We start from the raw sequence: 57,671 nt of genomic DNA on the forward strand, positions 1-57,671 counted from the left end.
AACGGCATGCCCGCCTTCATGCATCATGGTAACCATGTCGCGCAGCGTGGTGGTGGCATTCATAAAAATAAACGGCACACCTATTTCGGCCAGCGGGTAGTTATACCCTCCGGGCGCCTTGCCCTTACGGGACTCTAAATCCAGGTGGCCCATGTGGCGCATAATGCCGAGGCACTGGCCCAGGTACGGATCGATTCTTCTAAAACATTCAATGGTCTTCTCCGTCAAATCGTTTCCGTCTGTAAAAGCTTTAAGCGGTTTACGGCCTTCCGGATCAACCGTTTTATCCCATGGTTTCAGCACATCCACTCCTAACTTTTGCTGGCGTTCGCTGGCCAGTTCATTGAGCAAAGGCACCACCTGTGTTTCCACCGACTGGTGAAAATCAAAACAATCCTGAGGCGTGTAATCAAACCGGCCCAGTGCTTTGAACATATAGTCGCGGAAATTGGCAAACCCGGCATTGGTGGCAACCCGGTGACGAAGGTTAACAAGTTTAGTAAACAGTTCATCAAGTGTTACCCTGTCCTGGAGTCTGCGTGAAGCAATCTTTGTGTAAACACGTTCGCGCAAGGCCCTGTCCGTCTCCATCAGTAATACCGATGCCTGCTGTAAAGTCATTTCCTTACCGCTGATTTCAACCATCATCGCACCCGAAATCTGGTTATACTTTTGTTGTTCCAGGTTTATTTCGGTAAACAGGGGCACGTTTTCATCGCGGTAAATTTCAATGTCCTTTTTAAGGTTGCGAATCAAAATATCAAATCCGGTTTCCTTTTCGAGTTCACCCAGAAAAGCCGATTCAGCAGCTTTGCGGTTCAGTTTATCCGATACCGGGGCAATTTCCGGCTGAATGGTCTCAACAAAAAACCGGTAAGCTTTGCTGTAGTCGTCATTATCGGTATAGCGGGTCATATTAATGTAGCGCCAGCCCAGGTCTTCTGCAATTACAGCTTCCAGTTCGCTGCGGTCGGTAAACCATTTGCGCAAGGCGTTAACCGAATCGATTTCCCGCTCAATCAATTCGTTAAAATAAGGCTTAAGGGCAGGCCACCCGGTTACCGTAAAGTCTGCGGGTAAAAACGTGCGCACGGGGCGCGAAATCTTTTCTACTTCAGGCATCAGATTTACAGATTAATTGAACGAACTTTCACCGCGGCAAAAATAAACTGAAATACAATACGCAGTGGAGATACTTATTTTCTTTCTCATCACGCTCCTTTCCGAAATCCTGGGCACGCTGGGTGGATTTGGTTCTTCCTTGTTTTTCGTTTCCATTGCTCAGTTCTTCTATAATTTTCAAACCGTGCTGGTACTTACCGGGTTGCTGCATGTGTTCAGCAACACGGCAAAACTTACACTCTTTTGGAAAACTATCGACTGGCGCCTGGTGCTCTGGCTGGGCATCTCAAGTGTTGTATTTGCCATTGGCGGTGCCTACCTGGTACGTCATGTAGAATTTGTTTATGCTAAACTCATCCTGGGTTTCTTTCTGATTGCCTTCAGTACACTCCTGTTTTTAAAACCCGATTATCGGGTGGATGCCACATTATTTAACTCTATCGGGGGCGGAGCGCTGGCCGGTTTCCTGGCCGGTTTTATCGGCACAGGCGGGGCTGTACGCGGGTTGGTACTTGCTGCATTCAATCTTGAAAAAAACGTTTTGGTTGGCACTTCGGCAGCCATTGATTTTGGCGTTGACCTGAGCCGCTCGCTTATTTACCTCGACAGCAATTACCTGCAACGCGAACAATGGTGGACAATACCGTTTTTAGTTGTGCTGGCCTTTGCCGGAAGTTACATTGGGAAACTGATCCTGAACCGCATCTCGCAGCAAACCTTCAGGAAAATCCTGCTTGCATTGGTTTTTCTGATTGGCGTAATTATGCTGGCTAATGAATTATTTAACAAGCAATGAAACTGCTGATTGACATCATCGGCTGGAGCGGATCGGTAATGGTGGTGGCTGCCTATGGGTTGAACAGTTACCAGAAAATCAAATCCGATTCGCTGATTTTTCTTTTCCTCAACCTGGCAGGAGGAATTTTTCTGATTATTTATTCGGTGTACTATACCGCCTACGCCAACACCTTTATTAATGTGGTGTGGGTACTTATTGCCATACCGGCACTGATTAAACTGATAAGTAAAAAATGATTGAGGCCGGCAAAGAAAATTTCCGCATTCAGCAATGGGTAGCCGTTTCGGCTTCGGTTTTGCTGATTGTTAAAGCAGCCGCGTATTTTTTAACCGGCTCGGTGGCCATCTTAACCGATGCACTGGAAAGTATTGTAAACGTAATTGCCGGCTTTTTGGGATTATACAGTTTGTACCTGTCGGCCCAGCCACGCGATTCAAATCACCCGTACGGGCATGGCAAGGTTGAATTTCTTTCAGCCGGTATCGAAGGCAGTATGATTATGGTAGCGGGTATGCTCATCATCATTGAAGCCATCCGGAATTTACTTGATCCTTCCCCGCTTGTTAAATTGGATACCGGGATGGTGCTGATTGGAGGAACAGCCCTGATTAATGCCGCGCTTGGTTTCTGGTGTGTTCGCGCAGGAACAAAGAACAACTCGCTGGCGCTGCGGGCCAGCGGAAAGCATTTGCTATCCGATACGTATTCAACGCTGGCTATATTGTGCGGACTATTATTAATCTATTTTACAGGACTTGACTGGATTGACAGCGCTGTTGCCCTGCTATTCAGCCTGCTAATTCTTTACACCGGCTACAGGATAATCCGTACCTCGCTGGCCGGGATTATGGACGAACAGGATACCGAATTGCTGAACCGCCTGGCTACGCTACTCAATGAAAACCGCAGGGAAAACTGGGTGGACCTGCACAACATGCGCATCATCAAATACGGCAGCGCCCTGCACCTGGATTGCCACCTGACTGTACCGTGGTACCTGAACGTACACCAAGCCCACCGCGAAATTGATGAACTGGCCGCGCTCGTGCGCAAACACTTTGGCGATTCGCTGGAACTTTTTGTACACTCCGATGGCTGCCTTGATTTTTCGTGCCGCCTGTGTAATAAAAAAGAGTGCCCCCAGCGGAAGCACCCTTTTGAAAAACAAATTCAATGGACGGTGGAAAACATGGTGCGAAACAAAAAACACGAGATTAACTGAATTCGCAGCCAGCCTGCTTCATTTCATCGTGCAGCAAAAAAACTGCTTCTGACTAGCAGAATTCATCATTCTGAGCGAAGCGAAGAATCTCTTTATTTTATACAAATAAACCATGGGCAACAACCCTGCTTAATTACTTACTTATCCACATATTATTCTGCGCATCGGCATCGCCACTCAGCGGAACAACCAATTGAACCGATTGAATCTTTTTCTTTCCAACATTGGCCTTGTGATTATACACCTTCAATGATTTCCATACAGCCGGGCTTACCTCTTCGGTTGCCGAGGTGCCATCAGTAAATTTGAGCATGACTTTAAAATACACCGGCCTTCCACCTTTGTTTTCGATGGTGATTACATTACCCTTAACACCGGTAATGCCCACATCCATGTAACCCCAATCGAAATACCAGTTGTTCCAGAACCAGTTCAGGTTCTGGCCCGACACGCGGTTAAACACGAACATAAAATCATAGGGAGTCGGGTGTTTGTGCTTCCATTCATTCATATAGGCGTGCAGGCATTTCAGAAATACGTCCTTACCCAACAGCTGGTACAGCGAAATATACGATTGCGAGCCGATGGTGTATGAGTTCAGGCCGCTGCCTTCGGCTATATGGCTGGGCACCATTATCGGAAGCACCCGTTGCGAGCCGAGATAGGGCTGATCCCAATTACCGGATGGAAATACCTGCTCAATGAAATATTCAGAGAAACTGGCAAAGCCTTCGTCCATCCAGGCATATTTCTTTTCGTTAATGCCCATCATAAACGGAAAATACATGTGGCACATTTCATGGAGGGTAAGGCCCAGTTGTGCATCGGCATCGGAGACCTTTTGGCCAGTCCATTGTTCAATCATGGCGCCCGATATCTCCTGGTCGTTGGCCATGCCCGGAAATTCCATGCCTCCGCCCTGCAGCCCGTTAAAAATGGTGAAGTACCTGTACGGGAAAGGGTAAACGGGAAACTGGGTATGAAATACCTGCAATGACTTTTCGATGGATTCGAGTACTGCGCCAAACTCAGGGTGGTTAATCGGGTACGCCACGTTAATAAAATATTCGCCCATGGCATCGGTATAACTGCGGGCATCCCAACGGAAGTGGTCGCTCAGTGCAAAGGCAAAATCCGGAAAATCGGTGGCGGTGTACTTCCAGGTTTTGTTGCCGGATGCAGTTTTACGGAAATCGCCTTCGCCATACACAGTTACCGGTGTTTTACTGCTGCGGGCCTGATTAATACGCTGCTGTATAACGGTTGAGTAAACTTCCTGCGGATTGGCTGGCGCTACCGAAGCCCACACCATAAAATTGTCGGGTATGGTAAGTTCTATTTCATAATCAGAGTAATCGTGATAAAATTCGGTGGCAGCATCGTACACGATGCGATCCCACAGATCAATATCATCGAGCACAGCCATCTCGGGGTACCAGTAGGCTATAAACATGCTGGTGCTGTCAATGGCTCCGCTTCGCTCAAATCCGTTACCGGGTATTTCGTACTGCCACTCGATGTTCAGTTGCATTGTAGCTTTTGGTGCCAGTGGTTTTTTCAGCCGGATGGTATAGTTGGTGCCGCCATAAAAGGCTTGTTCTTCATCGCGCAAATCAACAGCCTCACCATCAACTATAATTTTTGTAATAAGTACCCCTTTATGATCGAGGAACGCATTTTCGCCACGATTGAAAAATCCGGCTTTACGCGAAGTGGGTTTGTAGTAATCATGATAGGTATGAAAAGTGGGGTTGCGGATGGTATCAACATTGTTGTTATAGTAGGTAATATCCGCCTGGCCTTTCAGTAGTTTGCCGTGCGGATCAACGGAAGCTTTAATTTTATATACCGAACGGTTTTGGGTATAGGTTGGCGATACGGAACCATCCCACTTGCGTGTGCCTTGCTGATAAGCCTTCTGGAATTCCAAAGGCATGTACAGCGACTGGCTAAAACAAATAAATGAACTTACAATCAGGGAGATAACAAGAAATCGGGTTTTCATTGGTTATGGGTTAAACATAAATGTAAGAATAAGGGTACAACTGATACTAAAAAAATTATCTGAAGTTTTTGTATTGCAAAGACTTCGCTGTTAAGCCTGGAACTGATTCGGCAAAAATCAGCGTAATCTGCAACGCAGAATGTTTTTACGGAATTACAGTACGAATTGTTTAGCCGATTTCAATCACAACATCATCGGTTAACGGATGGCCGACACAGGTAAGTACATAGCCTGCATCGCGTTCGGCCTGCGAAAGGCCTTCTTCTTCATCCAACTTCACTTTGCCCGAAACAGCTTTTCCGCGGCAGGCCGTGCACAGGCCGCTCTGGCACGAGTAGGGCAGGTCAATGCCCTGGTCGAGGGCGGTTTCAAGTATGGCGCGATTAGGTTCAACCATAATTTTATATTCCTGGCCATCGTAGCGGATGGTCACTTCGCGGGCCTTTGCTTCGCCTGCCGTTACCTGAACTTCCTGTTTTTTCTCCTTATCGATAGTACCTTGTACAAAACTTTCTTTAAATATTTTTTCTTTCGGGATGTTTTGCTGAGCCAGCAGCGTCTCCACGTTTTTCATCATGCCCTCGGGGCCGCACATCAGGTAGGTTGTTTTGTCAATGCCCCAGTTGGGAATACGTTCAAATAACTTCACCAGCATTTCATGATTAAGCAGGCCGGAATAGCCCTGCCAGTTCATCGGTGCGTTGTCTAGTACGTGGATCACATGAAGCCTGCCCTGGTAGTTGGTTTCCCATTTGGCAAGTTCGTCTTTAAAAATAATGCTGTCGATATCGCGGTTGCAATAAATAAGCGAGCACATGCTTTCAGGCTCCTGTGTTAAAATGCTTTTAATGATAGACATCATCGGGGTAATGCCCGACCCACCGGCAAACATAATGAGGTGGCGTTTGCGTTCTTTGTTGAACTCAGTGGTAAACTGCCCCATGGGCTCCATCACCTTCAGCGTATTGCCCACCTTCAGGTTGTCGGGCAGCCAGTTGCTCATCAGGCCGTTATCAACCCGCTTAACAGTTACCGCCAAATCGTTATCGACAAACGGTGAAGAACACAGCGAATACGCCCTGCGGACTTCTTTACCGCCCATCGGAACAATAAGAGTTAAAAACTGACCGGCTTTATAACTGATTTTACCCGATGCCGGCTGCTCAAATACGATGGTTATTGCATCCTTGGTTTCCTGAATAATGTTTTTGACTTGCAGATCGAAGTAATGCTGAGCGTTTTCTTCTTTCTTAGGCGCTTTTTTGAATAAACCAAATGCCACAATTAATTGATTTAGGCCGCAAATCTACAACAATTCAAAAGAAAAAAAGTTGCGGTTACAGGTTAAACCAGTAGGTAAACTTAAGTACCAATGCGCGGTTTTTACTCTGGAGTGGTTCGGGAAGGTAATTCTCGGTATAGACAATAAAGAAATCGGATGCTGGCTGAAAGCGCCACTGAAACCGCGCGTTCAGATTCATGTTATCGGCCAGGTTATTGTATTGTACAAACGTGGTGAGAAAGAGTTTATCAGTAAAGGTTAAATCCAGGCGGGGCCCTAATAATACCAACTGTGCCCTCCCGTAATTACCGGTAAGATCAACATCGTTGTAACTGAAGCGTATGCCCAGGCTGCCGTAGGGCTGGTAACGGTAATTCATTTCGCCATTAAAAACAACGCTCCCACCCGTATAAAACCCGCCAGCGATTCCTTCAACCTGGTAATTAAACAACTTTCGATTATCGGATTGGTACCGCAACTGAAACTGGTTCCACGAAAAAGCTTCACCGGCCAGGTAATTCTGCTCACCGCCAATGGGATTAAAATCCTGGGTAAGATACTGGTAGGTGTGTTGAAGACTTAATGAAAAAGAGGCGGTGCTCAGCAATGTAATTATATACCCTGCATTATAAGTCTGGTCGGTATTTCGGCCTCCGGGTATAAAGCCCCAGTTGCCTTCGGCAAACGGGCCATGATTGGCCACAATTTTACTTTTTGGATACATGAGGTACTCTACCCGTGTGAAACTTCCGGTAAAGCCGGGGTAAACATTCAGGTTAGGAACAAAGCCCGCTTCGGCATTATAATTTTTTCCCAGCAACTGCACCGCGCCCATCAAAGCCAGGTTACGGCCGAAGTACCCCAGAAAGGTTCCGGCTGAATACCGATCAGTAGTATTAAAATCATCGATGGACTGGTGGTAATACACATCGCCACGGAAGCGGGTGTCTTTAGAGTTGATGTTAAAATCAAATCCGAACACGCGGTTGTAGGTATTCAGTTTACGCACCGTATCGGTACCGGTAATCGTTTCGCGTACCAGGCTGGGGTGGTAAAACCGGTCCGGGTCATATTCATCGCCTAAGCCCAGCGATTGTTTATTTACAAAAAAGAAATCCACATTTGAGCGCGCCAATACCTGGCGTTGTACAATGGCCATCGTATAATTCTGATTGGGCAGACCCAGCGATCGGGTCTCGCGGGTTTGCAGGTTAAGGAGGCCAATGCGCCAGTCTTTACCCAGTTTACCGCTCAGCCGCGCGCCATATAAAATGGGTACCCTCCTGAGGACATCGGATGTATCGGCTGCCAGTCCGAGTCTGCGTGTAAATAACGGGCGCGAATCCGGAAAACCGGGAGCAGCAAATAAATCGCTGTTCTCCAGAAAGAACTGCCTGCGTTCGGGGAAGTTAAACTCAAAACGCGTGAGGTTGATAACCTGCTGATCCACTTCTACCTGCGAAAAATCGGGGTTAACCGTAAGATCAAGGTTAAGCGAAGGCGTTAATCCTACTTTTGCATCAAAGCCAACCAATAGTTCATTTTTAGCAGGCACGTTATTCTCTTTATCGGTAAACGATGAGCCCGCCAGGTAAGGAATAAGCGAAACATTGGTTCCCGGCTTGGGCAACTCATCATCCCAGATCAATTTGCCGCTCCAGGCAAACGAGGCGGGCAGGTATTGCACGGGTGTGGCAATCCAGCTTGAAACCTGGTTGCGTTCCAAATCATTGCGCAGCACGTTAAAGTTCCACTCGCCCCGGTTGTAGCGGATGGACTTAAACGGAATGGCCAGTTCGGCTACCCATAGTGTATCCGTACGGGTTACCGCACTGTACCATTTATTATCCCAAAAGGGTGAAAAACTTTCGGGCTCGGCACCGCCATTGGCCATGAGTCCTTCGCGTTGAACGCCATAGGGAGAAATATTAAAATAGAAGCCGTTGGTGTAATCGTTGTACGGATCAAAATAGAATCCCACGTTGTCGTTAAACCGGAAATCAAAATCCCTGCGCAGCGATTGTACTACCGGTCCGAGGCCGTCATCCTGGCACTCAAAGGCCAGGTACAGGTTGTGGTCATCAAAGGCAATGCGTACCGTAGTTTCATTAACGGGCGGAACCGAATCATACGGTTTGCTCATCCAGAAGCCGGTAGCCACGTTTGCCCTTTGCCAGGTTTCCTCATCAAGGATGCCATCAACCACGATGGCATCGCGTACGCGGCCCGCATGGTACGCGGTACCTTGCTTATGTTGGGCGGTAAGGATAAGCGGTAGTGCCGTTGCAACAAAAATCAGGGTGCGTAAAAAAAACATGGCGGTAAAGCTATTCAAATTGTCGGGCCGATGCTGTCCGCTAACGTAAAAGATAACCGCATAGTTTTGTTATTTTTACAACTTAATAACCTGTTGTGCAGCTAACACCCCTTACCGCCATCTCACCGGTTGACGGCCGGTATTTTGCCACTACCCAAACCCTTGCGCCTTACTTCAGTGAATACGGCCTGATGCGCTACCGCGTTCAGGTTGAGGTTGAGTACTTTATTGCCCTTACCTATACCCTGCCCCAACTTGCCGGTGTTCCCAAAACCGCTGAAGATACCCTGCGTAACCTGTACCGGAATTTCTCGGAAGCCGATGCACACGCCATAAAGGAAATTGAGAAAACAACGAATCACGATGTGAAGGCGGTTGAATATTTTCTGAAAAAGAAACTCGAAGAAATGGGCCTCGGCAAGCACAAGGAGTTTATTCACTTTGGCCTCACCTCGCAGGATATCAACAACACAGCTATACCGCTATCGCTGAAAGCGTTTTTGGAGAACGAATACCTGCCCGCTATTCAAAAATTAATGAGCGACTTCACCGTTCTATCGGTGCAGTGGAAAGATGTGCCCATGCTGGCCCGTACCCACGGCCAGCCCGCTTCGCCTACGCGACTGGGAAAAGAGTTGTATGTATTTATTGAACGCGTAAACCGCCAGCTCGATTTACTCAAAACCATTCCTCACTCGGCCAAATTTGGCGGTGCCACCGGCAACTTTAACGCCCACCATGCCGCCTACCCCGATATTAACTGGGGGCATTTTGCCAACACGTTTATTTCGAACCAACTGGGCCTTGTGCGCAGCGAGCCCACCACTCAAATTGAACATTACGATAACCTGGCTGCCCTGTGCGATACCCTGAAACGGATAAACACCATACTGATTGATTTTTGCCGCGATGTGTGGCAGTACATTTCGATGGAGTACTTCCTGCAGAAAATCAATAAAGAGGAAGTGGGCTCTTCGGCCATGCCGCACAAGGTAAACCCCATTGACTTTGAAAATGCCGAGGGCAACCTGGGCTTTGCCAACGCCATGTTCGAACACCTTTCGGCCAAACTGCCCATCTCGCGCCTGCAGCGCGACCTGACCGACAGCACTGTGTTACGCAACCTGGGTGTACCCCTGGCCCACACGTGGCTGGCTGTTGCCTCGGTACACCGCGGCCTGGCAAAGCTGGAATTGAACCGGGATACCATTAACAACGATTTGGAAAAAAACTGGGTGGTAGTAGCCGAGGCCATTCAAACTATATTGCGCAAAGAAGGCTACCCCAACCCGTACGAGGCGCTGAAAGAACTTACGCGCAACCACACCCGACCCGGGCGGGCTGAATTTGAAAATTTCATCAACAACCTGCAGGTTGATGAAAAATTAAAGCAACGCCTGAAGGCCATTACACCATTTACGTACACAGGTGTTTAAACAACGAGCAGGTAGTTGCACAATAAATATATCAGCATTTTTTAGTGTTTCTGCCGTTAAATTTGTCTTGTTGCTATAAGCGAAGTATCTTCAATGATGGTAGCGGGTTGTTGCCAGCAATAGCGCGGGACAGATGAGATTACTAACATTATTTCTGACGACAATTATTTCACACACGACTTTTGGACAAGTTGTTAACTCGGTGACGGCTGACAACACAGGAATGTTCTATTACTCAGTGGACTCATTAATACAGACGTTTGAAAAAGAAAAAAGAATTGAGAAAATAATTTTAAACGCGGACTGGTCGATAATTCAAGATTTCCCAGAGACGATTAGGAATATCAGAATCATAAAGCAGGACAAGACAAAGAATTATAAAACAAAAGACTTCGGTGACAATGATGTTTTATTCAAAATCAACGGACTGACAATAATTCGTGACCAAGTAACTCTATCAATTGGGACATATGAGAAAAGAGATAAAGGGACGACTTTTTTCGCTGACGGAGCTTATATTTTTTATTTCAAATATTTACCGGAGACAGGGACGTACAAATTGACGAAGATAAAAAGTGGAATTGTGTTGTAAGCGCTACAGCTGGCAACACCAGGTTTGTTTAATGGCGGGCGACACAGTCGCCCGTAGTGTCAACAAGTTTATTTATATTCGTGTAGGCGGACAAATCCGTTGGATTTATCCGCCACTAAACAAACCCAAAACGTTAGTGGCAATGGTAGGTCGACCACGCAAAACCCGACAGACCGACCTCTGACAGACAGCAACCCCACAACTGCCGACACAGAAAAAAAATAAAAAATGCCCACTACACGGAAAATTTTTTAGCCTACGCTATTGGCACATTTGGGGCTGCTCCACCCGCAAACCCGACACACAATAGCCCCAAAAGAGCCAATCCCTACGCTCTAACAGACGACAATAAGATAAAGGGAAATAATTTTACACTTTCTCTACCAACAACCTTTCACAAACCGTATGACTTAACGTTTCAGACAAGTGTTTTCCATAGCTGACAACCATTGTATTGTCAAACGGTTCAACCGATTTTATTTTCACTTTTAAGCCTAAGCTCAATTCACGGCTGTTTAAAAATTTCAAAAATTCACTGGAAGTATCGATTACCGCAGACAGATTTATGGTGTCCCCTGCCTTACATTCACTCAACTTGCTGTATTCTTTCCAAACCATTTTACCGTTTTTATCGGGGATTGGTGAACCGTGAGGGTCTAATTTTGGGTAGCCAAGCAGTTCATCCATTTTTGCAAAAAATTCGGGCGACTGAATATGTTCTATTTGTTCGGCTATGTCGTGAACCTGTTCCCAACCAAAACCCATCTTCTCAACAAGAAACATTTCCGTAAGACGGTGCTTGCGGATAATTGCTACTGCTTCTTTTTTTCCTTTCTCCGTTAGCCGCAGAGGTTTGTAGCTTTCGTAATGCACCAATTTTTTTGACGACAGCCTTTTCATCATACTGGTAACGGTAGGCATTTTTATTTCTAATCTTTTGGACAACTCATTTACATTCACTTCTCCTTTGTCATTAGACAGGTTAAGCAATGCTTTCAGGTAATTTTCTTCTGCCAGTGAGTTCATAAGGCAAAAATAATAATTAAAGTTAACAGCCTCTTACTTATTGAAAAATATTTTCTGAATAATTTAGTTAGCCTAATCTAATTTATATATTTGCAGAGTCAAACAATCATAGTAATCAAGATGAATAAGAAAAAGCTATACATTATCTCAACCATTTGCCTGATGGTGGCAATAATGGTTTCCTGTGAAAAGCTTGCTCCACATGAACCTGCCGAAGATGAAATTTTGGACGGGCCTGTGGAGGGTTTGAGCAATCAGCAGTATGCCCAATTTTTAAAGGGGGATATAGCGTTTAACGATGAGGTTTTTACAGCCCAAACAGGACTTGGTCCTATTTTCGTAGCTAACAGTTGCGGAAGCTGCCACGCAGGAGACGGCAAAGGACATCCTTTTACAACCTTGACCCGCTTCGGGCAGATAGATGAAACAGGCAATCAGTTTTTACATTTGGGAGGCCCGCAACTGCAAAATAGGGCTTTGCCCGGATTTACCCCTGAACAAATTCCTGCCGGAGCTACCTTTTCAAAATTCACTCCCCCTGCCGTAACAGGATTAGGTTTTCTGACCTTTGTTTCCGATTCGGATATTCTTGCAATGGCTGACCCGAACGATGCGGACGGAGACGGTATTTCGGGCGTTCCAAACTGGATTGATGTTCCTGCTTTTGTTGCCATACGTCAAAATGCTGTTTCTCAAGGCGGAAAATACATCGGGCGTTTCGGGAAAAAAGCAAGCGTTTATGATTTATTGCAGCAAACCGTAAATGCCTACAATCAGGATATGGGAATTACTTCGCTCTTTAATCCTGTTGATGTTTACAGCGGACTGGAGATTGACCCCGAAGTTTCAACACAAACCATTCACAACGTGGTGTTTTACCTGCAAACACTGAAAGCCCCTATACAGCGAAATCAAAATGATGCACAAGTAATTCAGGGCAAAAATATTTTCAATCAAATCAATTGTGCAGGTTGCCATAAACCGACTTTAAAAACAGGCTATTCGCCCATTGCCGCGCTTTCATACAAAACATTTCATCCTTACACCGATTTATTGCTGCACGATATGGGTTCGGGGCTTGATGACGGCTACACTGAGGGTAACGCAAAAACGTATGAATGGAGAACGCCACCGCTTTGGGGTTTGGGACTTTCGCCCAATTCACAGGGCGGACAATATTTTTTAATGCACGATGGCAGAGCAAAAAGCATTGAAGAAGCTATATTAATGCACGGTGGCGAAGCAACCAACAGCAAAACGCAATATCAAAACCTTTCACAAGCGGACAAAGATGCTTTAATCAAATTCTTAAAATCACTGTAATGGATAGGAGAGAATTTATCAAAACCTGCGGATTTGCCTGTTTAGGAGGAACAACGTTAACCGTTTTACTTGAAAGCTGTGCAGGCACAAATTACCTTGCACAAACGAGCTATGCAAATAATCAAATTACCATTCCGAAAACCGAATTTATAAAGGTTACGAAAGACAAATCCATACAGCGAAAATATGTATTGGTGCGACACGATAAATTCAGCTACCCGATTTGCGTTTACAAATTAGACGAAGAAAATTATTCCGCTTTGTTGATGCAATGCACTCACAAAGGTTGCGAGTTACAGGCACAAGACGATTTTCTGATTTGTCCCTGTCACGGAAGCGAATTTACCAATCAGGGTGTTGTTCAAAACCCACCCGCAGAACAAGATTTACAAACTTTCAAAATCTCAACTGACAATGAAAACATTTACATATATCTTTAAAAGAAGTTTGATTTTTGTAGTCTTGTTTTGCTCTTTCACAAACAGCAATGCACAAACCGATACAACTAAATTTATTCAACGTATTCCTGCCGATACTTCTAAACAAAGGTTGAATATGGATGCCGTTTACAACCGTCCGTTTCTTACGGCAGGAAAATTGCCGATTGCTATTGGCGGTTATCTGGAAGCCAATACACAATACGCACAAACAGACGGAATTTCAGACGGTTTTTCATTTCAGGCAAGGCGTTTTACTTTGTTTTTCTCATCCACCATTGCAAAAAAAATAAAGTTCCTTTCCGAACTTGAATTTGAAGACGGCACAAAAGAAATCAATATTGAATTTGCGGCAATGGATATAGAATTTCATCCGTTGCTGAATTTGCGGGGCGGAATAGTAATGAACCCTATCGGGGCGTTTAACCAAAATCACGATGGACCTTATTGGGATTTTATTGACCGTCCAATTTCCGCCACAACGATTATTCCCTCTACACTATCGAATGCGGGCTTTGGCTTGCACGGAAAATACTTTGTTAAACGCTGGATTTTTGGTTACGAAGCATATCTGACCAATGGCTTTGACGACAATATTATTTCCAATGAAGATAACAGAACATCGCTTGCAGCAGGAAAAAGAAATCCTGCACGTTTTGAAGAAAGCAATAGCGGACTGCCAATGTTCACAGGGAAACTTGCCATTCGCAACCGAAAAATCGGTGAGTTGGGTATTTCTTATATGACAGGCGTTTACAACAAATGGAAACAAGACGGATTGATATTAGACAGTAAAAGAAGTGCAAGTATTTTGGCTGTTGACTTCAATACTTCTATTATCAAAAACAGACTGAATATTACATGCGAAGTGGCAAAAGTTTTTGTGGACGTTCCTGAAACATACACACAACAATTCGGCACACAGCAATTCGGTGGCTATATTGATATTGTCGGCACAGTATTGAAAAGGAAAATTTTAGGTTGGGACAATGCGAAACTAAATGTGGGAGTTCGTTTGGAATATGCCGACTACAATCAAGACAAATTCAAAGAAACAGGCGGAAACATTGCAGATGATATTTGGGCAATCGTTCCGTCAATCGCTTTCCGTCCTGTTGGCACTACCGTTTTGCGGTTCAATTACCGCTATGAACAACAAAGGGATTTATTGGGTAATCCACCTGCCCTGACAGGAGTTATACAATTTGGATTTTCGACTTATTTTTAAAAATGACTAATCGGACAATTTGGTAACTTGAATGAACTATTGGAGTAAAGAAAGACAGCAACCGCACAGGGTCAAGCACATTTGCAAACCGCTCAAAGCCGACACACAGACCAAAGTTTGCAAAAGAGCTTGCCCCTTTCCAACCCGATAAAAATTTTTCCTTCCCTTCTTTTTTAATTTTTTCCCCCGACACGCAACCCGACACAGGCGACCCTAACCTGACAACGACTGACCACGAGCGACAGAACCACAGCCGCTAACAAGGGCTTGGCGAAATGCGGGGTGAAGTGCTTCGTATGAACATTTGTGCTAAATTTGAACTTTGGTGCTTCGATTGAAGTGTAGTGCTAAAAGTCCCGCACTTCGCCAAGCCCCGAACCGTTAGCGTTCATGCCGGTGGACAGCTCCGATAAATTTGGAAGTATATCTAAATAGTATATACCTTTGGACAAAGGTAATACTATGAAAAATCTTTCATTAAAACTTGAGGACGACATTTTTCAGGAGACTGAGAAAATCGTGTCCAAAGTAAAAAAGAACCGGAACAGGTATATTAACGAAGCTATCGAATTCTACAATCGACTTCATAGACGTAGGCTGCTTTCAAAACAGTTGAGTAAAGAATCAAAAATCGTTGCCAAGGACTCATTAGAGGTTTTGGCTGAGTTTGAAAAAATGAACGATGAAGATTAAGCAATTCGAAATCTGGATTGCCGACCTCAATCCATGAATGGGGACAGAGGCCGGTAAAATCAGACCTGTCATTATTGTCCAAACAGACTTGCTTAATAAAGAGCATCCATCGACTATTGTTTGCCCTATAACGACAAATGTAAAGCCGGACTCAGAAATATTGAGAGTTCATTTGAAAAAATCAAAATTTGGACTCAAGGAGGACTGTGACATAATGATTGACCAGGTGAGAGCAATTGATAACAAACGACTTGTGAAAAAAGTTGGAATAGTGGACAGCGACACAGCAGATAAAGTTAGAGAGAATTTAAAAATTGTTTTGGACTTGGACTAAAACGGCACAAACGCTAACACCGTGTTTATTTAATTGCGGGGTGTTGTGTATCAATTGAAATTCGTTTCTTAACTTAGTCCGCTTTAGGCGGACAGTTGCGGAGCAAGTCGCGCTAAACATTCCGCTGCGCTTCATTTTTTAGCGCTCCTTATTCCGCTCACTGTCGCAAACACAAACGTTACCTCGACAATAATAAAAACAAAATGAAAAAATTAGTATCCTTCATCATTCTGGCAACTGTATTAACATCTTTCAGTACTGACATGGATACTTTTGTTGGAAAAATTCTCTATAAAAACTCATTTACTGACCTGAGAGGCAACGACATCACCAACCAGTTAGCACCCTATTTTGGACGAGAGCAACACTACTTCATTGACAACCGGAATTACAAGTCGCACAACGAACAAAATGCCTTGATGCAGTTATATAACGGTGAAACAAACAGCTACTATTATTTCAATAAGGACAAGTCTGCCATAAAATACGATGCCGCCATGCAGACTTCGCAGAAGTTTATAGTAACCAACCTTAACAAAAAGGAAAAAATTGCCGGTTACAAATGTGAGTCGGTTCAAGTGGAGACAGACAATACAACCACAGTGTACTACTTTAACAAAACCATAAGGACCAACCCGGAGAATTTCGCTAACCATAACTTCGGTGGATGGAATAAATATTTAAAAGCAACTGGCGGAGCCTTAAGCTTGAAATTTGTAATGACTGACCATAAAAATGGGTACATCCTGACAAGCGTTGCAACCGAAGTTTCAAAGCAACATTTAACTGCAGCCGACTTTACGGTTCCGGCAGACATAAAACTAACCGATTAACTGTACCTGACAATCATTTACCGGAATGGGGCCGTTCACCGATTAAGGTCATTACCCTAAACCTAACCAACCATCATCCCTATGAAATTAAAAACCTTCCTTGTTATATGCATCACGTTGGTTGCATTGGCATGCCGTAAGCAAACAACCCTGCCATCCGACCCGGTGGCCGAATCGCAAAAATTTTCACCACCCGATAAAACACCCAAACCACAGGGCACCGCGCTTGAACTCGGCCTGGCCGGCAGCGCCAAAGTGTTCTGCTCGGCTTTGTTTGTTTCCGGCAGAAGGCCCGAAGAGGCCATCGTGCACAGCATGACCATTTTTCTGCCCAAAGAGGCGCACAGCAGTGTGAAATATATTATCGACCAAACTAAAAAATCAGTAGCGCTGATTTACAACGATACGTTAAGGAGGTCAGCCACCTATTCCGGTGATTGCGGCTGCATCATCGATACGCCACAGGGCATTGCCTTCACACCACCGGTAATCCTTACAACATTGCCCGAAGCATCCACGCAAGCATGGCCCATGGGCGATGCTCCTGAAAAAACAAGTCCACGTTTACCCCTCCATTCCGATTCACTAAATAAAGCCATTGAAACCGCCTTCGCTCCAGATTCCTACACGGCCGCCTTCCTGGTTATCCATAACGGAAAGATCATTGCCGAACGTTACGACAATGAAGCGAATGCCAACATGCAACTGGAAAGCTGGTCGATGGGGAAAAGCATTACTGCTTTATTAATCGGTCGGATGATTCAGCAGGGGTACTTTAAACTGGATGACCCCGCGCCCGTTCCGGCCTGGCAGCAGGAAGGCGACCCGCGAAAAGAAATACGCATCAGAGATTTGTTACAGATGAGCAGCGGCCTTCACTTCCTTGCACACCGCGACCCCGAAGCAAGCACTTACACACAATACCTCGACCATTGGTATATCTACACCGGTGCGGTTGATGCATTTACCTACAGTTATTCGCGCCCCCTGCAATACCCGGTGGGAAGCACCGGCCGCTATCGCAATTGCGATCCGCTTACAGCCGGCTTCATCATTCGCAGGACATGCGAAGAAAACGGGTTACCTTATCATACCTATCCGCAACGGGAGCTGTTCGACAAAATCGGCATCCGCAAGCAGGTTTTGGAAACCGATCCGTATGGAAACTTTTTGTTGTCAGGGTATGACTACGGCACCGCACGCAACTGGGGTCGGCTAGGCCTATTATGCCTGCAGGATGGCGTTTGGAACGGAGAGCGTCTGCTGCCGGAAGGATTTATTGATTTTGTTTCATCGCCAGCACCCGGCTGGGAGAAACCAGAATATGGCGGTTTCTTCTGGATCAATATCGATACCTTTCCCATCAAAGAAAAAGCTTATTACGCAGCCGGTGCCGGTGGGCAGTACACCGTCATTATTCCCGATAAAAATCTGGTGGTAGTGCGCATGGGCCATTTCAACGGATCGGCCATCGGTACACGCGCATTGGGCCAAGCATTGGCTTCCCTGGTTAACAATATTAATTAGGAAGAACCGAAACAGTTAAGTATAACCTAACTGCCGTTAGTGAAATCCTGAGCCAGTCTGTATTTTTGGGCTTGCTTAAGGAATGCCCATGCCTACGGAAACAATAACCCAAAAAAAAACTGATAAACCCAACCTGGCCGGCCATCAGCCTCCCGAACCTTATAAGCCTAAAAACAAGGTACGTATTGTAACGGCCGCCAGCCTGTTTGATGGACACGATGCGGCCATCAACATCATGCGCAGAATCATCCAGGCTACGGGGTGCGAAGTCATCCACCTTGGGCACGACCGCAGCGTGGAAGAAGTGGTGAACACGGCCATCCAGGAAGATGCTCAGGCCATCGCCATGACCAGCTACCAGGGCGGGCATATGGAATACTTTAAATACATGTACGACCTGCTCAGGGAAAAAGGCGCAGGGCACATTAAAATTTTTGGTGGCGGTGGTGGGGTAATTCTGCCTGATGAGATCAAGGAACTGATGGCATACGGCATTACCCGCATTTATTCACCGGATGACGGCCGCGCCATGGGCCTTCAGGGAATGATTAATGACCTGGTGCAAAAGAGTGATTACCCAACCGGTAAAACAATTTCGAATAACGAACAATTAACAACCCATAACCACCTTCAAATTGCCCAGGCCATATCGGCTGCCGAAAATTACTACGAAGAACACAAGAATTTTTTTAGCGATCTCAACAAAAAGGCGGCTGCATCAAAAGCCCCTGTTCTTGGAATAACCGGCACAGGTGGTGCCGGAAAATCATCAATGGTGGATGAAATTGTAAGGCGGTTTTTACTTGACTTTAAAGATAAGACCGTTGGCCTGTTGTCGGTCGATCCCTCCAAACGAAAAACCGGTGGGGCCTTGCTGGGCGACCGCATCCGGATGAATGCCATTAACAACCCGCGTGTGTACATGCGCTCCCTGGCCACGCGCCAGTCTAACCTGGCGTTATCGGCTTATGTAAAAGAAGCCATACAGGTTTTGAAAGCAGCGGGGTTTGACTTAATCATTCTTGAAACCTCGGGCATCGGGCAAAGCGATACGGAAATTTTAGACCACAGCGATGTTTCGCTGTATGTGATGACGCCTGAATACGGAGCCGCTACACAACTTGAAAAAATCGACATGCTCGATTTTGCCGATGTAATCGCACTGAATAAGTTTGATAAACGGGGTGCACTGGATGCGCTTCGCGATGTAAAGAAGCAATACCAGCGCAACCACCAGCTTTGGGATAAAAAGCCCGAAGAGATGCCCGTATTCGGAACTATTGCTTCGCAGTTCAACGATCCGGGCACCAATCAATTGTACAAATACATTATTGATAAGATTGCCGGTAAAACCGGTGCTCAATTCCATTCATCCTTTGAAATCACTCGCGAAATGTCGGAAAAGGTGTTTGTTATACCTCCTCACCGTACCCGCTATCTAAGCGAAATTTCTGAAAACAACCGCAAGTACGATGAATGGGTTACCGAGCAGGTTAAAGTAGCCGAAAAACTGTATGCCATCAGTAAAACTATCGAATCGCTGACTGGTATTCCGAGCGTAAACAAGGAATCTCGTATGGCAAAAGAAGAATCTCCGGTGGCTCTGTCACCTCAGAATGATATTGTAAAAGTATTGCAGGCCGAATTCGATAAGATTAAACTAAACCTCGACCCCAAAAACCTGCAACTGATTGAAGCGTGGAGCGAAAAGGTAAAAAAATACAAAGAGCCCATTTTCAAATTCAAGGTACGCGACAAAGAAATTGGTATTCAAACCCACACCGAATCACTGGCTCATACACAAGTTCCAAAAGTTACGCTTCCAAAATACTCAAGCTGGGGCGATTTGCTGCGCTGGAGTTTACAGGAAAATGTGCCGGGCGAGTTCCCATATACCGCGGGTATCTATCCCTTCAAACGCGAGGGTGAAGACCCCACCCGTATGTTTGCCGGTGAAGGCGGGCCGGAAAGGACTAACCGAAGATTCCACTATGTTTCATTGGCCATGCCGGCCAAACGACTATCCACCGCTTTCGACTCGGTAACACTGTATGGAAATGATCCAGACTACCGACCGGATATTTACGGCAAAATCGGCAACTCAGGCGTGAGCATTTGTTGCCTGGACGATGCCAAGAAACTCTACAGCGGCTTTAACCTGGCCGACCCCAAAACATCGGTATCGATGACTATTAACGGTCCGGCACCGATGTTGCTGGCCTATTTTATGAATGCGGCCATCGACCAGCAATGCGAGATTTATATCCGCAAGAATGGCCTGGAAGAAGACGTAAAGAAAAAAATCGCTGCGCTTTACAAAGGCCGTGAAAATGAACGCCCCGCTTACCAGGGGCCGCTCCCAAAAGGCAATGACGGTTTAGGATTGATGTTACTGGGTGTTACCGGAGACCAGGTATTACCGAAAGACGTTTACGAAAAAATCAAGACCGATACGTTAATGCAGGTGCGCGGTACGGTACAGGCAGATATTTTAAAAGAAGATCAGGCCCAAAACACGTGTATCTTCTCTACCGAGTTTGCCCTTCGCCTGATGGGCGATGTGCAGCAATATTTTATTGACAAGAAAGTCAGGAATTTTTATTCCGTTTCCATTTCCGGTTATCACATTGCCGAAGCGGGTGCCAATCCGATAACACAAGTAGCCTTTACATTAGCCAATGGGTTCACCTATGTAGAGTACTATTTAAGCCGAGGGATGGACATTAACGCCTTTGCCCCGAACCTCTCCTTCTTCTTCAGCAACGGTGTTGACCCGGAATATGCCGTCATCGGCCGGGTGGCCCGGAGAATCTGGGCTAAAGCGCTAAAGCATAAATACGGTGCCGATGCTCGCTCGCAGATGCTGAAGTACCACATCCAGACCTCCGGCCGTTCGCTGCATGCCCAGGAAATTGATTTCAACGACATCCGCACCACGTTGCAGGCCCTTTATGCGATATACGATAACTGCAATTCGCTTCACACCAATGCGTACGATGAAGCAATTACCACACCCACTGAGGAGAGCGTGCGCAGGGCAATGGCTATTCAGCTCATTATAAATAAAGAGTTGGGTTTAGCTAAAAATGAAAATCCTTTGCAGGGCTCATTTATTATTGAAGAACTGACTGACCTTGTAGAAGAAGCGGTGCTATCGGAATTTGATCGCATCACCGAACGCGGTGGCGTACTGGGCGCTATGGAAACGATGTACCAGCGTGGCAAAATTCAGGAAGAAAGTTTGTATTACGAAACGCTGAAGCATACCGGAGAATACCCGATAATCGGGGTTAATACTTTTTTAAGTTCAAAAGGTTCTCCCACGGTATTACCGCAAGAGGTTATCCGCGCCACTACCGAAGAAAAAGAATACCAGATTGCCATGCTGCGCAACCTGCACCATTTTTATGCCGATAAAGCACCGGTAATGCTGGAACGCGTTCAACATGCCGCCATCCAAAACAAAAACATCTTTGAAGAACTGATGGAAGCGGCCAAAGTTTGTTCCCTCGGCCAGATAACCAGATCGCTGTTTGAAGTAGGCGGCCAATACCGGAGAAACATGTAGGACAGGTAACAATTGTTTAGGCTTTAAAAGTCACCTGCCTACCTGATATCCATCATAGTTGCTCAACCGGGTGTTCACTATTTTTAGTATATGCCCGGCCTGCACGCACTTAAAAACTATTTTGCCGAAACCGGTGAGTTAGCACTGTTTACCGCCCGGTATTTCCGTGAATTTCTTCTTCCGCCTTACGAGTTTAAAGAACTACTCAGGCAATGTTACCTGATTGGAAACAAATCGCTTACGCTGGTTGGGCTAACGGGGTTTATCATGGGCATCGTGCTTACCCTTCAAACGCGTCCCACGTTAATCGAGTTTGGAGCTGAGTCATGGATGCCCAGCATGGTGGGCATTGCCATTGTTCGCGAAATAGGCCCGGTAGTTACTGCACTAATCTGTGCGGGTAAAATTGGTTCCGGCATCGGAGCCGAACTGGCTTCTATGAAAGTAACCGAGCAGATCGATGCCATGGAAGTTTCCGGTACCAACCCGTTTAAGTACCTGGTTATTACGCGGGTTACTGCGTGCATTTTAATGTTACCCGTGCTGGTTGTGCTGGCCGATTTCATCAGCCTGCTTGGTTCATCATTAGTGGAGCATTTAAAAGGAGGCGTGAGCTATCAGTTGTATTTCAGCAAAGTATTTGAGTATCTCCGGTTTGGCGATCTTATCCCTTCGGTCTCGAAATCTTTTTTCTTCGGATTGGCCATCGGTATTGTGGGTTGTTATAAAGGGTTTACATCAAAAAAAGGAACCGAAGGCGTGGGCCGCACAGCCAATGCTGCAGTAGTTATCAGTTCCATGCTGGTATTCGTACTTGATTTTATTGCAGTACTGATAACCGATATCTTTTATGAGTTATGATGGAAAACCGGTAATTGAAGTTGACAAACTGTGGAAGGCCTTTGGTGCTAATCAGGTACTGAAGGGCTTTTCAATGAAACTGTTTCCGGAAGAAAATGTGGTTGTAATGGGCAAGTCGGGTTCAGGAAAGTCGGTGCTTATTAAATGCATTATTGGCTTGTTACCTGTTGATAAAGGAAAACTGCTGGTGCTTGGAAAAAATATTCCGGAGTTAAACCAAAAAGAACTTGACCGGCTCCGGATGGATGTGGGCTTTCAATTTCAGGGAAGCGCCCTGTACGACTCCATGACCGTTCGCGAAAATCTGGAATTCCCGTTGCGGAGGCATTCTGAAAAACTTCGCGGAAGCGACCGCAACAAACTGGTACAGGAAGCGCTTGAAAATGTAGGGCTTTTGCATGCCATCGATATGATGCCTGCTGAACTTTCGGGCGGCATGAAAAAAAGGGTAGCGCTTGCCCGCACCATAATTATGCGGCCCAAAATTATTCTGTACGATGAGCCCACCAGCGGACTGGACCCGGTTACCGGCAAGGAAATAAGCAGCCTGATGAACAACATAAAAGAACTCTATAAGGCTTCGTCTATTATTATCACACACGACCTTGCCTGTGCGCGCATTACCGGCAACCGGATGATTATTCTGCACGATGGTATAAATTATGCCGAATCAACTTTTGAAAAGTTAAGCCAATCGGCTGATGAACCCGTGAAAGCTTTTTTTGCTTAAATAATACTTATGGAAAACACAACTGTTCGCACTATCCGCCTCGGAATTCTCGTTACCGTTGGAGCCGCCTTGTTTACCATTGCCGTTTACCTGATTGGCCAGAAACAAAATATGTTCAGTCAAACATTTAAAGTCCGGGCCCAATTCAACAACGTCAGCGGGCTGCAGCCGGGTAACAATGTGCGCTTTTCCGGAATCACTATCGGATCGGTAACAAAAATTTCCATTCTGCACGACACCGTTATTGAAGTTGAAATGCGCCTGAAGGAAAGTATGAGGCCCTACATAAAACACGATGCCCACGCCAGCATTGGTACCGATGGACTCATGGGAAATATGCTGGTAAACATCTCGCCCGGCAGTGAACGAGGAACCGTGGTGCATGATAACGATCTAATCAAAACGTATAGTCCCATAAAAACCGATGATATCCTTCAAACCCTGAATGTTACCAACGAGAATGCCGCCATGCTTACGTTTGATTTATTGGAAATTACGCGTCAGGTAAAACGTGGCAAAGGCACTGTGGCTTCATTACTCTATGATACCCTGCTTCGAAATGAAATCCAGCGGATGGCCCGCAACCTGCGTGAGACCACCGAGAAAACAAACCGGTTGGTTACACAGATTAGCCGGATTACCACTGAAGTCAATCAAGGGCGCGGTGCAGCAGGATGGCTGTTAAACGACACCCTTACTCAACACCAGGTTAAAGCCACAATGGCCAATTTACAGATGACCGGCAAAAAACTCCAGGCAGTAACTGATACACTTCAACTGATGCTCCAGGAAATAAAATCAGGCAGGGGAACACTGCACACACTTGTTTACGATACTGCCATGGCCGGCAACCTGAAAAAATCCATTGAGGCGATAAGAGACGGAACCGTTAAATTCAATGAAACCATGGAGGCTATGCAACGAAGCGCTTTCCTTAAAAAATACTTCAAAGAGAAAGAAAAAAAGAAGTGAGTTGCACCTTGGTGCACTCACTTCAGTACCGGTAAAACACTTACTTCTTCACAAGCACCTGTTCACCGGAGGCGGTGGTGATTTTAAATATCGGAGAGCCGATTAAATCTTTCAGGTTAAACACAATTCCGGCATAGCCAATTACACGCGAATCGTGGTAAAGCGTGTTCATGGCCTTATCCAGCACGCGGATATCAAGTTTTTCGGGGCTATTTCCCTGAATGGATAGCAAATACCGGTTTGCAGTGCCAAGTCTGGTTACATGAACTACCGGTGCTTCGTTGCTTCGTGCACGGTTTACTTTATATTGAATAGTCTTTGAATACTTACCGGAAGCACTTTCCAGTTTAATGGTGTAGTCGCCTTCTTTCATTCCATTAAAATTAACCGGCAGAATAAAACCATTGGTCTTACGGAATACCTTGGTAAGCACAACCTCACCATATCGGTTAATAATGGTCATCTGCACATCCGCCAACTGCTTACCTTCATAGATAACCTTGAAGATACCGTTGCCCCGCTCCACTACGGCAAATTGCCGGTTCACCAAATCAGTTGCTGAAGCTACTGAGGCCACAGCAACTGCTGCAACAATAAAAAATAATCTTGCTTTCATAATTTTAAACTTTTGTTTTCAGTGCAAAAATACGGCAGCCTTTAAGGTAAGGTTGGCTTGTTGTAAGGAAACCTGATTTTTAAATTAAAAAAACGATTGCGCTGCACGCACCGGCTGTTCTTGATAGAATCTTACTTAAAAAGTCAGCACAAACAGCGAAGTACCTGTTATTTGTAACGAAAACGTTTGCATCATCCTGCTAAAGTCCGCTTACCGTGATATGGGCGATTCCGGAGCCGCCTTTAACATGATACACTTTGGCAAAATCACCGTTAAGTTTTTCAATACGGCTGTATAGCAGGTTTAACTCCTCATCAAACACATTAATGCGCGCCACACGGGCCTTACCGGAAGGAATACTCACCAGGTACTTACCCGGCTGCCGGAGCCGGACAACCGAATAGGGCGCAGCCTGAACAGCAGTAACTTCAAACAACTGCGACTGACTGCCGTTGCTGCCTGTAACACGAATCTCGTATTGACCTGGCAACAGATTATCAACATGGTATGCCTTCTTAAATCCTTTTCGGGCCTTTACCACATCATAAAAAATAATGTTACCCTTGCTGTCGAGGATTGATACCTTAGCGTATCGGCTATCGTCAGCCGAATAAAATACTTTAATAACCGATGAGCTTTTAACAATAGTTACTCCGGAAAAAACAGGATCATCCATACCGGCAGCAACTGTTACACCCGCTGCCATGGTGAGTAAGCAAAAAATTAAACTGGCTTTTTTCATACGATATAAAATTGATAACCGTAAGACGGTGATTTACCAGTTGAAGTTGCAGTATAAACATCAAAAAATTGTTAAATGAAAAATATGGCATTTGGGTCTTTGTGGCCAATAAAGCGCGGCTTAAAACGGTGATCACAAATTTTTGTTGTATCATTCACAACAATCTTTTAAAAGTTGTTCATACCCGAACCCTTGTGCCGCTTCCGGACACCGTATTATCTTAACCAAGCAGGTTTGCTTTTCCACGGCCGATAAACTACTTTCATCACCTTAATAATTAAAAACTATGAGATACCGTGTATTAATTACCCTGACCATGGTGCTGCTGGTTGTGCCATTGGCTGCCCAGAAAAAGAAAGCCAAGCCTGCTGAAACCCAGCCCGCACCAGTTACTGAAGTAAAAATGCAGATACCGCCACCGGTTAAAGTAACCACCGTGGAAGGCATTACAGAATACAAACTTCACAACGGCCTGCGCGTACTGTTATTCCCTGATCCGAGTAAACAAACCATTACCGTTAACATTACCTACATGGTGGGCTCCAAGCACGAAAACTACGGTGAAACCGGCATGGCCCACCTGCTGGAGCACCTCGTATTTAAGGGTACCCCGCGCCATCCCAACATTCCGCAGGAACTCACCGAACACGGTGCCCGGCCCAACGGCACCACCTGGGTTGACCGCACCAACTACTTCGAAACCTTTAATGCCACCGAAGAAAACCTGAAATGGGCCCTTGACCTGGAGGCCGACCGCATGGTGAACAGTTTTATCGCCAAGAAGGATCTGGAAAGTGAAATGACAGTGGTGCGCAACGAATTTGAAGCAGGAGAAAACAGCCCGTTCAGGGTTACCATGCAACGTACCATGGGCGCTGCCTACGACTGGCACAATTACGGCAAATCAACCATTGGCGCACGGTCTGATATTGAAAACGTTTCGATTGACCGCCTGCAGGCTTTTTACAGAAAATATTACCAACCCGATAATGCCGTACTGGTTGTGGCCGGCAAGTTTGAAGAAGGCAAAACGCTTGACCTGGTTAACCAGTACTTCGGGGTTATTCCAAAACCGGTTCGGGTAATTGAACCCACCTACACAGCCGATCCGGTTCAGGATGGCGAACGCACCGTAACAGTACGCAGGGTTGGCGATGTACAACTGGTGATGGTCGCCTACCGGATCCCTCCCGGATCGCATACCGATTATGCTGCCGTTGACGTGTTGGCTAATGTACTCGGTACTGAACCCTCCGGCCGCCTGTACAAAGCACTTGTCGATACCAAAAAGGCAAGTTCTGCCGGCTCATTCAGTTTTCAGTGGAAGGAGCCCGGGCTACTGCTGAACTATGCCGAAGTACTGAAGGAAAAACCGCTGGAAGATGCCCGTGCTGCCATGATTAAAGCACTTGATGATGTTGCTAAAAATCCGCCCACCAAAGAAGAAGTGGACAGAGCCAAAGCAGAAATTGCCAAGCAGGTTGACCTGATGTTCAACTCTTCAGAACAGGTGGGCCTCGCATTAAGCGAAGCCATTGGCGCTGGCGACTGGCGGTTGCTGCATCTCACCCGCGACCGGGTTGCAGCCGTAACGGTAGAAGATGTAGCGCGCGTAGCTGCCCACTACCTTAAACCGGATAACCGCACAATCGGGTTATTTATTCCAACGGAAAAACCCGATCGGGCCGAGATACCGGCCGCTCCGGATGTGGATGAACTGGTAAAAAATTACAAGGGAAAACAGAACGTGGCCCAGGGCGAAGCCTTTGATCCTTCGCCTGCCAACATCGAATCGCGCACCACACGCTTTACATTACCCAACGAAGCTAAAGTGGCCCTGCTGCCCAAGAAAACGCGTGGTGAGTCAGTCCGTATGAACATCACCATCCGGTTAGGCGATGAAAAATCGCTGCCCGGCAAAAACACAGCCGGCCAATTTGCTGCCGGCATGCTCGACAAGGGAACATCCAAGTTAACCCGCCAGCAGATTAAAGATGAATTCGACCGGCTGAAAGCCAATGTATTTTTCTTTGGCTCTTCGCGGATTGTAACCGTTTCTATCGAAACAACAAGGCCGAACCTGGCCGAAACCATTAACCTGGTGGCCACGGTGCTGAAAGACCCGTCCTTCCCTGCCGATGAATTTGAAAAACTAAAAAATGAACAACTGGCCACCATCGAATCGCAGCGAAGTGAACCACAGGCCATCGCCCCGAATCGTTTTCAGCGCCACATCAATCCGTACCCGAAACAAGATCCGCGCTATGTAGAAACTTTCGATGAATCGGTAGCCTCCATCAAGGCATTGAAACTGGATGACGTAAAGGCTTTCTATAAATCGTTCTACGGATTCACCAGCGGCACAACCGTAAGCGTAGTGGGCGATTTTGATGAAGCCGAGATTAAAAAACTAATTTCCGACAATTTCGGCAACTGGAAGTCACCGGCCCCATACAAGCGGATTGAGAATAAAGTAATTCCGGTTTCTGTAATTAATGAATCCATCGAAACCCCGGATAAAGCCAATGCCATGTTTATTGCCGGTTACAATTTTGAACTGAAAGACGACAACCCGGACTACCCGGCCTTACTCATCGGCCACTACATGTTGGGTGGCGGCTTCCTCAACTCCCGGCTGGCGGTGCGCATCCGGCAAAAAGAAGGCATCAGTTACGGAGTGGGTTCAAATGTAAACGTGGGCTCATTGGATAACGCCTCCTCGTTTACCGCTTTTGCCATTTACGCTCCTGAAAATGCCGGGAAACTGGAAGCGGCTTTTATGGAAGAAGTTAAAAAAGTGGTGACTGAAGGCTTTACAGCCGAAGAAGTAGCTGCTGCCAAATCAGGGTGGTTACAACAGCGCACGGTAAGCCGGGCGCAGGATCAGAGCCTGGCAAGCACCCTAAATAACGGTATGTTTCTGGGCCGCACACTGGCCTGGGATGAAAACCTTGAAAAAGCAGTGAGTGCAGTAACGGTTGAACAGGTGAATGCCGCCATGAAGAAGCATCTTGATCCATCAAAAATTAATATTATAAAAGCTGGCGATTTCGCTAAGGCCAAAGCCAAAGCGGAAGGAAAGTGATTATATAAAAGTTAGTAACGAGAAAGGGGCCTTGAGCCCCTTTTTTAATTTAAATGATACGAATCGCGGCTTTGATATTCCCGATCGAGGATATACTGCTGGAATTTTATTTTCTGCGTTAAAAATCGCTGCCGTCCGGAGTGATCACTTAACAAAAACCGGTACCGCTCCGAAATATCAAGACTCAGTTGATTGGCTACATCGTATAAACTGAAGAACCCCTGATGCCGTGTGATTTTGCGCTGACTCATGTATTGCTGAAATAATTCACTCAGCTTCCCTCCTGCCAGTTCGTTCAGATCAACCCGCCAGAAACGCACATCACCCCCCGGGTACATCTTCGACCGGAACGTGCGGAATAGTGTTTCCATACTGAATACATCCACACATTTAACAATAATGTCCGATTCACCACCAGGATAGCGCTTGATCACACTTTCCAGCTTCATCAGCGATCCTATTTTTTCTTCATTCAGTGTATGATTAAAAAATATACCAAATGTGATGTCGGAATTTTCGGCATCCTGCAGCAACTGCTTATACCGCGGCTCAAAAATGTGCAACGGCACCAACTCGCCCGGGAGTGGCAAAATAGCCAGCGGAAACATGGGTATGGTAGTCAGTTCGCTCATGCAGGGTATAACAACCAATATAACATTTGGTTAAAACGAAACCAGGCAATAAGGGTTTATACCAAATTCGGACACCAGTTTTTTCTCACCCGGCAGAAAGGAGAGATTAATCAGAAAAGAAAAGCCGGCCACGCGCCCGCCTGCCTGCTGTACGAGGCGACCGGCCGCTGCCGCGGTGCCTCCGGTAGCCAGCAGGTCATCGTGTACTAAAACATTCCAATCCTTTAAAATAGCATCTTCATGCATCTCAACGGTGGCCGAGCCATATTCCAGGTCATAATCCCTTGAAATAGTGCGGTACGGAAGCTTGCCCACCTTGCGTACCGGTACAAACGGGCGGTTTAGTGCGTGGGCCAGCATTCCTCCGAATATAAAACCACGCGCTTCAATGGCCACAATAGCATCCACATTAAAGGTTCGGGCATGCCTAACCAATGCATCTATAACCTGCGTAATCAACTCCGGGTCAGTCAGTACCGGGGTAATATCCTTGAATACAATGCCTGGTTTGGGGTAGTCAGGAATATCGCGGATTGCCTCCCGCAGTTGCTGACTAAGATTCCTGTCAAAATTCATATCGCCAAAAAACAAATTCCGGTTAAAGTAACCTAATTTTAGGCATTCCATTCAGATTATGAAGATTATAACACGCATGCTGGAAGATGAAGTATATGAGGCTTCCAATGGTTCAGGCCATACTGTAAGGATTGATATGCGTGAGGCATCATTGAAAATCAATCAATCGCCTGTTGAACTGCTGCTGTCTTCGCTCGCGGCCTGTGGCGCAGTGGACATTGTGTTGATACTTAAAAAGCGCAAGAAAAAAATTATCGACTTTGTTATTGAAACCACCGGGGCTCGAAAGGAAGATGCTCCGCGCAGGTTTACTGACATCCATTGCAAATACATCATCACCTCGCCCGATGTAAACGAAGATGAACTGAATAAAGTAGCCTCGCTTTCGCTCGAAAAATATTGTTCCGTAGCAGCAACACTCAACAGTAAGATTACTTATTCGGTAGAAGTAAAGCGGACTGATTAAATAAGTTTTCCGTCAACAAGAACCGACTCAATCAGGTTACTGCCATACGCATACGGCAGATAAGCCAGCGAAGGCATGGGTCTGGTAATAACCAGATTTGCTCTTTTTCCAACCGTCACCGCTCCCATCACATCATCCAACTCAAGCGCATAAGCGGTATTAAGGGTGGCCGCATTGATTGCCTCTTCGGGTGTCATTTTCATTTTAATACATGCCAGGGCAACCATCAGGGGCATATTGCCGCTGGGTGAACTGCCGGGATTGTAATCAGACGCAATGGCCAGTGGCAGCCCGGCTTCAAGCATTCTTCTTGCCGGAGGAAACGGAAGGCCGAGAAAAAACGCAGCCCCCGGAAGCGCGGTGGGCATTACACTTGTACCCTTCAGTAAATTGATTTCCTCCTCCCCGATGTTCTCCAGGTGATCCACACTCAACGCCCCGGTTTTAACACCTACCTGCACCCCGCCCGACCGGTGCAGCTGGTTGGCATGGATGCGGGGTTTCATGCCATGCTCTTTTCCTCGTTCAACAATCCGTTCAGTTTCTTCCGGTGTAAAAAAGCCCTGCTCGCAAAATACATCAATGTAATCGGCCAGGTTCTCAGCTGCTACAGCTGGAATCATTTCGTTTAAAATCAGATCCATGTACTTGGTTTTGGATGTTTCTTTAGGTACCGCGTGTGCACCGAGAAAAGTGGTTTTAACCGTTAATGGAGTTTCCCGACCGATGCGCCTGGCCACCCGCAACATTTTCAGTTCGTCTTGCACGGTAAGCCCGTAACCACTTTTAATTTCTACTGCACCCGTTCCTGAACGGATGATCTCCCAGGCACGACCGATGGAGCGATTAAGCAATTCATCTTCCGAAAGCTGTTGAAGTTTTTTTGCAGAATTAAGTATTCCTCCGCCTCTTTTGGCAATCTCTTCGTAGGTGGCTCCCCGAATTTTCATAACAAACTCCTCCTCGCGGCTGGCTGCAAATACCAGGTGGGTATGCGAATCAACAAAAGCAGGAAATACAAACCGGCCTGATGCATCTATCGTTGCTGCCGGCAGGATGGAAGCCGGAAGTTCCTGCATGGGGCCGTAACCGGAAATCAATCCGTTGGAAACCGTCAGGTAAGCATCAGCGAGCACAGGGAGTTCGGCCATGGCACTGCCGCGTACAGGGCCTTTCCAATGTTCGCGAACCTGTACTAATCCTTTACTATTCAGGATCAGTAAATCGCAGGTCACAAGGGTACAGAATTATTTTCCAAATGCCTCAACACCATAGTCGAGGTTCGAGCCAAATACCGGGAAGCTGATCTTTAAGAGCGCATAAAAGGTTTTACCCTCAATGCTGGGGCGGTAACCGATTTCACCGCCATAGGCCCAGCTGAATTGCCGGTTAAATTTACCTTCGATGCCGGCACGGAAACCGAACTTCTTCAGGTTAACAGCACTTACATCATACGATCGCTGTTCGGTGAGGATAGGTAAACCGGAGTTGGAGTCAACAGGTGTGTATACAATATTGTCCAATGCAAGCGAAGGCGCAAACATCAAATCGGCAAAAACTGTAAGGATGAGGTCGTCCACACCGGCTTCAAACTTATCAAAGCTAACGGCAACGTTACGAATCCACGTCATCGAACCACCCAGGTAAAGCCCTCTGGAAGAGATGTTGCTGAAAAGGTTGGCATCGGTGGTGAAATCGGAAAGGAGGATACCGTCTGAACTTCTGAAATCCGAATACGATAGTCCCTGGTTTTCCATTGCACGGTTCAGGTCGGTTGAACTATCCCAGATGATGCCGCCCAGCCGGGCTCCGTAAATTTTACGAACCTTACAGGGCACCTCGGCAGTTAACGGTACGCGCGCAGCCCATTTGTTACCCTTGTAGCTGCTTTTGTACAGGAACATTTTTGTCTTCGAGCTTTCATCAAAATCTTTTACGTGATAGGTAAACCCGAATTCGTAGTAGTTAAACACCTCGAAACGGTTATCGACATCCGAAGTTTTTGCGGCCAGGTCGCGTGAATAGTCGTAAAAACTTTTACTGTACGTTTTTCTGAAGTGTGCCTTAAAATCAACCTTGTCGCGCAGGTAGTAGTTGGCTTCCAAACCGAAGCCCGCGTTGACGTTGGTGGCAAACACTTCGCCATAGAGGGGCTGCAGGTGCACAAACAGCTTATTTACCGAATAAGGTTCATCGTAAATTTCCTCGTATGTAACTGCTGTTTTGTCTTTGCGTTCGCCCTGGGCATAACCCGCAAAAGGCAACAGAAGCAGGCAAAAAATGATAAACCGCTGATTGCTGATCATTTTAAAAGCATTATGGAAGGTAAAAATACGGAATTTATACGGAATCAAGCGATTACGTAATAGGTACCGGCCGGGCTGATGTAATAGAAAAGGCGTTTTTGCTGAATTTTAACCTGCTGTGGCCTTGCTGTTAACCTGTTCTTCCAATTCGGAAATACGCTTTATGTATTCACGCTCCTTACGGGCCATTTCCTCCTGGGTAGCCGAAAGTTCCTCCATATTCTGACGCATTTCCTCCTCCTGGGCCCGCATCTCTTCGGCTTGCTGTTGGGTGCGTTCCAACAGCATGCGCGTACTTTCGTTTATTTTAACCGCAGAAACCGTTGCGGCTATACTTTCTGCAAACTTTTCTATCAACCGGATTTGATGTTCTGCCAATTGCTTAAAACTGGCCAACTCCAATACGCCATATACTTTGTCGTTGGCCTTTAGCGGCACCAGTAACAGGCAGGTGGGCGTGGCTCCGCCAAGGCCCGATGTAATGTGCACATACTCTTCGGGTAATTTGGTCAGAAAAATCCGGTCGGCTTCCTGATAACACTGCCCCACCATGCCCTGACCGATATCAACCTGTTTGGAGATAAATTTTTTTCGTTCAAACGCATAAGCCGATACAAGTTCCAGAAACGGATGATGTTCATCATCATCATTAAGCAAAAACAAACCACCCTGGTTGCTGCCGGTATAGTTTACAACAAACTTAATGAGTTTATCATACAACGCTGCAGCATTACCTGTCTCACGGAGAATCTCACCAATTTGAGCGAGGCCCTGGGTTGCCCAGTTCCTCCGGGCATCTTCATCGGCATTGGCTTTGAGGTTATCCCGCATACTTAAAAGCCGAGCAGTTAAACCACTTTTATCATCCGTTCCAATAGCAACTGAGTAATCACCGTTGGAAATAGCTTCAATAAAACGCGAAAGTGTATCAACGCGGCTTTTCTCCTCTTCCAGACTGGAGGCAGTGAGTTTTATTAGTTTATTCTTTTGTCGGTTGGATCGGAAATACATGAAAACACTTATGGTAAAAACTCCGGCCAACAGCACCAGCATAAGCAGTGAAACTGATTGCATGCGAACTGAAATTGCTTTTACCTGTACAGCCAACAAGCCGGCTAACCGATCAAGCGAATGGGAGGCCTGCTCAAATGCATTATCAATTTCCGATTTTACGAACGTTCCTGCCTGCCGCTGCTGGTTTATACCAGTACTTATTCGCTGTACATCGTACAGAAAATTTTTAATCAAAACCCGGGTGTCTTCATCCGGCTCAGGTAAATCAAAACCGGGCGGGCGATCTCCCGCATAAAATGCTTCCAGGTTATGAATTATCCTGCTTAGCGGCTTAAGCACCTCATCCTCCATCGCCCGTGGCTGATTTGAATCGGCAATCCGATCATAATGCAGTTGTCCGGTTGCCAGCACCTGCCTGCATTCCATAATCAGGTTATTACAGGCCGCTGTTTGCGCATACCCGGTACGGATGTGCCGTACAGCCAATGCCATTAAAACCACAATCACAAGCCCGCTGAATGCCAGGATGCCCGTAGCACGGTGTATCGGATTTAATTTCTTAATCGCCTTTAGCACGTTTCAAGGTTATTTTTTATCAATCAATGTTAACTCTCCTGACCGAAATTGTACAAACGGAACTAACTGGTTATCGCGCGCCTGCTGAAAATCATATCCTTCGGTAAGGTACCCGGTAAATTTTTGACGCACGAGGGCATCCTGAAAATAAACACCATACTTGTGCAATGTATTACCAACAAATAACATAAAATCATACCCCAGTTTGGCGTAATCCGAATACGGATTTGTTGTTGATACCCTGCCGTGCGTACGTATAAACTTACGCTGAAAGGCCTGGTAGGCCGGATTGGTTACTGCTGTGAAATTAGAGGCAAACAAAACAATGCCCAACTGCTGGTATTTTTCAAAATCAACCGCAGTCTGGTCAAGCCATGCTTCGGACCCTAAAATTGTGACCGAGTCTTTGCGGGCTTCTATGCTGCTGATGACCTTGGTGTAAATCAACGGATCATCCGAAGCGACAAACACGCAGCCCAGGCTGTCTTTGGGCAGGCTGAATTGCTTGGGATACTTAAATTCATCAAACTCCGTTGGTGTTGCCAGGATGGACATAATCTTAGCTGACTCCGAACGGCTTACACGTTCTATCTGCATGATAGTAAGCCCCGTAGTGGCAGCGCGTTTCAGAAAGCTCATGGCCAGCACCGAGTCGCGCCTGGTTTCGCCAAAGAACACCATGCACTTTTTATTTTTAAGTTTATATGAGTCGAGGAACTCAGCCGAGTTTGATCCCAGTGATTCAAGTGAGGGTTGGAATAAATACCCGTAGGGATTATCTTTTACCAGATCGAAATTATTGCTTACCGGGTTAAACAGGTTAATCCGGTTGGCACGCGAAAAATCCTGTACCAGTTTATTTTCTTCCTGAAACAACGGCCCGACAATCAGATCGGTATTTCTGATCTCCTCTTTGGTTAAAAGCTCTTTTATCTTTTCCGCGTTGCGTTCGGTATCGTATGCGCGCAAGCTGATTTTAACGCCTTGTTTAGCCAGTGTATCAACTGCCAGCTTCATACCTTCGTATAAATCAAGTACAAACTGGTTGCGTTTTCGCTGGGGCGTGGGCTCCAGTGTGTTTACCAGAAACGGAAAAAGGACGGATACACTGTAAATTTCTTTATGCACAGTAGGAGGAACTTCATCCACAAAATCAGATTTCTTTAGCTTGAATTTGGCGATGAGCTTATCCAGCAAAGTCTTGTCATCGGGTTGGTTTGATTGGGCAATTACCCGGGCCAGCCGATCGCCCACAATTTCATCATTCGGATAACTTTCATGCATGCGCTTCAGCGCCTCCGCATCGGTAACGGCCGCAAGATGACTTCGTTTAAGGGCAGCCTGCTCTTTAGCCAGTTTTCCGCTTTTAATTTGTGCCAATGCCTGCAAGGCCTGGAAGTACTCGCCTCCATCAAAATAAATTTTTGCCAGCCACAGGTTTACTTCATCGAGTTGATCCCAGGTGGAGTAAAGGGATTTAACCTGCATGAGCATATCTTTGGCTACCGAACGATAGCCCTGATGATACGCACTTATCGCGTAAAAAAATGATGCATACTCTGAAAACGGATTGTTGGCATCGTACTGAATCAAGGGCTTGAACGACTCCATCGCCAGGTTATACCGCCCTTCTTTAAACAACGCTTTGGCGCTGGCATACTGTTGCTGGTAATTAACCTGGGCAGGCAAGTTGATGGAGGCTGCCAGCCATACCATGCAAAAAAGTAGTACGATGCGTTGTGTCATGATGCAACTTTTTACTCCCACTCAATAGTTGCCGGGGGCTTTGAACTGATGTCGTACACCACCCGGTTTACACCCTTCACCCGGTTAATAATATCGCTCGATACATCGGCCAGAAAGGTGTAGGGCAAATGTACCCAATCGGCCGTCATGCCATCGGTGCTGGATACGGCACGCAAAGCAACAACCTGTTCGTAGGTGCGTTCATCGCCCATTACCCCTACCGACTGTACCGGCAATAAAACTGCGCCCGCCTGCCAAACGGTATTATAAAGACCTTGTTGTTTCAGCGCTTCAATAAAAATAGCATCTACCTCCTGCAGTATTTTTACCTTTGCTTCGGTTATCTCGCCCAGAATCCGAATTCCAAGACCTGGCCCCGGAAACGGATGCCTTCCTAAAATAGCCGGATCAATTCCCAGTGTTTTACCTACCAGCCGCACTTCATCTTTAAACAAGGTATTTAATGGCTCTACCACTTTTAGTTTCATGGTTTCGGGCAAGCCACCCACATTGTGATGCGATTTAATGGTAGCAGAAGGGCCTTTAACAGATACTGATTCAATCACATCGGGATAAATTGTGCCTTGACCCAGCCACTTCACATCCTTTATGGCATGCGCTTCCTCATCGAACACATCAATAAATGTTTTGCCAATGGCCTTGCGTTTGGCTTCCGGATCGCTCAATCCTTTCAATGCTGAATAAAATTTCTGCCGGGCATCAACACCCTTAATATTCAGGCCCATTCCCTCATACGATTTCAGCACCTGGCTGAATTCATCTTTCCGAAGCAGCCCGTTATCAACAAATATGCAATGCAGGTTTTTGCCTATGGCGCGGTGAATGAGTGTTGCGGCTACAGTTGAGTCAACGCCACCGGAAAGCGCCATCACCACCTGGTCGTTGCCAAGTTTGCTTTTTAGTTCAACGATTGTTGATTCAACGAACTGATCAGGCGTCCAGTCTTGTGCGCAACCGCAAATATGCACCACAAAATTGCGCAGCAGGTTTTTACCCTCAACGGTATGGGTCACTTCAGGATGAAACTGGATGCCAAAAATCTTTTTTCCGGTTACCTGGTAGGCCGCCACCTTAACCGATGGTGTGCTGGCAATAACCTGGAAATTATCAGGCACCTGGGCAATGGTATCGGCATGCGACATCCACACCTGCGTGTCCAATGAAATTTCTTTCAGCAAGTCGCTGTGGTGGTCAACCGTGGTAAGCCGGGCCCTTCCGTATTCGCGGGTATGCGAGGGCAACACGGTACCCTTGTTTTTGTGGGCGATGAGCTGCGCACCATAGCAAACGCCCAGCACCGGCAGGTTGCCAAACCGGCTGAGGTCCACATCCGGAGCGCCTTCATCGCGAACCGAGCATGGGCTGCCGGACAAAATAATACCCTTTACCTGCCCGGTTATGGGTGGGATTTTGTTGTAGGGATGAATTTCGCAATACACGTTAAGTTCGCGCACCCTGCGTGCAATAAGTTGGGTGTACTGCGAACCGAAATCGAGAATGAGGACCTGCTCAGGCATGTGCAAAAATAGCAGGGCAATTACGCCTGCCAAACGACCGGTAACCGAATTATTGCAACCGGTTAATCCTCAACCTGGTAGCAGAATTTCATCAGGTACCCCGCGGCATCATCAATACCCGCATAAAAGGCTTTGTTTAGCAGCCGGCAGCCTTCATCGTTTTTGCCGGTTTCTACCAGCGCGATTCCCTTGTAAAAGGTTAACTGTGTATTGCCTGGTTCAAGGCGCAAGGCCAGGTCAACATAGGTAAGAGCAAGTTCGTAGGCATCCTGTTCAATACACAAAATTCCTGCATACTGGTAAGCCGGGGCATAACCTCCGTTTAACTCGATAGCCTTATTAAACTGGTTCAGCGCTTCATCCGGATTATCGAGGTAGTACCAGGTAAGGCCCAGGTACAATTCAACTTCTTCATCGGTACGAATCTCCTGTACTTTAAGCAAATCGGCCTGCGCCTTGGCATACTCGCCTGTTTCAAGCATAACACCGGCACGCCATTTTAACAAGTCAACGTTCCATGGGTCAGAGGTTAGTACTTCATTAATATCAATAAGCTGTTTTTCAGGATCGCCAAGCTCACGGTAGATAAAGGCACGAAGCAACCGCGCCTGGTAAAATGATGGATTGGCAGGAATAAAGGCATCCAGGTCGGCCAGAGCAAGGTTAAACTCCTGCAGGTAATAAAGACAAACAGCCCTTTTATACCTGACCAACGAAGTGCCCGAATACTTTGCCTTTTTCTGAAGGCTTACAACTTTGTTGTATTTGCCGATAGCCTGAAGAAACTGCTGGTTGTTTAGCAGCGTATCCCCTTCGGTTTCAAGGGCGCTCCATTTTTGTTGTGAATAAACAACCGATGCTGAAAGAACCAGGATAAATAACAGGAGTCTGCGCATCATCAGCCTTTATTACGTTCGCGCTTGCGGTCGTTTTCTTTTAACAGGATCTTGCGCAACCGGATGGATTTGGGGGTTACTTCAACGTATTCATCCGACTGGATGTACTCCAATGCTTCCTCGAGTGAAAATTTTATGGGTGGTGCAATTTTCATTTTTTCATCGGCACCGGATGCGCGGATGTTGGTAAGCTTCTTGGTTTTGGTAACGTTCACCACCAGGTCGCCCGCGCGGCTGTGTTCGCCAATTACCTGGCCTTCGTACACCGGTTCACCCGGCTCAATAAAGAACTTGCCCCTATCCTGCAGGTTGTGCAAACTGTAGGGTATAGCTTCGCCTTCTTCCATAACAATGAGCGACCCGTTTATCCGGCCCGGTATTTCGCCTTTATAAGGCTGATATTCTTTGTAGCGATGGGTAACGATTGCCTCCCCTGCAGTAACATTCAATAAATAATTTCGCAGCCCGATGATTCCACGCGATGGAATTACAAACTTTAAAATCATCCTGTCGCCTTTCGGCTCCATGTTGGTCATTTCGCCTTTGCGGATGGACACCGTTTCGATGGCCTTGCCGGCATCGGCTTCAGGTAAGTCAATGGTCAGTTCTTCAACCGGCTCGCAACGTACACCGTTAATTTCTTTAAAAATTACCTGCGGCTGGCCAATCTGCAACTCATACCCTTCGCGCCTCATGGTTTCGATGAGTACCGACAGGTGCAATACCCCGCGGCCATACACCACAAAACTGTCGGCTGAGCCCGAATCACCCACCCGCAGCGCCAGATTCTTTTCCAACTCCCTGTCAAGACGTTCCTTAATATGACGCGAGGTAACAAACTTTCCTTCCTTACCGAAAAAAGGCGAATTATTAATGGTGAATAGCATGCTCATGGTAGGCTCATCAATGGCGATAGACTTCATGGCCTCGGGCTTTTCCGGATCGGCCACCGTATCGCCAATCTCAAAACCTTCCAGCCCCACCATGGCGCATATTTCACCGGACTTTACCTCTTCCACCTTTTGCTTTTCAAAGCCTTCGAACACATACAAATCTTTGATGCGCGTTTTTACAACTGCTTTGCTGTCGCGCTTAACCAACGCCACCGGCTGCCCGCTCCGTAACACCCCGCGGTGCATACGACCAATGGCCACACGACCGATATAAGATGAATATTCCAATGAGGTAATTAACGATTGGGTTGTTCCCTCTTCCACTTTCGGAGCGGGAATGTATTTAATGATGCCCTCAAGCAAAGGTGTAATATCCGTTGTCGGCTTCTTCCAGTCGGTGCTCATCCACCCCTGCTTGGCCGAGCCGTAATAGGTAGGAAAATCCAGTTGGTCTTCGGTGGCATCCAGTGCAAACATCAGGTCGAATACCTGCTCGTGTACTTCATCAGGTGTACAATTCTTTTTGTCCACCTTGTTAATTACAACAATAGGCTTTAAGCCAAGCTGTAATGCCTTTTGCAATACAAACCGGGTTTGCGGCATTGGGCCTTCAAAGGCATCCACCAGCAACAGGCAGCCATCGGCCATATTCAGTACACGCTCCACCTCGCCTCCGAAATCGCTGTGGCCGGGGGTATCAATGATGTTAATCTTGTAATCCTTGTATCGTACGGAAACATTTTTTGCTAAAATGGTGATGCCGCGCTCACGTTCCAGCTCGTTGCTGTCCATGATAAGTTCGCCCGGGTTTTCATGGTCTTTAAAAAGATGGCCGGCATGAAGCATTTTATCCACCAGCGTTGTTTTGCCGTGGTCAACATGGGCAATAATGGCAATGTTTCTGATTTTGTTTACGTCCATAAATCCTCGAAATCCGCTCAAAAAATTGAATCTTACTTAATTAAGGGCGCAAAGATAACGAATAAGGCCCAAGGTTTGACAGGCCACGCAAAAGGATTGCACTAACACATTAACCTGCAAAGCGAAGGAAGGTACCCATCGGTAAATCGCGGTTCTGTTTCGATTTTAAGAAAAACTCTCCCCACTCGAATGATACAGTTGGGAAATACGATTTGGCAACGTTTAATCCGACCAGCGATGACAGGCCAACCGCATACATATTCAAAATGAAAAAGCAATTTTTCTTTTCCAGCAGTTCGCTGCTTAAGTGTACCAGTTCGTTGAGTTGCTCCTGCAGGGTCCACTTCTCGCCTTCCGGTCCGCGGCCGTAAGGAGGCGGGTCCATAATAATGCCGTTGTATTTGTTGCCGCGTTTTACTTCGCGTTTTACAAACTTGAACGCATCTTCATATACCCAGCGGATGTCGGCCAGGTTGTTAAGTTGCATATTCTGGTTGGCCCAGTTCAGCCCGGGGCGCGAGGCATCCACATGGGTTACTTCGGCACCGGCCATGCGGGCCACTACCGAGGCTGCCCCGGTATAGGCAAACAAATTAAGCACACGGACTTTTGGCAAACTCCACGCATTCAGTGTATCAAAAATAAAATTCCAGTTAGAGCCCTGTTCCGGAAAAATTCCCACATGGCCAAACCCGGTTAGTGCAAGGCGCAGGGTGAGTTGAAGTTGATTGTGAGAGTAGTGCACTTGCCAGCTTTCAGGCATCGGTTTGATTTTTTTCCAACCCCCTTTTACCTCATCGGTAAACCTGAACCGGTCTTTCTGCTCCCGGTCGAAACGGGCATGGGCAAGCAATGTCCATTCCTTTTCAGGCAACACTTTGCTCCAGATAGCCTGCGGTTCGGGCCGGATAAGCGTAAACTTTCCGAACCGTTCAAGTTTTTCACCATCGCCCGAGTCTATCAGTTCGTAGTCGGTCCAGGAGGAAGGATGCAGGAGTTTAGGGCTCAAGGGTTAAAGTTCAAGGTTTCTGGTTTCAGGTTTATTTAGCAACTTTCCGAAAGTTAAAATTTTTATACGCCACCGGATGAAATCGGGTGACCTTATTTCAAGCGTCCACAACCCTAAAATAAAAAGCCTGCTTTCGCTGGAGAAACCACGCGAACGCAGGAAGCAGCAGCTTTTTACCATTGAGGGAAGAATGGAACTTATGCTTGCGCTTGAAGCCGGCTACAAAATAGGCAACCTGTTTTTCTGCGAAGATCTTATTTCATCAACTGATCTGAAGGCACTCGGCCTGGCTGACAAATTTCTTGCCCGTGTTACCAAGCCGGTATTTGATAAAATTGCCGTACGCGAAAACTCCGGAGGCGTGATAGCCGTTGCTGAAATGAAACCGCACGGACTGGAGCAGATTAGATTATCTAAAAATCCACTGGTACTTGTTCTGGAGGCTGTGGAAAAACCCGGAAACCTGGGCGCCATTCTGCGCACAGCCGATGCAGCCGGAGTGGATGCCGTGATTAGCTGTGACCCGCTTACCGATTTTTACAATCCGAATGTTATCCGGTCGAGCCTCGGATGCATCTTCACCAAACAACTCGCCAGCGCCACCAGCGAAGAAACTATCCGGTGGCTGAAAAAAAATGAGTTGGCAATATATTGTACATACTTAAAATCATCAAAGCCGTACACCGAGGTTGATTTTACCAAACCCTGTGCAATTGTAATGGGCACTGAAGCTACGGGCCTTTCGGAAATATGGATTAAAAATTCGGATACCAACATCATTATACCCATGCATGGTAAAATTGATTCGATGAACGTGTCCACCTCGGCAGCGGTGGTGGTATTTGAAGCAAGAAGGCAACGCAGCACGTAAACCAATCAGATTACACAACTATGAAAAAATTTACCTGGGTAATCTCCTTGCTGCTTCTAACAGCCTGTTCCGATAATGAAACGCATCAGCACCGCACCTACAAAATGGGTTTTCAGAACTCGGCTCCCCGGTTTGATGACTTCGACCTCTTTATACAATCGCTGCTGCTGTGGAGCGAACGGGCCGATGCGGCTATGATTACCACCGAGCCTCCCTGGGAAGAACTGCTGGCCGGACACAACCCCGTAAGCTTTGTGGTTGACAACTACAAAGCTTTGGCTGACTACTACCGAAGCAAAGGATTTGAGTTGTGGGTTTATATCGATCCGCAGAACGGACTCGATCGCTCTTCGGATGCGCAGGAACTTGTTGCAGCCGGCCGAAGCATTGCCGAACCGGAGATTCAGGCCCTCTACAAACGCTTTGTAGTAGTGATGGACAGCGTACTAAACCCCGAACACCTTGGCCTTGCCCTCGAAACCAACCTCATCCGTGATGGAGCGCCAGCGGCCATCTATAATGGCGTGAAACAAGCTGCTGCCGATGCCGCGACCCAAATTAGCAGCCTTCACCCGGAAACTAATTTAAGTATCAGCGTACAGGTTGATTACGCCTGGGGCAACCTGGGCGGTGGAACTTACCGGGGCATAGCACAGGATTTCACCGACTTCCCGTTTATTGAAGAACTGGGGCTCTCCTCCTATCCGTATCTCGGGTGGAACTCCCCAAATGACCTGCCTGCCAATTATTATACCCGACTGATAGAAGGGAAAAATATTGCCGTATTTGTTTCTGAAGGCGGGTGGACCTCTGAGCCCATCAACATTCCTCCCTTTACCATAACCAGTTCACCCGAAAAACAACGCGATTATATCGCTCACCATCATAAATTACTCAATAACGCAAATGCAACCGCGTATTTTCAACTCGTGTTTACCGATATTGATTTACCGGCTCTTCCACCCGAAGTGAACGACAACATCCGGTTCTTTGCATTTTTAGGTATGGTGGATAAGGAACTTAACCCCAAGCCCGCCCTCGCTGCCTGGGACAACCTCTTTCAGTTGCCGTTGATTAGTCCTTAGAGGTCATCTCAAAAATAAACTTAACCACAAAGGCCACTAAGTACACACAAAGAACATGGAGAAACACAATATACTGAACTCTTTCTTTGTGACCTTTGTGCTTTCTCTGTGCTACTTTGTGGTTAGCCTGATTTTTGAGATGGCCTCTAGTTACTTTTTTCTGTTTACCGATTTTTGGTAAACTTCAATCCATTGGGCAGGTGTAACCTTCGACACAAGTTCCTTAATAAGAGGAAAGGGAATATCATCCGGATTCTTAAAACGGATACATGATTTACCCATATCTAATTTTCTAGAGGATACCTTTTTCCATTCCGAAACAAACCAATCATGCAATTTTCCCTGATAGACCATCATGTGGTAGAGAGCGATATGATTTTTCTGCGAAGCCAGGCAGATAAAGGGCAGCGGCTCATTGGGGTTGGTGTGGTACCCCGCAGGATAGAGTTTGTGCGGCACAACATAGCCTATCATTCCGTATTGCATTACCTCCTCAAATCCTTTTGGGATAGTGTCGGCTACCAGCCTCCTTAATTTCTTCATTACCGCCTGGCGGTCAGGCGGTAATGATTTGAGGTACTCATTAACAGTTTTTGCTTTTGATTGCATTGTGATTTTATTAGTTATTCGGCCGGGAGAAAATCCTTCTTTCGCAGCACACCTGCACTAATAATGGTTATAATTAGCCCTACCGGAAATATCTCCATCACGGTAAAACCAAACCGGATGAACGGGTTTGCATACATAGATGCAAATTTTTCCATCTCAAGTTTTGCCTCTGCTATTTCCTGATCTGAAACCCCTTTATTTGATAATTGCTCCAACTGCAACTGGTTGTACCATTCGGCAAAGTTCGGCCACATTGTACGAACAATAATATCCCAGCTCACGGCATACACTACCGAGCCGATAAGTGTTATTAAAATCCCAACAGTAAAACCCATGCCGAAGGAAATGGAGCCGTTAAGATATTTATCCCGGTATGACTTAATCGCAAAAAAAATCAGTGAAAAGGCAATGATCATGGAAGCGAACCCCACATACATGCCATTATCATGATGCAATAAACCCCTCTGAAACAAGGGCATGCTTACAAATAACATTACAGATACAATAGCTCCTGAAATAAGTCCGTACGTGATAATAACCTTTTTCATTTTAATTTTTTGCCTCAAAACAACCCAGAAGCGTCTGAATAACAATCGCCCGAAAGTATGAAATGCAAGTGTACAACCAGGATAACCCGAAAGTAGGATGGGTATATATAACCATTGATAGCAGAGTTTAGTGGTTGTAAATTACTGAAAGTTAGACTGCCGATTGAGGTTATTTCAAGGCAGCAACCTAAGCCTCTTAGCCTGTTGAATAGCCTGTGTGCGTCTTTTTGCATCCAACTTCAAAAACAAATTAGCCATATGGGTTTTAACCGTATTAAGTGAAATAAACAGTTTGTCGGCAATCTGCTGATTTGAAAGCCCTTGTGCCACCAATTCCAGTACTTCATATTCTCGCCTGCTGATGCCGGTTCTGGCAAGAACCTCCTCATTCAATATGAAATTACCTGCTGATGCTGCTACAACTACTTTTTTTCTGCGGGTTATTTTCTGACCAACCCAAATGCCTAGTATGGTAAACAACAACCCTATTATACCTATGTAAATCTCTACCGAAAGTTGCCGGTAAAAAAAGCGGTATTCCAGCAACTTAAGCAGAGCAATAGCAACCGCAAGCACTAAACCGTAAATTAGGATTGTCCGATTCATAACCACCCGATTTAACCCGCCCATCCCTCGCGATCCAAACTGCGGTACTGAATGGCTTCGGCCAGGTGCTCTGTTTTTATCTCTGCACTTCCGGCTAAATCAGCTATCGTACGCGATACTTTCAGTATCCGGTCATACGCGCGAGCCGATAAACCAAGCCTTTCCATAGCGGTTTTCAGCAGCACTCTTCCAGCCTCATTAATCTGACAAACTTCTTTAACCATATTCGAGGGCATCATGGCATTGCAGTAAATGCTTTTCTGATCGCTGAAGCGATCGGATTGAATCGCCCGTGCCTTTACCACACGTTCACGGATTTCTGCGCTGGTCTCCACTTTCCGGTTGGCTGTCATTTCATCGAAACTAACAGGCACTACTTCAACATGCAGATCAATTCGATCCAACAGCGGCCCGCTTACCTTACTGAGGTAACGCTGAACAACGCCCGGCCCGCACACGCATTCTTTTTCGGGATGGTTGTAATAGCCGCAAGGGCAAGGGTTCATGCTGGCTACCAGCATAAAGCTGGCCGGATAATCAATCGAAACTTTCGCGCGTGAGATAGTCACCTTCCTGTCTTCCATTGGCTGGCGCATCACTTCCAACACAGTGCGCTTAAATTCGGGAAGTTCATCCAGAAACAACACGCCATTGTGTGCCAGCGAAATTTCGCCCGGCTGTGGATTGCCGCCACCACCCACCAGGGCAACATCCGAAATGGTATGATGGGGCGAACGAAAGGGACGTGTAGCGATAAGTGCGGTATCACGCCCGATTTTTCCGGCCACTGAATGAATCTTGGTCGTCTCCAGCGCTTCCTGAAGGGTTAACGGAGGCAAGATGGAAGGCAACCGTTTAGCCAGCATGGTTTTCCCGGCACCGGGCGGACCTATCATAATTACGTTATGGCCACCGGCTGCGGCAATTTCCATTGCCCGCTTGATGTTCTCCTGCCCTTGTACATCGCTGAAATCGGCATCGTACTCATTGACTTGCGAAGCAAAGACCTGCCGGGTATCCAGGTGCACCGGCTCAATGGAAATTTTCCGTTGAAGAAAATCAACGGCCTCTTTTAACGAACTTACACCATACACATTCAAACCATCTACGATGGCTGCTTCGCGCGCATTGTCTTTTGGAAGGATGAAGCCTTTGAAACTCTCCTTATGGGCCTGGATGGCGATGGGCAAAACTCCCTTAATCGGGCGAAGGGTACCGTCCAAAGCAAGCTCCCCCATGATGAGGTAGTCTTCCAGTTGATCAATTGTCACCTGGCCGGAGGCTTGCAGGATGCATAGCGCAATGGGCAGGTCATACGCTGAACCTTCTTTTCGGATATCGGCAGGCGCCAGGTTAACCACGGTTTTTTCGCGTGGCATAAAAAACTGAAATTGCTTAATGGCCGATTCAACCCGGTGCTCGCTTTCTTTTACGGCTGTATCGGGCAAGCCGCTCATGTGAAAGCGCAGGCCCTGGCCTACACGTACCTCTACGGTAATTTTTCGCGCCTCAACCCCCTGTACTGCACAACCGTAGGTTTTGGCCAACATGGTTACACTTGTTTTTCGATAAGCAAAATAAGGATGTGCACTATCTTATAGTGGATTTCATGAATCCGGTCGGCATAGCCGAAGTGGGGCACACGAATTTCCACATCGGCATGCGCTGCCAGTTTGCCGCCATTTTTACCTGTAAGGGCTACCACTTTCATTCCCTTCTTTTTAGCAGCCTGGGCCGCCAGCACTACGTTCTGTGAGTTGCCGCTGGTGCTGATGGCCAGCAGTACATCATTGGGGGTTCCCAGTGCATCGATAAACCTTGAAAAGATGTAATCAAATCCATACTCATTGCCTACGCAGGTGATGTGGCCGGAGTCGGAGATGGAAATGGCCGGAACGGGTGTGCGGCTTTCGTGATAGCGACCGGTTAGCTCTTCGGCAAAATGCATAGCCACGCAATGTGAACCTCCATTACCGCAGGCGATGATCTTGCCTCCGTTATTCACTGCTTGTACCATTACCTTTGCGGCTTCATCTATGCGGAGGTAATTGGTAGGCTCTTTTAAAAAGTTATCGAGTACCGTGGCCGCCTGTTGCAGTTCGGTGGTGATGATATGTCGTGTATCCATGGTTACTTCGAAGAATTTGTCTGGCCGGCAGAAGATTTTGCCTCGTTCAAATCGTAAAGCTTGGCTTTTAATGTGTTGAGTTCGGTTGTCAGTTTTTCTTTTTCTGCACTATTTCTCCGGTTATCGCGGTAATGCAACACTACATTTGTAGCAAACATCATCAGTAATATAAGGGAGCCGTACTTCAGCATCCAGATTTTTCCCTGCATTTGGATGAGGAACTGAAAATTCTCTTTCTGGCTGTCCATATATAAACTGAAAAGAAAGATGAACAGATGCAGTACACCAAATACAGCATAGAAAATCAGCCGGTTTTTCTTCATCATAAAACTGTTATTGGGCAACAAACTTAACTTTTTTGACACAAAGGCAAAAGGAAGCATCAGGCCTTTTGAATCTCGCTGAGTTTACGGTACAATCCGCTTTGAGCAATCAATTCATCGTGCCGTCCGCGCTCGGCAATATGGCCGTTTTGGATAACAATAATCTCATCGGCATGCTGAATGGTGCTAAGCCGGTGGGCAATAACAATGCTGGTGCGGTTTTTCATCAGGTTGGTTAAGGCATCCTGTACAAGCCTCTCGGACTCAGAATCCAATGCCGATGTGGCTTCATCCAGAATTAATATGGGCGGATTTTTTAACACCGCCCGCGCAATGGCTATTCGCTGGCGTTGCCCGCCCGATAGTCTTGAGCCCCGTTCGCCAATAAAAGTCTGGTATCCGTTTTCGGTGGCCGAAATAAAATCATGTGCATTAGCCACTTTGGCCGCATTTACCACATCTTCTTCTTTTACATTGGGCATACCAAAGGCAATGTTGTTGAATATGGTGTCGTTAAACAAGATAGATTCCTGGGTTACCACACCAATCAGTTTCCGTAACGATTCCAACTCACAATCGCGAAGGTCAACACCGTCAAGCAGAACGGATCCTTCTGTTGGATCGTAAAACCGGGGTACCAAATCGGCCAGGGTGGATTTACCTCCTCCCGATGGCCCCACCAGAGCAATGGTTTTACCCTTTTCGATTTTGAGTGAAATATTTTTAAGAACAGGTTCCTTTTCGTAAGCAAAACTTACGTTTTTAAATTCGATACAATCGTTAAAGTCGGCTACCGGCAGCGCCCCGGGTTTATTCTGAATGGCCGGCTCCAAATCCACTACCGCAAAAATCCGCTCGGCTGCAACCGTTCCCTTTTGCAGGGAGGTAATGCCGTTGGAAAAGTTTTTTGCCGGTTGAATAAGCGAAGCATAAAAGGCAAGAAAACCCATAAATACTTGAGGTTTTAAACCATCCCCGGCCATCACAAGCTGGCCACCGTAATACATAATTACAGCAACTATAATCACACCAAGAAATTCCGACAAGGGAGAGGATAGTTCGTTCTTTCTTGAGATGGACAAATTAACTTTACGGTGATAACTTGTTTCATTATCAATTTTTTTCAGAATGAAATCGCGGGTATTAAACGCTTTAATAACCCGCATACCGCTAAAGGTTTCATCCAGAATATTAACAATACGGCCCATCGCCTCCTGGCTTTGCTTTGCCTTTCTGCGTAACCGTTTAATAATTTCTGCAACGATGCCGCCAGTAACCGGAAGCAGAATGAGGGTAAACAGCGTTAGCTTAACCGAGATAACGAAGAGAATAATAAAGTACACGACAATGGTAATCGGCTCTTTTAACACACTCTTTAAACTGTTAACAACCGCTGTTTCTACCTCGCTGATGTCGTTGGTGAAGCGTGATATCAAATCGCCCTTACGCTGGTGATTAAAGTACCCGATGTGCAGGCGCGATACATTCTGAAAAAGATGAACCCGCATACCCTTAACGATATCCACCTTGATGCGGGAAGCTGTCATCCGTTCCATGTACCGAAACATATTGGCCAGGAAAACGGCCACAACAATAAGAATGCAAACAAAAAGTAATGCGTTGATGCGACCCTCTTCGGCAATAATTTTTGCAAACTGGTATTTAAATAAACCGGTAACATACCCCACCGAAAAGGAAGCTTCGGGCGGGGCGGGTACAGCAGCGGCAACATCCTGGGAAAAGAGCACTTCCAACATGGGCATAATTAACCCGAGGTAAGAAGCACTGAATAACACACCCAGTATGGAAAACAAAAAAAACTGGATAAGCCGGGGTATAAGATTAGGTGCGTAGTTTAAAATACGGAAGTAAATCTTCATGAATCAGAATTCGTACAGGCGTTGCGGGATATTCCAGCGCAAAGCTAACGAAGTTATAGTTGAGTTGTTGTTGTAAAAGGCGAGGTCACACCGGCTTTGCCGGATTGTTAATTGCAGGTCAATAAACAGGTTATGCTTCAGCATCCACGAAGCCGACAATGATCCGAACGTTATATTATTCTGAAAACCCTGGGCAACAGAGTTGCCATAGTCTTTATCCGTGGTTCCGTTGTTCCGGGTTGCATTGTCCTTCAGCATATCCCCGCCAAAATTCAGCCCGGTCGAATCCCGTCCGGTTATGGTATGAACCAGTTTGCCTACAAGCTGGAGCCGTGGGAATGGCTGATACCGGATGATGCCGGCACCTTCATAAAAATTTGCCCCCAGCGGATGCCCCAACGATTGCCGGTAATGCGAGTAGCTGCCATACAAGGTATTGTGGGAGTAGGTGTAGGGCCGCACCAGGTTGGTTTCAACCTGAAAATCAAGATTATCGATGCCAAATGCATCAATGTATTTGGCTCCGACCTGAATACCAAATTTATTGGCCCACCAGCCGTTACCGTCTTTGATATTATTCAACACAAATTCGTCCAGCACAAACTGGCCGTAAAGTTGAACTTCCGGATGAACATTCCATTTAAAATCAAATCCCAGAATTACGTTATCGCTGCTGCCATTTTGTTGTTCAATGGCCCGATAAAAAATAACCGGGTTAAGATAATCCAGGCGAAAGGGAGTTGAGCCGGTGGAGTCATCTGCACTAAATACCACGGCTTCAAAAAATCCCAGGTTTAACGTTTTACCCACATTAATGCTCAGGTGATGCAAAGCTGTAAACTTTTGCGGGTATCCCCCACTCACTGATTTAAGCCCTCCGGTATCGCCACGCACATCACCGGTCATCTGAAAGGTGCTGAAGAAATAATTCAACTTCCACACCTTCACATTGCCTTTTACAAACCAGGCTGGTGGAGAAAAGTCTGAAAAAATCAGCGAGCGGTATCCGTTACCGATAAAGAAACGGTCATGACCAACCTGCAGGTTAATGTGTCGGGTGGCTTCGAAGGTGATGTAACCCCGCGCCTGCAAAAAATCATACCCCTGGTTTTCCTTAAATGTTTTCCAGAATCCTTCATGAGGAATTACCGGATGGCTATTAATTGTATCCGCCACATATTCATTAACATAAGCAGGCAAACGCATTTGGTTATCCGTCAGGTAACTGTAAAAGCCTACTTTTTTATCAATCATACCACGAACTTCTACCCCGCGGGTATTGGTAAACAGCATGTCGTTAACGCGCGAATCGCTACCGGCACCCACGTAAAGCACCGGATTCACATGCAGGTCGAAAACGGGTTCATCCACAGCGAAAAAATCCGACTGCTGTTGATAAAAATGCTTCAGAAAAGGCTTGCGGCTGGCGTTGTTTTCAGGGCGCGACCACTCCCAGTTGTCGTTGTTATAATAATCGCGGTTAAACAGGTCAGCTGTGGATGTAAAGCCTTCAAGGTAGGCAATCGTATCCACAAGGGCGGCTATGTCCGACCGCTTATACGGCTTTACCGAAGTGAACACCTGCGGCAGTACCCGGCCGGTCTTTATTTCGTACCGGTCTATACCGTGGTAATAAGCCTCGTTTAACGGGGCATAGCTGCTCTGGGCAAGAACAGCAAAAGGTGCCAGGAAGGTAAAAAGCAGGCGTGCAGTCATTAAAACCAAACGAATCTGAGCAAAATACGCAGGTTCTTCGGTTGTCCCAAAAAAGCAGGGCAATGGCTTGAATTTCCTCGATTTGCGCTTATCTTTGCAGTCCCTTTTTAAGGAAAACAGTACAAACGCGATGAAAAAGGATATTCACCCAGACTACCAGGAAGTTGTTTTTTACGATACTTCGAGCGATTATAAGTTTTTGACCCGCTCCACCATCAAATCGAAGGAAAAAATCAAGTGGGAGGACGGCAAAGAGTACCCTCTGGTAAAAATCGAAGTAAGTTCTGCCTCGCACCCCTTCTTTACCGGCAAAAAGCTGTTTGTTGATACGGCCGGACGGGTGGAGAAATTCCAGAAAAAATACCAAAAGAAATCTTCTTAATTACTTCTTCTTATATGCTTAAACCCTGACGGCTCCCGTCAGGGTTTTTTATTGGCCGGCTGTGGCAGTTCAACCGATTTTTACAGCCGGAGGTCTATATTTACTGCATGAACCTGATACTGTTTGATGAACCGGCCATCCGCATCAATCTGCTGCCGTTTACATTTACCCGGCCGGTAGCCAAAATACGTGTTGGAATTTTAACAATTACCGAAAAATGGGAGCGCCTGCTGAACACGCAGGCTTCATACCTCACCAACGATTACCTCTCACGAAAATTTCCGGTTAGCATTGCCTCTGATAACCTGCTCGTTAATGGGGCCGTTTGCCCCGACAACTCACTGCTAACAGCGGTAACCGGACTGAAGGATGGCGAAGGGTTGAAAAAAAATGATATGGTGCTCGCCTTCCGTTCGGCAAAAGCAACCCCGGAAGCCGTTTCGGTAATTAATTTTAAACCCTATGCACCCGATGCTACCCTGATCGATCAGCCCTGGAAAATCTTTCAACACACTGCTGCCGAACTGAGGCGCGACTTCAGCCTGATAACCAGCGGGCGCAAGAGTGAACCCATTACCGATCCGCACACCCGCGTTTACAACCAAGCAAACATTTTTTTAGAAAGCGGAGTGCACCTGCGTGCAGCCGTTTTGAATGCCGAGGAGGGGCCTATCTATCTTGGCAAAAACACAGTTATACAGGAAGGGGCCCTGATTAAAGGACCCTTTTCGCTCGGTGAAGGTTCGCACATAAACATGGGCGCTAAAATGCGTGGCGATACCACCATCGGCCCGTATTGTAAGGTGGGCGGTGAAATCAGCAACTCCGTTATCTTCGGGTACTCCAACAAGGCACACGATGGGTTCCTCGGTAACTCGGTAATTGGCGAATGGTGTAACCTGGGTGCCGACACCAACACTTCCAACCTGAAAAACAATTACGAAAACGTAAAGCTATGGAGTTATGCCAAAAGCGGATTTGCCAACACCGGCCTTCAATTTTGCGGACTGATGATGGGCGACCACAGCAAGTGCGGCATTAATACCATGTTCAACACCGGCACGGTGGTGGGCGTATCGGCCAATATTTTTGGGGATGGATTTCCGCGCAACTTTATTCCCTCGTTTGCCTGGGGCGGTGCCAGCGGGTTTACCACGTTTCAACTCGCCAAAGCATTTGAAACGGCTGAAAAAGTGATGGTTCGAAGGGGTTTGGTGTTGGATGATACCGACAAAGAAATTCTGAAAACCATTTTCAACGACACTGCCATTAACCGCATTTGGGAAAAGAAATGAAGTTTAACTCAATACCCGGCCTGGCCCGCACAAAAAAACTGTTGATAACAGGCATTCAGCATAATCACATGGCCCATGCCCAATTATTTGCCGGCCGCCCTGGTGCGCTGGTTTTACCGATGGCACTTGCCTATGCCGCTTACCTGCATTGCGAAAACAAAGGCGAAGATGCATGCGGTAGTTGTGCCGCCTGCTCCAAAAGTTTGAAATACATCCATCCCGATACGCATTTTGTATTTCCGGTAGGAAATATGAAGCGATCAAAAGAAATAAAAGGCTCCGGTGATGACGAGACGTTGAAAGCCGAACTTCGGAAATTATGGCGCAACTTTTTACTTGAACAACCCTTCGCGATGCCGGATGACTGGACGCTCTACTACGGTGGCGAAGACAAACAGGCCATCATCTCCACGGAAGAAAGTCGTGAGATGATAAAAACACTTTCGCTGAAACCCTTCGAAAGTAAATACAAGGTGGTCATCATCTGGTGCCCGGAGTTCATGCACACGGCTGCGGCCAACAGTATATTAAAAGTATTAGAAGAACCCCCGCCTCACACGCACTTTATACTGGCCACGAATGCAAGCGATAAGTTACTCCCCACCATTGTTTCGCGTACTCAACGAGTTACCATTCCGTTGCTAACCGATTCGGAGGTTACCGATTACCTCATGCAGCAAGGCATTGAACATAAACGCGCTGCACGGATTGCCCAACTGGCCGAAGGCGATCCGGGCCTGGCCCTGCAACTACTGGAGAAAGAAGAAGACCGGCATACCCAATTTTTTTTCGATTGGATGGTGGCCTGCTACCTGAAGAATTATGCCACCCTGCTGGCGATGGCCGAAGAATACCACGAAGCCGATCGGCTCAGGCAGCAGCACCTGCTGCAATACAGCCTGGCCATGATGCGCGAAACACTGGTAGCAAAATTTGGAGCACATGAACTTCACCGGGTATCCGATGAAGAACGAAAACGGATTACAAAATTTACGGAGGTAATGAACCTGAAAAAAATTGAACGATCAGTTAAACTGATGAATGATGCCGCTTACTACCTGGAACGGAACGGCAGTGCCAAAATGATCTTTCTCGATCTGTCATTGCAGTTGGCGGAGGTTATCCGTAAGTGAATTTAAACTCCTTCGGAGGCATCACAATAAAATCCCTATTTTTGCGCGCTAACTCGTTGTATCCTTATGAACCGGATTCTTATAACACTAATTACCCTAATCTTTATCATGACAGGCTGCGCCCAGAATAAGTCAACCGATTATGTAGTTACCATTAAAACCGACTTTGGTAACATGGTGGCCATCTTATATGATGAAACCCCAAAACACAAACAAAACTTCATTAAACTGGCCAAAGAAAAATTTTATGACAGCCTGTTGTTTCACCGCGTTATACAGGATTTTATGATTCAGGGCGGTGACCCGAACTCAAAAAAAGCCACACCCGGTCAGAACCTCGGTAACGGAGGTCCAGGCTACACCGTTGAGGCGGAATTCAAACCCCAATACTTTCATGAAAAAGGGGCACTGTCGGCAGCGCGACTGGGCGATAACGTCAATCCTTCAAAAGCCAGCAGCGGCAGCCAGTTTTACATTGTTCAGGGCAAGCGCTTTGCCGATGAAGAACTTGTACAACTGGAACAGGGTATGCAGTACCAACGCAAAAACATGGCGCTGCGCGAAGTACTGTTTATGCCCGAATATGCCTCGGTGAAGGATATGGTAATACAAAAGCAAACAGCTGGCGATGGCGCCTGGCTCAGCTCATTTTTTGAGAATGCCGATACACTTATTGCGCAGGCCAGGAAAAGTTATACCCCCTTTAAATTTTCAGATCAACAAAAACAGGCATACAAAACAACGGGCGGTGCACCGCACCTGGATGGTGAGTACACAGTTTTCGGCAAAGTCATCAGCGGGTTGGAGGTAATTGACAAAATTGCGGCTGTAGAAAAAGGCCCGGGCGACCGGCCTGTGAGCGATGTGCGGATGATGATTACCGTAGAAGAAATGCCGAAATCAAAAATCGAAAAACTGTACGGATATAAATATCCGGCAAGCAAATAAACACCTGATACCGCCCCTGCGGCTAACCCATGAAAATACTGGTAACCGGCTGTAACGGTTTACTTGGCCAGAAGCTGGTAAAAAAGCTATGCAGCGATAATGCATTCAAGGTAATAGCAACAGCACGTGCAGCGGGTAATGCCTTGCCGGCTGATACACCTTTTTATCAACTGGATATTACCCGTCCGGCTCAGGTTAACGAAGTAATTACCGGAACCCGGCCGGATATCGTTATTAACACGGCTGCCGCAACCAACGTTGACTGGTGCGAACAAAACCAGGAGGCCTGCACGCTGGTCAATACTACTGCAGTACAATACCTGGTTGAAGCCTGCAACAAAACCGGATCGCACTTTATCCAGCTTTCAACCGATTTTATTTTTGATGGAACAAAAGCGTTGTTAACCGAAGAAGATAAGCCCGGACCGATTAATCATTACGGCTTGACAAAACTGCAGGCCGAACAACATATTCAAAGGCAATCCGCTTCCTGGTGTATTATCCGCACAGTAATTGTTTACGGTGTGGCCTCGGGCATTAATCGGTCTAACATTGTTTTGTGGGTTAAAAGCAGTCTCGAAGCCGGTAACCCCATCCGGGTAGTAAATGATCAGTGGCGTACTCCTACCCTTGCCGAAGACTTAGCCCTTGGTTGTTATCTGGCGGCTAAAAAGAAAGCCACCGGCATTTTCCATATTTCCGGTAAAGATTTTCTAACACCCTATGACATTGCGATCCGGACGGCCGATTTCTTTGGATTGAATAAATCATTAATCTCCCCAACAACTTCGGAAGTATTTCAACAGCCGGCACGCAGACCGCTGAAGACCGGCTTTTCGATTGAAAAGGCAAACCGTAGGCTGGGGTATTCACCACACTCATTTGAACAAGGGCTTGCAATAATTAAAACCCAATTGCAATCCTGAAATTATTCTTCACACTTATTTAAACGATAGTCCGGAATCATACCTAAAGATTTATTCTTTTTCAGTATGTTCAGACAACGCCTTGGCCAATCTTTGGTCTGGCAGTGGCATGTGTGGATTGGGCACAGCGTTGGATGAACATACGGGGCCATGCGGCCCCGGAGCCTAATCACTTGAACCGTCTACGAATATCATATTTAGGTAAGTTTGCGGATTATCAGACTTATTTATGATGTTATCAAAGGCTGGTTTGACTTTCTGAAATATTTTCCAATCTTGGCGCCCGTTAACAAAAACTTAAAATTATGTCTGCAGGTCGCGGTCAATTCGCTTCAAGATTTGGATTTATTATGGCAGCTGCGGGTTCGGCCATCGGCCTTGGTAACATCTGGCGCTTTCCATACCTGACCGGAGAAAATGGAGGTGGTGCCTTTGTTATTGTCTACCTGGGTTGCGTTTTACTGATTGGTATTCCGTTACTGTTCAATGAAATCGCACTCGGAAGAATGACCAGCAAAAATCCGATTGGCGCGTTTAAGGATAGCGGTGCCAATGCATTCTGGATGATAGGGCCTGTACTCGCACTGTGTGTAAGTTTCTTTGTACTCAGCTATTACAGTGTTATCGCAGGCTGGACAATAGGTTACATTTATTCTTCGTTCCGGGGATTTAATATATCCTTTGATGAATTTCGCGCCAGTCCGGAGTATGTAATTCCGTTACTGGTATTCTTTCTGGCTATTAACCTGATTATCGTTACGAAAGAAATTTCAAAAGGCATTGAAAAAGCTTCTAAAATTTTAATGCCCGTACTTTTCGTATTGATCATTTTGGTTATCCTGCGAAGCGTTACCCTCGAAGGTGCCTCTGCAGGACTTGAGTATTACCTGGTACCTGACCTGGATAAAATCAATGCCACAACATTTCTTAAGGCTCTTAGCCAGTGCTTTTTTTCCATGAGCATCGGTTGGGGTATCATGATCACGTACGGATCGTACTTTTCAAAAAGCGATAGTATTGTAAAAAGTTCGTTGTGGATAGGTTTACTGGATACTGGTGTTGCTTTACTGGGTGGGTTGATGGTTTTTCCGGCTGTTTTTGCCTTTGGCAAGGACCCGGCTTCAGGACCCACCCTGGTATTTCAGGTGTTGCCGGATATTTTTAATGCCATTCCTTTCGGAGGAAACCTTGTTGGTGCCTTTTTCTTTTTATTACTGATGATTGCAGCCCTTACTTCTACCATTTCAATGATTGAAGTGCCTGCGTCCTGGCTCATTGATGAACGCAAATGGGATCGTAAAAAAGCAGCCATTACGGTGGTTATTGCTGCTTTTCTATTTGGCCTACCTGCCGCCCTTTCGCAAGGGGCCAATCAGGCCCTCAGTTCCATGTCGGTAACTATTTTCGGTTTAACCATAACCAGTTTTATGGACATTATGGATTTCTTCTGGGGTACACTTTTTATAATGGTTGTGGCATTGTTTGTATGCCTCTACATTGGCTGGGTACTGAAACCCTACCGAATAATAAGCGAAATAAATGAGGGGTCACCGTACTTCACAAGCGTTAAAATCATGGGGGTTACACCCGCACAGATTTGGTCGTTTTTTATCCGGTTTGTCTGTCCGATAGTAATTATTGTAGTGATTCTAAATCAATTCAATGTGTTTGGTGGTTAATCAGCGATCGGTTATTTCAACGATTGGCTGACCCGTACACCCGTTCGGAAATTTTACTTTTAGCAAAACGGCAAGCGTGGGTGCAATATCCGTTATCGGGTGGTATGCCGATGACATACCGGGTTTAATGCCTTTTCCATAAAAAATAACCGGTACGTGTGTATCGTAGCTGTAGGGCGAGCCGTGTGTGGTGCCGGTTACACGCCCTTGCTCCAGCCA

Annotated in this window: 49 protein-coding genes and 1 pseudogene (2 of these 50 running past the window's edge); 24 read left to right on the forward strand and 26 right to left on the reverse strand. The window is 46.4% G+C overall.

Features of this window, described 5'->3' with window-relative positions; genetic code table 11:
* Positions 1-1,122 carry the 5' portion of a M3 family oligoendopeptidase gene (locus HRU69_14885; GenBank protein QOI98687.1) on the reverse strand. It extends 603 nt beyond the left edge of the window, so only the first 1,122 of its 1,725 coding nucleotides appear in the window; it begins with the start codon at positions 1,120-1,122; its stop codon lies beyond the left edge, outside the window.
* A 64-nt stretch (positions 1,123-1,186) separates the two neighbouring features.
* On the opposite strand from HRU69_14885, the gene HRU69_14890 reads away from it, so the two are divergent.
* From HRU69_14890 to HRU69_14900, 3 genes are read left to right on the forward strand one after another with little or no spacing between them, the layout of a single operon-like run.
* Complete coding sequence (locus HRU69_14890) at positions 1,187-1,918, forward strand: sulfite exporter TauE/SafE family protein (GenBank protein ID QOI98688.1); 732 nt, start codon at positions 1,187-1,189, stop codon at positions 1,916-1,918.
* Positions 1,915-2,157 (forward strand): hypothetical protein, encoded by a 243-nt coding sequence (locus tag HRU69_14895; protein ID QOI98689.1) that lies wholly within the window; start codon positions 1,915-1,917, stop codon positions 2,155-2,157. Before HRU69_14890 ends, HRU69_14895 begins: the two co-directional genes overlap by 4 nt.
* The gene (locus HRU69_14900; GenBank protein ID QOI98690.1) at positions 2,154-3,143 is read left to right on the forward strand and encodes a cation transporter; all 990 of its coding nucleotides are present in this window, start codon (positions 2,154-2,156) and stop codon (positions 3,141-3,143) included. The genes HRU69_14895 and HRU69_14900 overlap by 4 nt, the downstream gene beginning before the upstream one ends.
* 133 nt (positions 3,144-3,276) lie before the next feature.
* Here HRU69_14900 and HRU69_14905 read toward each other — a convergent pair whose 3' ends face one another.
* The 3 genes from HRU69_14905 to HRU69_14915 all read right to left on the reverse strand — a co-directional run bounded on the left by HRU69_14905 (position 3,277) and on the right by HRU69_14915 (position 8,747).
* Positions 3,277-5,148 carry a M1 family metallopeptidase gene (locus HRU69_14905; GenBank protein QOI98691.1) on the reverse strand — a complete coding sequence of 624 codons (1,872 nt, stop codon included), beginning with the start codon at positions 5,146-5,148 and terminating at the stop codon, positions 3,277-3,279.
* Between the two features lie 169 nt (positions 5,149-5,317).
* A complete protein-coding gene (locus HRU69_14910) occupies positions 5,318-6,430 on the reverse strand; it encodes a ferredoxin--NADP reductase (protein ID QOI98692.1) in 1,113 nt (370 codons plus the stop codon).
* A gap of 55 nt (positions 6,431-6,485) precedes the next feature.
* Positions 6,486-8,747: a carbohydrate binding family 9 domain-containing protein gene (locus tag HRU69_14915; protein ID QOI98693.1), complete on the reverse strand. Its 2,262-nt coding sequence runs from the start codon at positions 8,745-8,747 to the stop codon at positions 6,486-6,488.
* Positions 8,748-8,842: 95 nt separating this feature from the next.
* Here HRU69_14915 and purB point away from each other — a divergent pair, with 95 nt between their 5' ends.
* Entirely contained in the window at positions 8,843-10,183 is a 1,341-nt protein-coding gene (gene purB, locus HRU69_14920) for an adenylosuccinate lyase (GenBank protein ID QOI98694.1), read from the forward strand.
* A 961-nt stretch (positions 10,184-11,144) separates the two neighbouring features.
* Here purB and HRU69_14925 read toward each other — a convergent pair.
* The gene (locus tag HRU69_14925; protein ID QOI98695.1) at positions 11,145-11,801 is read right to left on the reverse strand and encodes a metal-dependent transcriptional regulator; all 657 of its coding nucleotides are present in this window, start codon (positions 11,799-11,801) and stop codon (positions 11,145-11,147) included.
* A gap of 120 nt (positions 11,802-11,921) precedes the next feature.
* Here HRU69_14925 and HRU69_14930 point away from each other — a divergent pair, with 120 nt between their 5' ends.
* The 10 genes and pseudogenes from HRU69_14930 to HRU69_14975 all read left to right on the forward strand — a co-directional run bounded on the left by HRU69_14930 (position 11,922) and on the right by HRU69_14975 (position 24,307).
* Positions 11,922-13,124, forward strand: a complete 1,203-nt coding sequence (locus HRU69_14930; protein ID QOI98696.1) for a c-type cytochrome — start codon at positions 11,922-11,924, stop codon at positions 13,122-13,124.
* Positions 13,124-13,564, forward strand: a complete 441-nt coding sequence (locus HRU69_14935; protein QOI98697.1) for a Rieske 2Fe-2S domain-containing protein — start codon at positions 13,124-13,126, stop codon at positions 13,562-13,564. The genes HRU69_14930 and HRU69_14935 overlap by 1 nt, the downstream gene beginning before the upstream one ends.
* On the forward strand, positions 13,539-14,789 hold the full coding sequence (locus HRU69_14940; protein ID QOI98698.1) for a hypothetical protein: 1,251 nt from the start codon (positions 13,539-13,541) through the stop codon (positions 14,787-14,789). The genes HRU69_14935 and HRU69_14940 overlap by 26 nt, the downstream gene beginning before the upstream one ends.
* Before the next feature lie 682 nt (positions 14,790-15,471).
* A pseudogene (locus HRU69_14945) lies at positions 15,472-15,816 on the forward strand (type II toxin-antitoxin system PemK/MazF family toxin).
* A 203-nt stretch (positions 15,817-16,019) separates the two neighbouring features.
* The gene (locus HRU69_14950) at positions 16,020-16,649 is read left to right on the forward strand and encodes a DUF4412 domain-containing protein (GenBank protein QOI98699.1); all 630 of its coding nucleotides are present in this window, start codon (positions 16,020-16,022) and stop codon (positions 16,647-16,649) included.
* Between the two features lie 81 nt (positions 16,650-16,730).
* The gene (locus HRU69_14955; protein ID QOI98700.1) at positions 16,731-18,176 is read left to right on the forward strand and encodes a serine hydrolase; all 1,446 of its coding nucleotides are present in this window, start codon (positions 16,731-16,733) and stop codon (positions 18,174-18,176) included.
* Between the two features lie 88 nt (positions 18,177-18,264).
* The gene (locus HRU69_14960; GenBank protein QOI98701.1) at positions 18,265-21,744 is read left to right on the forward strand and encodes a methylmalonyl-CoA mutase family protein; all 3,480 of its coding nucleotides are present in this window, start codon (positions 18,265-18,267) and stop codon (positions 21,742-21,744) included.
* Between the two features lie 90 nt (positions 21,745-21,834).
* On the forward strand, positions 21,835-22,605 hold the full coding sequence (locus HRU69_14965) for an ABC transporter permease (GenBank protein ID QOI98702.1): 771 nt from the start codon (positions 21,835-21,837) through the stop codon (positions 22,603-22,605).
* Positions 22,595-23,335, forward strand: a complete 741-nt coding sequence (locus HRU69_14970) for an ATP-binding cassette domain-containing protein (GenBank protein ID QOI98703.1) — start codon at positions 22,595-22,597, stop codon at positions 23,333-23,335. The genes HRU69_14965 and HRU69_14970 overlap by 11 nt, the downstream gene beginning before the upstream one ends.
* Positions 23,336-23,344: 9 nt before the next feature.
* Complete coding sequence (locus tag HRU69_14975; protein QOI98704.1) at positions 23,345-24,307, forward strand: MCE family protein; 963 nt, start codon at positions 23,345-23,347, stop codon at positions 24,305-24,307.
* Positions 24,308-24,347: 40 nt separating this feature from the next.
* On the opposite strand, the gene HRU69_14980 is transcribed toward HRU69_14975, so the two are convergent.
* Positions 24,348-24,923, reverse strand: a complete 576-nt coding sequence (locus tag HRU69_14980; protein ID QOI98705.1) for a hypothetical protein — start codon at positions 24,921-24,923, stop codon at positions 24,348-24,350.
* Positions 24,924-25,122: 199 nt separating this feature from the next.
* Complete coding sequence (locus HRU69_14985; GenBank protein ID QOI98706.1) at positions 25,123-25,665, reverse strand: hypothetical protein; 543 nt, start codon at positions 25,663-25,665, stop codon at positions 25,123-25,125.
* A 286-nt stretch (positions 25,666-25,951) separates the two neighbouring features.
* Here HRU69_14985 and HRU69_14990 point away from each other — a divergent pair, with 286 nt between their 5' ends.
* A complete protein-coding gene (locus HRU69_14990) occupies positions 25,952-28,750 on the forward strand; it encodes an insulinase family protein (protein QOI98707.1) in 2,799 nt (932 codons plus the stop codon).
* Positions 28,751-28,794: 44 nt separating this feature from the next.
* Here HRU69_14990 and HRU69_14995 read toward each other — a convergent pair whose 3' ends face one another.
* The gene (locus HRU69_14995; GenBank protein ID QOI98708.1) at positions 28,795-29,382 is read right to left on the reverse strand and encodes an LON peptidase substrate-binding domain-containing protein; all 588 of its coding nucleotides are present in this window, start codon (positions 29,380-29,382) and stop codon (positions 28,795-28,797) included.
* Between the two features lie 30 nt (positions 29,383-29,412).
* Positions 29,413-29,958 carry an adenine phosphoribosyltransferase gene (locus HRU69_15000; protein ID QOI98949.1) on the reverse strand — a complete coding sequence of 182 codons (546 nt, stop codon included), beginning with the start codon at positions 29,956-29,958 and terminating at the stop codon, positions 29,413-29,415.
* A 58-nt stretch (positions 29,959-30,016) separates the two neighbouring features.
* Here HRU69_15000 and HRU69_15005 point away from each other — a divergent pair, with 58 nt between their 5' ends.
* The gene (locus tag HRU69_15005) at positions 30,017-30,424 is read left to right on the forward strand and encodes an OsmC family protein (GenBank protein QOI98709.1); all 408 of its coding nucleotides are present in this window, start codon (positions 30,017-30,019) and stop codon (positions 30,422-30,424) included.
* Here HRU69_15005 and HRU69_15010 read toward each other — a convergent pair.
* The 8 genes from HRU69_15010 to HRU69_15045 all read right to left on the reverse strand — a co-directional run bounded on the left by HRU69_15010 (position 30,421) and on the right by HRU69_15045 (position 41,323).
* Complete coding sequence (locus tag HRU69_15010) at positions 30,421-31,659, reverse strand: imidazolonepropionase (GenBank protein ID QOI98710.1); 1,239 nt, start codon at positions 31,657-31,659, stop codon at positions 30,421-30,423. The two genes, HRU69_15005 and HRU69_15010, sit on opposite strands and share 4 nt — an antisense overlap.
* Positions 31,660-31,671: 12 nt before the next feature.
* Entirely contained in the window at positions 31,672-32,730 is a 1,059-nt protein-coding gene (locus tag HRU69_15015; protein QOI98711.1) for a hypothetical protein, read from the reverse strand.
* 108 nt (positions 32,731-32,838) lie between these two features.
* A complete protein-coding gene (locus HRU69_15020; protein QOI98712.1) occupies positions 32,839-34,320 on the reverse strand; it encodes a GAF domain-containing protein in 1,482 nt (493 codons plus the stop codon).
* A 9-nt stretch (positions 34,321-34,329) separates the two neighbouring features.
* Positions 34,330-36,066 (reverse strand): hypothetical protein, encoded by a 1,737-nt coding sequence (locus HRU69_15025; GenBank protein ID QOI98713.1) that lies wholly within the window; start codon positions 36,064-36,066, stop codon positions 34,330-34,332.
* 11 nt (positions 36,067-36,077) lie between these two features.
* Positions 36,078-37,604, reverse strand: a complete 1,527-nt coding sequence (gene guaA / locus HRU69_15030) for a glutamine-hydrolyzing GMP synthase (protein ID QOI98714.1) — start codon at positions 37,602-37,604, stop codon at positions 36,078-36,080.
* 62 nt (positions 37,605-37,666) lie between these two features.
* Complete coding sequence (locus HRU69_15035) at positions 37,667-38,503, reverse strand: tetratricopeptide repeat protein (protein QOI98715.1); 837 nt, start codon at positions 38,501-38,503, stop codon at positions 37,667-37,669.
* Positions 38,503-40,314 (reverse strand): translational GTPase TypA, encoded by a 1,812-nt coding sequence (gene typA / locus HRU69_15040; GenBank protein ID QOI98950.1) that lies wholly within the window; start codon positions 40,312-40,314, stop codon positions 38,503-38,505. Before typA ends, HRU69_15035 begins: the two co-directional genes overlap by 1 nt.
* A 109-nt stretch (positions 40,315-40,423) precedes the next feature.
* Entirely contained in the window at positions 40,424-41,323 is a 900-nt protein-coding gene (locus HRU69_15045; protein ID QOI98716.1) for a class I SAM-dependent methyltransferase, read from the reverse strand.
* Positions 41,324-41,399: 76 nt separating this feature from the next.
* Between HRU69_15045 and HRU69_15050 the strand changes: the two genes are divergently transcribed.
* A complete protein-coding gene (locus HRU69_15050; GenBank protein ID QOI98717.1) occupies positions 41,400-42,194 on the forward strand; it encodes an RNA methyltransferase in 795 nt (264 codons plus the stop codon).
* Between the two features lie 20 nt (positions 42,195-42,214).
* Positions 42,215-43,279 (forward strand): hypothetical protein, encoded by a 1,065-nt coding sequence (locus HRU69_15055; protein ID QOI98718.1) that lies wholly within the window; start codon positions 42,215-42,217, stop codon positions 43,277-43,279.
* A gap of 150 nt (positions 43,280-43,429) precedes the next feature.
* Here the strand turns inward: HRU69_15055 and HRU69_15060 are convergent, their stop codons facing one another.
* From HRU69_15060 to HRU69_15095, 8 genes are all read right to left on the reverse strand, one after another.
* On the reverse strand, positions 43,430-43,888 hold the full coding sequence (locus tag HRU69_15060; protein ID QOI98719.1) for a DUF1801 domain-containing protein: 459 nt from the start codon (positions 43,886-43,888) through the stop codon (positions 43,430-43,432).
* A gap of 14 nt (positions 43,889-43,902) precedes the next feature.
* Entirely contained in the window at positions 43,903-44,436 is a 534-nt protein-coding gene (locus HRU69_15065) for a DUF4199 domain-containing protein (protein QOI98720.1), read from the reverse strand.
* Between the two features lie 174 nt (positions 44,437-44,610).
* The gene (locus HRU69_15070; GenBank protein QOI98721.1) at positions 44,611-45,042 is read right to left on the reverse strand and encodes a winged helix-turn-helix transcriptional regulator; all 432 of its coding nucleotides are present in this window, start codon (positions 45,040-45,042) and stop codon (positions 44,611-44,613) included.
* 11 nt (positions 45,043-45,053) lie between these two features.
* Positions 45,054-46,592: a YifB family Mg chelatase-like AAA ATPase gene (locus tag HRU69_15075; GenBank protein QOI98722.1), complete on the reverse strand. Its 1,539-nt coding sequence runs from the start codon at positions 46,590-46,592 to the stop codon at positions 45,054-45,056.
* Between the two features lie 2 nt (positions 46,593-46,594).
* On the reverse strand, positions 46,595-47,170 hold the full coding sequence (lpcA, locus tag HRU69_15080; GenBank protein QOI98723.1) for a D-sedoheptulose 7-phosphate isomerase: 576 nt from the start codon (positions 47,168-47,170) through the stop codon (positions 46,595-46,597).
* 2 nt (positions 47,171-47,172) lie between these two features.
* Positions 47,173-47,496, reverse strand: a complete 324-nt coding sequence (locus HRU69_15085) for a hypothetical protein (GenBank protein QOI98724.1) — start codon at positions 47,494-47,496, stop codon at positions 47,173-47,175.
* 56 nt (positions 47,497-47,552) lie between these two features.
* Positions 47,553-49,373: an ABC transporter ATP-binding protein gene (locus tag HRU69_15090; GenBank protein QOI98725.1), complete on the reverse strand. Its 1,821-nt coding sequence runs from the start codon at positions 49,371-49,373 to the stop codon at positions 47,553-47,555.
* Positions 49,374-49,376: 3 nt separating this feature from the next.
* Positions 49,377-51,089, reverse strand: a complete 1,713-nt coding sequence (locus HRU69_15095; GenBank protein QOI98726.1) for a hypothetical protein — start codon at positions 51,087-51,089, stop codon at positions 49,377-49,379.
* 130 nt (positions 51,090-51,219) lie between these two features.
* Here HRU69_15095 and HRU69_15100 point away from each other — a divergent pair, with 130 nt between their 5' ends.
* From HRU69_15100 to HRU69_15125, 6 genes are all read left to right on the forward strand, one after another.
* Positions 51,220-51,471: a type B 50S ribosomal protein L31 gene (locus HRU69_15100; GenBank protein ID QOI98727.1), complete on the forward strand. Its 252-nt coding sequence runs from the start codon at positions 51,220-51,222 to the stop codon at positions 51,469-51,471.
* A gap of 107 nt (positions 51,472-51,578) precedes the next feature.
* The gene (locus tag HRU69_15105) at positions 51,579-52,766 is read left to right on the forward strand and encodes a GlmU family protein (protein ID QOI98728.1); all 1,188 of its coding nucleotides are present in this window, start codon (positions 51,579-51,581) and stop codon (positions 52,764-52,766) included.
* Positions 52,763-53,899, forward strand: coding sequence for a DNA polymerase III subunit delta (locus HRU69_15110; GenBank protein QOI98729.1), 1,137 nt, complete (start codon positions 52,763-52,765; stop codon positions 53,897-53,899). Before HRU69_15105 ends, HRU69_15110 begins: the two co-directional genes overlap by 4 nt.
* 66 nt (positions 53,900-53,965) lie before the next feature.
* Positions 53,966-54,847: a peptidylprolyl isomerase gene (locus tag HRU69_15115; GenBank protein ID QOI98730.1), complete on the forward strand. Its 882-nt coding sequence runs from the start codon at positions 53,966-53,968 to the stop codon at positions 54,845-54,847.
* Between the two features lie 29 nt (positions 54,848-54,876).
* Complete coding sequence (locus HRU69_15120; protein QOI98731.1) at positions 54,877-55,773, forward strand: NAD(P)-dependent oxidoreductase; 897 nt, start codon at positions 54,877-54,879, stop codon at positions 55,771-55,773.
* Positions 55,774-56,078: 305 nt separating this feature from the next.
* Positions 56,079-57,452, forward strand: a complete 1,374-nt coding sequence (locus tag HRU69_15125; protein ID QOI98732.1) for a sodium-dependent transporter — start codon at positions 56,079-56,081, stop codon at positions 57,450-57,452.
* On the opposite strand, the gene HRU69_15130 is transcribed toward HRU69_15125, so the two are convergent.
* Positions 57,453-57,671 carry the end of an alkaline phosphatase family protein gene (locus HRU69_15130; protein ID QOI98733.1) on the reverse strand. Its footprint extends 1,428 nt past the window's final position, so 219 of the gene's 1,647 nt are visible here — the last part of the coding sequence; its start codon lies off the right edge, out of view; it ends in the stop codon at positions 57,453-57,455.

This window comes from Flammeovirgaceae bacterium, assembly GCA_015180985.1.
Lineage (GTDB): Bacteria > Bacteroidota > Bacteroidia > Cytophagales > Cyclobacteriaceae > UBA2336.

Excerpts from the sequence above, each read along its gene's own strand:
- guaA (QOI98714.1), bottom strand. The coding sequence starts at position 37,604 with ATGCCTGAGCAGGTCCTCATTCTCGATTTCGGTTCGCAGTACACCCAA.
- HRU69_15050 (QOI98717.1), top strand. The coding sequence starts at position 41,400 with ATGAAATCGGGTGACCTTATTTCAAGCGTCCACAACCCTAAAATAAAA.
- HRU69_15060 (QOI98719.1), bottom strand. The coding sequence starts at position 43,888 with ATGCAATCAAAAGCAAAAACTGTTAATGAGTACCTCAAATCATTACCG.
- HRU69_15070 (QOI98721.1), bottom strand. The coding sequence starts at position 45,042 with ATGAATCGGACAATCCTAATTTACGGTTTAGTGCTTGCGGTTGCTATT.
- HRU69_14915 (QOI98693.1), bottom strand. The coding sequence starts at position 8,747 with ATGTTTTTTTTACGCACCCTGATTTTTGTTGCAACGGCACTACCGCTT.
- HRU69_15090 (QOI98725.1), bottom strand. The coding sequence starts at position 49,373 with ATGAAGATTTACTTCCGTATTTTAAACTACGCACCTAATCTTATACCC.
- HRU69_15055 (QOI98718.1), top strand. The coding sequence starts at position 42,215 with ATGAAAAAATTTACCTGGGTAATCTCCTTGCTGCTTCTAACAGCCTGT.
- HRU69_14940 (QOI98698.1), top strand. The coding sequence starts at position 13,539 with ATGAAAACATTTACATATATCTTTAAAAGAAGTTTGATTTTTGTAGTC.
- HRU69_14960 (QOI98701.1), top strand. The coding sequence starts at position 18,265 with ATGCCTACGGAAACAATAACCCAAAAAAAAACTGATAAACCCAACCTG.
- HRU69_14985 (QOI98706.1), bottom strand. The coding sequence starts at position 25,665 with ATGAAAAAAGCCAGTTTAATTTTTTGCTTACTCACCATGGCAGCGGGT.
- HRU69_14950 (QOI98699.1), top strand. The coding sequence starts at position 16,020 with ATGAAAAAATTAGTATCCTTCATCATTCTGGCAACTGTATTAACATCT.
- HRU69_15035 (QOI98715.1), bottom strand. The coding sequence starts at position 38,503 with ATGATGCGCAGACTCCTGTTATTTATCCTGGTTCTTTCAGCATCGGTT.
- HRU69_15115 (QOI98730.1), top strand. The coding sequence starts at position 53,966 with ATGAACCGGATTCTTATAACACTAATTACCCTAATCTTTATCATGACA.
- HRU69_15065 (QOI98720.1), bottom strand. The coding sequence starts at position 44,436 with ATGAAAAAGGTTATTATCACGTACGGACTTATTTCAGGAGCTATTGTA.
- HRU69_15025 (QOI98713.1), bottom strand. The coding sequence starts at position 36,066 with ATGACACAACGCATCGTACTACTTTTTTGCATGGTATGGCTGGCAGCC.
- HRU69_14930 (QOI98696.1), top strand. The coding sequence starts at position 11,922 with ATGAATAAGAAAAAGCTATACATTATCTCAACCATTTGCCTGATGGTG.
- HRU69_15005 (QOI98709.1), top strand. The coding sequence starts at position 30,017 with ATGAAGATTATAACACGCATGCTGGAAGATGAAGTATATGAGGCTTCC.
- HRU69_14990 (QOI98707.1), top strand. The coding sequence starts at position 25,952 with ATGAGATACCGTGTATTAATTACCCTGACCATGGTGCTGCTGGTTGTG.
- HRU69_14970 (QOI98703.1), top strand. The coding sequence starts at position 22,595 with ATGAGTTATGATGGAAAACCGGTAATTGAAGTTGACAAACTGTGGAAG.
- HRU69_14895 (QOI98689.1), top strand. The coding sequence starts at position 1,915 with ATGAAACTGCTGATTGACATCATCGGCTGGAGCGGATCGGTAATGGTG.
- HRU69_15015 (QOI98711.1), bottom strand. The coding sequence starts at position 32,730 with ATGATCAGCAATCAGCGGTTTATCATTTTTTGCCTGCTTCTGTTGCCT.
- HRU69_15125 (QOI98732.1), top strand. The coding sequence starts at position 56,079 with ATGTCTGCAGGTCGCGGTCAATTCGCTTCAAGATTTGGATTTATTATG.
- HRU69_14905 (QOI98691.1), bottom strand. The coding sequence starts at position 5,148 with ATGAAAACCCGATTTCTTGTTATCTCCCTGATTGTAAGTTCATTTATT.
- HRU69_15085 (QOI98724.1), bottom strand. The coding sequence starts at position 47,496 with ATGATGAAGAAAAACCGGCTGATTTTCTATGCTGTATTTGGTGTACTG.
- HRU69_14965 (QOI98702.1), top strand. The coding sequence starts at position 21,835 with ATGCCCGGCCTGCACGCACTTAAAAACTATTTTGCCGAAACCGGTGAG.
- HRU69_14980 (QOI98705.1), bottom strand. The coding sequence starts at position 24,923 with ATGAAAGCAAGATTATTTTTTATTGTTGCAGCAGTTGCTGTGGCCTCA.
- HRU69_15110 (QOI98729.1), top strand. The coding sequence starts at position 52,763 with ATGAAGTTTAACTCAATACCCGGCCTGGCCCGCACAAAAAAACTGTTG.
- typA (QOI98950.1), bottom strand. The coding sequence starts at position 40,314 with ATGGACGTAAACAAAATCAGAAACATTGCCATTATTGCCCATGTTGAC.
- HRU69_14925 (QOI98695.1), bottom strand. The coding sequence starts at position 11,801 with ATGAACTCACTGGCAGAAGAAAATTACCTGAAAGCATTGCTTAACCTG.
- HRU69_14955 (QOI98700.1), top strand. The coding sequence starts at position 16,731 with ATGAAATTAAAAACCTTCCTTGTTATATGCATCACGTTGGTTGCATTG.
- HRU69_15095 (QOI98726.1), bottom strand. The coding sequence starts at position 51,089 with ATGACTGCACGCCTGCTTTTTACCTTCCTGGCACCTTTTGCTGTTCTT.
- HRU69_14900 (QOI98690.1), top strand. The coding sequence starts at position 2,154 with ATGATTGAGGCCGGCAAAGAAAATTTCCGCATTCAGCAATGGGTAGCC.
- lpcA (QOI98723.1), bottom strand. The coding sequence starts at position 47,170 with ATGGATACACGACATATCATCACCACCGAACTGCAACAGGCGGCCACG.
- HRU69_14995 (QOI98708.1), bottom strand. The coding sequence starts at position 29,382 with ATGAGCGAACTGACTACCATACCCATGTTTCCGCTGGCTATTTTGCCA.
- HRU69_15075 (QOI98722.1), bottom strand. The coding sequence starts at position 46,592 with ATGTTGGCCAAAACCTACGGTTGTGCAGTACAGGGGGTTGAGGCGCGA.
- HRU69_15100 (QOI98727.1), top strand. The coding sequence starts at position 51,220 with ATGAAAAAGGATATTCACCCAGACTACCAGGAAGTTGTTTTTTACGAT.
- HRU69_15105 (QOI98728.1), top strand. The coding sequence starts at position 51,579 with ATGAACCTGATACTGTTTGATGAACCGGCCATCCGCATCAATCTGCTG.
- HRU69_14975 (QOI98704.1), top strand. The coding sequence starts at position 23,345 with ATGGAAAACACAACTGTTCGCACTATCCGCCTCGGAATTCTCGTTACC.
- HRU69_14935 (QOI98697.1), top strand. The coding sequence starts at position 13,124 with ATGGATAGGAGAGAATTTATCAAAACCTGCGGATTTGCCTGTTTAGGA.
- HRU69_15120 (QOI98731.1), top strand. The coding sequence starts at position 54,877 with ATGAAAATACTGGTAACCGGCTGTAACGGTTTACTTGGCCAGAAGCTG.
- HRU69_15000 (QOI98949.1), bottom strand. The coding sequence starts at position 29,958 with ATGAATTTTGACAGGAATCTTAGTCAGCAACTGCGGGAGGCAATCCGC.